At 66.5% G+C, this 55,563-nt stretch carries 57 protein-coding genes (2 of these 57 running past the window's edge); 24 read left to right on the top strand and 33 right to left on the bottom strand.

What is annotated here, in order from left to right:
• Positions 1–1,458 carry the 3' portion of a M23 family metallopeptidase gene (locus GQY20_RS25880; RefSeq protein ID WP_232476256.1) on the top strand. 78 nt of this gene lie to the left of the window's left edge, so only the last 1,458 of its 1,536 coding nucleotides appear in the window; its start codon lies beyond the left edge, outside the window; its stop codon occupies positions 1,456–1,458.
• A gap of 9 nt (positions 1,459–1,467) precedes the next feature.
• Here the strand turns inward: GQY20_RS25880 and GQY20_RS25875 are convergent, their stop codons facing one another.
• A complete protein-coding gene (locus tag GQY20_RS25875) occupies positions 1,468–2,202 on the bottom strand; it encodes a Crp/Fnr family transcriptional regulator (protein WP_157220054.1) in 735 nt (244 codons plus the stop codon).
• A 177-nt stretch (positions 2,203–2,379) separates the two neighbouring features.
• Here GQY20_RS25875 and murA point away from each other — a divergent pair, with 177 nt between their 5' ends.
• Together murA and GQY20_RS25865 are read left to right on the top strand one after the other, a co-directional pair.
• Positions 2,380–3,663: a UDP-N-acetylglucosamine 1-carboxyvinyltransferase gene (murA, locus tag GQY20_RS25870; RefSeq protein WP_157220053.1), complete on the top strand. Its 1,284-nt coding sequence runs from the start codon at positions 2,380–2,382 to the stop codon at positions 3,661–3,663.
• Positions 3,664–3,765: 102 nt separating this feature from the next.
• The gene (locus tag GQY20_RS25865) at positions 3,766–4,722 is read left to right on the top strand and encodes a hypothetical protein (protein ID WP_157220052.1); all 957 of its coding nucleotides are present in this window, start codon (positions 3,766–3,768) and stop codon (positions 4,720–4,722) included.
• Here GQY20_RS25865 and GQY20_RS25860 read toward each other — a convergent pair whose 3' ends face one another.
• Positions 4,723–6,039, bottom strand: a complete 1,317-nt coding sequence (locus tag GQY20_RS25860; protein ID WP_157220051.1) for a cystathionine gamma-synthase family protein — start codon at positions 6,037–6,039, stop codon at positions 4,723–4,725.
• A gap of 115 nt (positions 6,040–6,154) precedes the next feature.
• On the opposite strand from GQY20_RS25860, the gene GQY20_RS25855 reads away from it, so the two are divergent.
• Entirely contained in the window at positions 6,155–6,538 is a 384-nt protein-coding gene (locus GQY20_RS25855; RefSeq protein WP_157220050.1) for a VOC family protein, read from the top strand.
• Positions 6,539–6,545: 7 nt separating this feature from the next.
• Here the strand turns inward: GQY20_RS25855 and pgeF are convergent, their stop codons facing one another.
• The 4 genes from pgeF to mnmA form a co-directional block, all read right to left on the bottom strand.
• The gene (pgeF, locus tag GQY20_RS25850) at positions 6,546–7,310 is read right to left on the bottom strand and encodes a peptidoglycan editing factor PgeF (RefSeq protein ID WP_157220049.1); all 765 of its coding nucleotides are present in this window, start codon (positions 7,308–7,310) and stop codon (positions 6,546–6,548) included.
• Between the two features lie 2 nt (positions 7,311–7,312).
• Positions 7,313–8,323 (bottom strand): class I SAM-dependent methyltransferase, encoded by a 1,011-nt coding sequence (locus GQY20_RS25845; RefSeq protein WP_408641138.1) that lies wholly within the window; start codon positions 8,321–8,323, stop codon positions 7,313–7,315.
• A 28-nt stretch (positions 8,324–8,351) separates the two neighbouring features.
• Positions 8,352–9,212, bottom strand: a complete 861-nt coding sequence (gene lgt / locus GQY20_RS25840) for a prolipoprotein diacylglyceryl transferase (protein ID WP_198351210.1) — start codon at positions 9,210–9,212, stop codon at positions 8,352–8,354.
• A gap of 82 nt (positions 9,213–9,294) precedes the next feature.
• A complete protein-coding gene (gene mnmA / locus GQY20_RS25835; RefSeq protein WP_157220047.1) occupies positions 9,295–10,398 on the bottom strand; it encodes a tRNA 2-thiouridine(34) synthase MnmA in 1,104 nt (367 codons plus the stop codon).
• Positions 10,399–10,529: 131 nt separating this feature from the next.
• Between mnmA and GQY20_RS25830 the strand changes: the two genes are divergently transcribed.
• The 3 genes from GQY20_RS25830 to GQY20_RS25820 all read left to right on the top strand — a co-directional run bounded on the left by GQY20_RS25830 (position 10,530) and on the right by GQY20_RS25820 (position 11,685).
• On the top strand, positions 10,530–10,820 hold the full coding sequence (locus GQY20_RS25830) for a hypothetical protein (protein WP_157220046.1): 291 nt from the start codon (positions 10,530–10,532) through the stop codon (positions 10,818–10,820).
• 103 nt (positions 10,821–10,923) lie between these two features.
• Positions 10,924–11,223 carry a CtrA inhibitor SciP gene (sciP, locus tag GQY20_RS25825; RefSeq protein WP_157220045.1) on the top strand — a complete coding sequence of 100 codons (300 nt, stop codon included), beginning with the start codon at positions 10,924–10,926 and terminating at the stop codon, positions 11,221–11,223.
• A gap of 204 nt (positions 11,224–11,427) precedes the next feature.
• On the top strand, positions 11,428–11,685 hold the full coding sequence (locus GQY20_RS25820) for a GlsB/YeaQ/YmgE family stress response membrane protein (protein WP_157220044.1): 258 nt from the start codon (positions 11,428–11,430) through the stop codon (positions 11,683–11,685).
• A 53-nt stretch (positions 11,686–11,738) separates the two neighbouring features.
• Here GQY20_RS25820 and GQY20_RS25815 read toward each other — a convergent pair whose 3' ends face one another.
• Complete coding sequence (locus GQY20_RS25815) at positions 11,739–12,455, bottom strand: SIMPL domain-containing protein (RefSeq protein WP_157220043.1); 717 nt, start codon at positions 12,453–12,455, stop codon at positions 11,739–11,741.
• Positions 12,456–12,613: 158 nt separating this feature from the next.
• The gene (locus GQY20_RS25810) at positions 12,614–12,874 is read right to left on the bottom strand and encodes a GlsB/YeaQ/YmgE family stress response membrane protein (protein ID WP_198351209.1); all 261 of its coding nucleotides are present in this window, start codon (positions 12,872–12,874) and stop codon (positions 12,614–12,616) included.
• A 224-nt stretch (positions 12,875–13,098) separates the two neighbouring features.
• On the opposite strand from GQY20_RS25810, the gene GQY20_RS25805 reads away from it, so the two are divergent.
• From GQY20_RS25805 to GQY20_RS25785, 5 genes are all read left to right on the top strand, one after another.
• Entirely contained in the window at positions 13,099–14,262 is a 1,164-nt protein-coding gene (locus tag GQY20_RS25805; protein ID WP_157220041.1) for an efflux RND transporter periplasmic adaptor subunit, read from the top strand.
• 12 nt (positions 14,263–14,274) lie between these two features.
• Positions 14,275–17,469 (top strand): efflux RND transporter permease subunit, encoded by a 3,195-nt coding sequence (locus tag GQY20_RS25800; RefSeq protein ID WP_157220040.1) that lies wholly within the window; start codon positions 14,275–14,277, stop codon positions 17,467–17,469.
• Between the two features lie 31 nt (positions 17,470–17,500).
• Complete coding sequence (locus GQY20_RS25795) at positions 17,501–18,781, top strand: DUF445 domain-containing protein (RefSeq protein WP_157220039.1); 1,281 nt, start codon at positions 17,501–17,503, stop codon at positions 18,779–18,781.
• Positions 18,782–18,980: 199 nt separating this feature from the next.
• A complete protein-coding gene (locus GQY20_RS25790) occupies positions 18,981–19,511 on the top strand; it encodes an extensin family protein (protein WP_232476255.1) in 531 nt (176 codons plus the stop codon).
• Between the two features lie 73 nt (positions 19,512–19,584).
• Positions 19,585–20,475, top strand: a complete 891-nt coding sequence (locus tag GQY20_RS25785; RefSeq protein ID WP_157220037.1) for an LOG family protein — start codon at positions 19,585–19,587, stop codon at positions 20,473–20,475.
• A 121-nt stretch (positions 20,476–20,596) separates the two neighbouring features.
• On the opposite strand, the gene GQY20_RS25780 is transcribed toward GQY20_RS25785, so the two are convergent.
• Positions 20,597–21,220: a c-type cytochrome gene (locus GQY20_RS25780; protein WP_157220036.1), complete on the bottom strand. Its 624-nt coding sequence runs from the start codon at positions 21,218–21,220 to the stop codon at positions 20,597–20,599.
• A 161-nt stretch (positions 21,221–21,381) separates the two neighbouring features.
• Between GQY20_RS25780 and GQY20_RS25775 the strand changes: the two genes are divergently transcribed.
• The gene (locus GQY20_RS25775; protein WP_157220035.1) at positions 21,382–22,269 is read left to right on the top strand and encodes a prephenate dehydratase; all 888 of its coding nucleotides are present in this window, start codon (positions 21,382–21,384) and stop codon (positions 22,267–22,269) included.
• Between the two features lie 11 nt (positions 22,270–22,280).
• Here GQY20_RS25775 and nudC read toward each other — a convergent pair whose 3' ends face one another.
• Positions 22,281–23,168, bottom strand: coding sequence for an NAD(+) diphosphatase (nudC, locus tag GQY20_RS25770; RefSeq protein WP_198351208.1), 888 nt, complete (start codon positions 23,166–23,168; stop codon positions 22,281–22,283).
• Positions 23,165–24,217 (bottom strand): A/G-specific adenine glycosylase, encoded by a 1,053-nt coding sequence (gene mutY / locus GQY20_RS25765; protein WP_157220034.1) that lies wholly within the window; start codon positions 24,215–24,217, stop codon positions 23,165–23,167. The genes nudC and mutY overlap by 4 nt, the downstream gene beginning before the upstream one ends.
• A gap of 26 nt (positions 24,218–24,243) precedes the next feature.
• On the opposite strand from mutY, the gene GQY20_RS25760 reads away from it, so the two are divergent.
• From GQY20_RS25760 to GQY20_RS25740, 5 genes are read left to right on the top strand one after another with little or no spacing between them, the layout of a single operon-like run.
• Positions 24,244–24,786, top strand: a complete 543-nt coding sequence (locus GQY20_RS25760) for a DUF721 domain-containing protein (protein WP_232476254.1) — start codon at positions 24,244–24,246, stop codon at positions 24,784–24,786.
• A gap of 10 nt (positions 24,787–24,796) precedes the next feature.
• On the top strand, positions 24,797–25,510 hold the full coding sequence (locus GQY20_RS25755) for a thioredoxin domain-containing protein (RefSeq protein ID WP_157220032.1): 714 nt from the start codon (positions 24,797–24,799) through the stop codon (positions 25,508–25,510).
• Between the two features lie 13 nt (positions 25,511–25,523).
• A complete protein-coding gene (locus GQY20_RS25750; RefSeq protein ID WP_198351207.1) occupies positions 25,524–26,279 on the top strand; it encodes a thioredoxin domain-containing protein in 756 nt (251 codons plus the stop codon).
• 25 nt (positions 26,280–26,304) lie between these two features.
• Positions 26,305–29,724, top strand: a complete 3,420-nt coding sequence (locus GQY20_RS25745) for a chromosome segregation SMC family protein (protein ID WP_157220030.1) — start codon at positions 26,305–26,307, stop codon at positions 29,722–29,724.
• Positions 29,721–31,478 carry a DUF885 domain-containing protein gene (locus tag GQY20_RS25740; RefSeq protein WP_157220029.1) on the top strand — a complete coding sequence of 586 codons (1,758 nt, stop codon included), beginning with the start codon at positions 29,721–29,723 and terminating at the stop codon, positions 31,476–31,478. The genes GQY20_RS25745 and GQY20_RS25740 overlap by 4 nt, the downstream gene beginning before the upstream one ends.
• A 6-nt stretch (positions 31,479–31,484) precedes the next feature.
• Here GQY20_RS25740 and GQY20_RS25735 read toward each other — a convergent pair whose 3' ends face one another.
• The 17 genes from GQY20_RS25735 to rpmF form a co-directional block, all read right to left on the bottom strand.
• Positions 31,485–31,892, bottom strand: a complete 408-nt coding sequence (locus tag GQY20_RS25735; protein WP_157220028.1) for a hypothetical protein — start codon at positions 31,890–31,892, stop codon at positions 31,485–31,487.
• A gap of 69 nt (positions 31,893–31,961) precedes the next feature.
• Positions 31,962–32,372, bottom strand: a complete 411-nt coding sequence (locus GQY20_RS25730; RefSeq protein WP_157220027.1) for a hypothetical protein — start codon at positions 32,370–32,372, stop codon at positions 31,962–31,964.
• Positions 32,373–32,465: 93 nt separating this feature from the next.
• The gene (locus tag GQY20_RS25725) at positions 32,466–33,029 is read right to left on the bottom strand and encodes a demethoxyubiquinone hydroxylase family protein (RefSeq protein WP_157220026.1); all 564 of its coding nucleotides are present in this window, start codon (positions 33,027–33,029) and stop codon (positions 32,466–32,468) included.
• The gene (locus GQY20_RS25720) at positions 33,008–33,478 is read right to left on the bottom strand and encodes a disulfide bond formation protein B (RefSeq protein ID WP_157220025.1); all 471 of its coding nucleotides are present in this window, start codon (positions 33,476–33,478) and stop codon (positions 33,008–33,010) included. The genes GQY20_RS25725 and GQY20_RS25720 overlap by 22 nt, the downstream gene beginning before the upstream one ends.
• A 12-nt stretch (positions 33,479–33,490) precedes the next feature.
• Positions 33,491–34,825: a S41 family peptidase gene (locus tag GQY20_RS25715; protein ID WP_157220024.1), complete on the bottom strand. Its 1,335-nt coding sequence runs from the start codon at positions 34,823–34,825 to the stop codon at positions 33,491–33,493.
• Between the two features lie 128 nt (positions 34,826–34,953).
• On the bottom strand, positions 34,954–36,147 hold the full coding sequence (locus GQY20_RS25710) for a murein hydrolase activator EnvC family protein (RefSeq protein ID WP_232476253.1): 1,194 nt from the start codon (positions 36,145–36,147) through the stop codon (positions 34,954–34,956).
• Entirely contained in the window at positions 36,148–36,570 is a 423-nt protein-coding gene (locus GQY20_RS25705) for a 23S rRNA (pseudouridine(1915)-N(3))-methyltransferase RlmH (protein ID WP_157220022.1), read from the bottom strand.
• 7 nt (positions 36,571–36,577) lie between these two features.
• Entirely contained in the window at positions 36,578–36,967 is a 390-nt protein-coding gene (gene rsfS / locus GQY20_RS25700; RefSeq protein WP_157220021.1) for a ribosome silencing factor, read from the bottom strand.
• The gene (locus GQY20_RS25695) at positions 36,943–37,608 is read right to left on the bottom strand and encodes a nicotinate-nucleotide adenylyltransferase (protein ID WP_157220020.1); all 666 of its coding nucleotides are present in this window, start codon (positions 37,606–37,608) and stop codon (positions 36,943–36,945) included. Before GQY20_RS25695 ends, rsfS begins: the two co-directional genes overlap by 25 nt.
• Positions 37,605–37,892, bottom strand: a complete 288-nt coding sequence (locus GQY20_RS25690; protein WP_269769782.1) for a type II toxin-antitoxin system RelE/ParE family toxin — start codon at positions 37,890–37,892, stop codon at positions 37,605–37,607. Before GQY20_RS25690 ends, GQY20_RS25695 begins: the two co-directional genes overlap by 4 nt.
• Positions 37,889–38,131: a CopG family ribbon-helix-helix protein gene (locus GQY20_RS25685; RefSeq protein ID WP_157220018.1), complete on the bottom strand. Its 243-nt coding sequence runs from the start codon at positions 38,129–38,131 to the stop codon at positions 37,889–37,891. The genes GQY20_RS25690 and GQY20_RS25685 overlap by 4 nt, the downstream gene beginning before the upstream one ends.
• A gap of 31 nt (positions 38,132–38,162) precedes the next feature.
• Complete coding sequence (locus GQY20_RS25680; protein ID WP_157220017.1) at positions 38,163–39,443, bottom strand: glutamate-5-semialdehyde dehydrogenase; 1,281 nt, start codon at positions 39,441–39,443, stop codon at positions 38,163–38,165.
• Between the two features lie 82 nt (positions 39,444–39,525).
• Complete coding sequence (locus GQY20_RS25675) at positions 39,526–39,906, bottom strand: MerR family transcriptional regulator (RefSeq protein WP_157220016.1); 381 nt, start codon at positions 39,904–39,906, stop codon at positions 39,526–39,528.
• A gap of 11 nt (positions 39,907–39,917) precedes the next feature.
• Entirely contained in the window at positions 39,918–40,217 is a 300-nt protein-coding gene (locus GQY20_RS25670) for an integration host factor subunit alpha (RefSeq protein ID WP_157220015.1), read from the bottom strand.
• Between the two features lie 81 nt (positions 40,218–40,298).
• On the bottom strand, positions 40,299–41,258 hold the full coding sequence (locus GQY20_RS25665; RefSeq protein WP_157220014.1) for a beta-ketoacyl-ACP synthase III: 960 nt from the start codon (positions 41,256–41,258) through the stop codon (positions 40,299–40,301).
• Positions 41,255–42,301 (bottom strand): phosphate acyltransferase PlsX, encoded by a 1,047-nt coding sequence (gene plsX / locus GQY20_RS25660; protein ID WP_269769781.1) that lies wholly within the window; start codon positions 42,299–42,301, stop codon positions 41,255–41,257. The genes GQY20_RS25665 and plsX overlap by 4 nt, the downstream gene beginning before the upstream one ends.
• 22 nt (positions 42,302–42,323) lie before the next feature.
• On the bottom strand, positions 42,324–42,503 hold the full coding sequence (gene rpmF, locus GQY20_RS25655) for a 50S ribosomal protein L32 (protein WP_157220013.1): 180 nt from the start codon (positions 42,501–42,503) through the stop codon (positions 42,324–42,326).
• A 177-nt stretch (positions 42,504–42,680) separates the two neighbouring features.
• Here rpmF and GQY20_RS25650 point away from each other — a divergent pair, with 177 nt between their 5' ends.
• Positions 42,681–43,091, top strand: coding sequence for an MAPEG family protein (locus GQY20_RS25650; protein ID WP_157220012.1), 411 nt, complete (start codon positions 42,681–42,683; stop codon positions 43,089–43,091).
• On the opposite strand, the gene GQY20_RS25645 is transcribed toward GQY20_RS25650, so the two are convergent.
• Entirely contained in the window at positions 43,082–43,885 is an 804-nt protein-coding gene (locus GQY20_RS25645) for an acyl-CoA desaturase (protein ID WP_232476252.1), read from the bottom strand. The two genes, GQY20_RS25650 and GQY20_RS25645, sit on opposite strands and share 10 nt — an antisense overlap.
• A gap of 193 nt (positions 43,886–44,078) precedes the next feature.
• On the opposite strand from GQY20_RS25645, the gene GQY20_RS25640 reads away from it, so the two are divergent.
• Positions 44,079–44,420 (top strand): metalloregulator ArsR/SmtB family transcription factor, encoded by a 342-nt coding sequence (locus tag GQY20_RS25640; RefSeq protein ID WP_157220010.1) that lies wholly within the window; start codon positions 44,079–44,081, stop codon positions 44,418–44,420.
• Here GQY20_RS25640 and GQY20_RS25635 read toward each other — a convergent pair.
• Positions 44,399–45,070 carry an MBL fold metallo-hydrolase gene (locus tag GQY20_RS25635; protein ID WP_157220009.1) on the bottom strand — a complete coding sequence of 224 codons (672 nt, stop codon included), beginning with the start codon at positions 45,068–45,070 and terminating at the stop codon, positions 44,399–44,401. The two genes, GQY20_RS25640 and GQY20_RS25635, sit on opposite strands and share 22 nt — an antisense overlap.
• Before the next feature lie 65 nt (positions 45,071–45,135).
• Between GQY20_RS25635 and pabB the strand changes: the two genes are divergently transcribed.
• The 4 genes from pabB (at position 45,136) to msrA (ending at position 49,495) form a co-directional block, all read left to right on the top strand.
• Positions 45,136–46,911: an aminodeoxychorismate synthase component I gene (pabB, locus tag GQY20_RS25630; protein WP_157220008.1), complete on the top strand. Its 1,776-nt coding sequence runs from the start codon at positions 45,136–45,138 to the stop codon at positions 46,909–46,911.
• Between the two features lie 124 nt (positions 46,912–47,035).
• Positions 47,036–48,238 (top strand): pyridoxal phosphate-dependent aminotransferase, encoded by a 1,203-nt coding sequence (locus GQY20_RS25625; RefSeq protein ID WP_157220007.1) that lies wholly within the window; start codon positions 47,036–47,038, stop codon positions 48,236–48,238.
• Between the two features lie 55 nt (positions 48,239–48,293).
• A complete protein-coding gene (gene msrB, locus GQY20_RS25620) occupies positions 48,294–48,791 on the top strand; it encodes a peptide-methionine (R)-S-oxide reductase MsrB (RefSeq protein WP_157220006.1) in 498 nt (165 codons plus the stop codon).
• Complete coding sequence (gene msrA / locus GQY20_RS25615; protein ID WP_232476251.1) at positions 48,788–49,495, top strand: peptide-methionine (S)-S-oxide reductase MsrA; 708 nt, start codon at positions 48,788–48,790, stop codon at positions 49,493–49,495. Before msrB ends, msrA begins: the two co-directional genes overlap by 4 nt.
• Positions 49,496–49,603: 108 nt before the next feature.
• On the opposite strand, the gene pdeM is transcribed toward msrA, so the two are convergent.
• The 3 genes from pdeM to GQY20_RS25600 all read right to left on the bottom strand — a co-directional run.
• Entirely contained in the window at positions 49,604–50,266 is a 663-nt protein-coding gene (pdeM, locus tag GQY20_RS25610; protein WP_157220005.1) for a ligase-associated DNA damage response endonuclease PdeM, read from the bottom strand.
• Between the two features lie 121 nt (positions 50,267–50,387).
• A complete protein-coding gene (locus GQY20_RS25605) occupies positions 50,388–52,814 on the bottom strand; it encodes a ligase-associated DNA damage response DEXH box helicase (protein ID WP_157220004.1) in 2,427 nt (808 codons plus the stop codon).
• A gap of 79 nt (positions 52,815–52,893) precedes the next feature.
• Positions 52,894–55,563, bottom strand: partial view of a TonB-dependent receptor gene (locus GQY20_RS25600; protein ID WP_157220003.1) — the 3' portion only. 24 nt of this gene lie beyond the right edge of the window; only the last 2,670 of its 2,694 coding nucleotides appear in the window; the start codon falls outside the window, past its right edge; the stop codon is at positions 52,894–52,896.

Here is a 55,563-nt window from a genome sequence, read left to right as displayed (position 1 = left end):
ACGATTCTCATCCGTTTCCAGCGCTGGCGCGACAGGCTCGGCGAGCGCGCCACCGACCTGGAGCTGGTCACCGATCTCGGCGCACGGATCGGCTCCGTCGAATGGCTGCGCGGCCTTGCGACCTGCGCGGCGCTATGCACCGGCGCGTGGCTGCTGGCACCGGGCTTCCGGCCGATCGCCGCCGCGCCGCAACCAGGCTTTACTGAAAGCCATTGGGACGAGGCACGGGCGATCGGCATCGCGCCGTTGGCCTATGGCGGCGATACCGGCCGGCGGATGGGCGCGACCGATGCGGTCCTGCCGCTCGGCGAAACGCCGGAACGGCCGTCCGTCGATCTTACCGCGACGCTCGGCCGAGGCGACGGCTTCACCCGCGTGCTTGAGCGCGCAGGCGTTGCAGGTGTCGAAGCCAAGCAGGTGGCGGCGATGGTCGCCGGCGCGATCTCCGTCGACGAGATCAAACCGGGCACGCGCATGAACGTGGTGCTCGGGCGTCGCGCCAACCGCAACGAGGCACGGCCGCTGGATCATCTCGCTTTCCGTGCCCGGCTGGACCTGAAGCTCGCGGTGGAGCGGGTCGACGGCCGGCTGCGGCTCCAGAAGGTTCCGATAGCGGTCGACGATACGCCGCTGCGCGTCCAAGGCATTGTCGGCAGCAGCCTGTACCGGTCAGCGCGCACCGCCGGTGCGCCGGCCGCGGCGGTGACGGATTATCTGCATGCGCTTGCCACCAAACTGAACGTCGGCAGCGACGTCGCCTCCACCGACCGGTTCGATATCATCATCGCCCATCGTCGCGCCGAGACGGGCGAGGTGGAGATGGGCGACCTGCTGTTCGCCGGACTGACCCATGGCACGCGCCGGACCCAGCTTCTGCGCTGGGCGAAGGACGGGCGCAGCCAATGGTTCGAAGCTTCTGGCGTCGGCGAAAGCCGCGGCGCGATGCGCATGCCGGTAAACGGACACCTCACCTCGGGCTTCGGCATGCGCATGCATCCGCTGCTTGGCTATTCACGCTTCCACAAGGGCGTCGACTTCGGCGCGGCTTATGGTTCGCCGATCGTCGCGGCGACCGACGGCGTCGTCGCCTTTGCGGGCTGGCATGGCGGGCACGGCAATTATGTGAAGCTCAACCACAGTTCCGGGCTGGCGACGGGCTACGGCCATATGAGCCGCATCGCGGTGCGGCCCGGCGTGCGTGTGCGGCAGGGGCAGGTGATCGGCTATGTCGGCTCTACCGGCCTCTCCACCGGTCCGCACCTGCATTACGAGCTCTACAAAAATGGTCAGGCGATCAATCCGAACTCGGTGAAGTTCACGATGGCGCCGTTGCTGGCGGGCCGGGAGCTTGCGCGCTTCCGCGGGGAACTGACACGTCTGTTGGCGGTGCGGCCGGGGGCCGCATTGAGCCCGGCGCCGGTCATGGCAAGCGCCGAGACGCTCAAAAAGAAAGGCTGATCGATCCGATCAGCTGGCCGCAGGCAGCCAGCTCGTGTCCAGAGCCGCGTAGCGATTGATGTAGTTGGCGACCTGGGCCAGCCGCTGCTCCTCGATGAGCGTGACGTGCGAATTGGATCGTTCGATATGTCCTTCCTCGACGAGCGCGCGCATCATGCGATTGACATGCACCGCGGTCAGACCGGTCGCGTCGCCGATTTCCTCCTGCGTCAGCGGGAAGTGAAAGGTGGAGCCGATGTCGCTCTTCATCACGCGCAGCCGGTCGAGCGTGTCGAGCAGCAGTGCCGCCACCCGCGCCTTGGCCGAGGTGCGACCCAGCGATGCCAGCCTGTCCGTCAGGGAAACGCGTTCAGCCTGGGCGATGACGAACATCAGCGCGGCAAGACGGGGATGATGTTCGAACAAGGGCCGCAGAGCCAATTTGTCGAACGGGCATAATTTCACGTCCGTCAGCGCGACGAGCGAATCGCTCGCATCGACGAAGGCGGCACTCGAGGTGCCGACCACATCCCCCGGAAAATGAAGACGCAATATCTGGCGGCTGCCATCGTCCAGAAGGACATAGCTGTACATCCAGCCCGAACGGATGACGAAAAGCTCCTGCGCGCGATCATTTTCGCGGCGCACCACGGTGCCGCGCCGATAGCTGCGCTCCTGCTCCTCGAGCCGCGCAATGGCGTCTTTTTCCTTCGGAGTCAGCGGGAGATAATGCTCCAGCCTTTCTGCAAAACAGCTTCCACTCACTCTCGATCCATCTGGTCTAGTGAATCCATTTTGTTACGGTTCAACCGCTTAGGCAAACCGCAACGGTTCCGCCCTAACAACGATCAAGGTCGCCGCTTTATCCATGACCGGGGCGTTCGTCGGGGCATCGGGCTGGGAGGTTGCGCAGCAGCGCGAAGCCACTAGAAGCGGCCATCCATGGACAAGATCTTCATTCGCGGCGGCAAGCCGCTGTCGGGCCGCGTCACTATTTCGGGCGCCAAGAATGCGGCGCTCACATTGATGCCCTGTGCGCTTCTGACGGACGAACCGCTGACGCTGCGTAACCTGCCGCGCCTCGCCGACGTCGACAGTTTCGGCCATCTGCTCAACCAGCTCGGCGTCTCGACGATGGTCGAAGGCGCGCGTCCGGAGGATTTCGGCCGGGTCATGACATTGCGGGCCGGCAAGATCACTGCAACGGTCGCCCCCTATGACATCGTGCGCAAGATGCGCGCCTCGATACTGGTGCTGGGGCCCATGCTCGCACGCGCCGGCGAGGCCACAGTCTCACTGCCCGGCGGCTGTGCGATCGGCAATCGCCCGATCGACCTCCACCTGAAGGCATTGGAGGCGATGGGCGCGGAGATCGAGCTCGCTTCCGGCTATGTGAAGGCGACCGCGCCGAAGAGCGGCCTGCCCGGCGGCCACGTCGTCTTCCCGCTGGTTTCGGTGGGCGCGACCGAGAATGCGGTCATGGCCGCCGTGCTCGCGCGGGGCGAGACGATCATCGACAATGCAGCGCGCGAGCCGGAGATCATCGACCTGTGCCGCTGCTTGGTGGCGATGGGCGCGAAGATCGAGGGTATCGGCACGGAGCGATTGGTGATCCAGGGCCGCGACCGGCTGCACGGCGCGACCTATCAGGTGATGCCGGATCGGATCGAGGCTGGCAGCTATGCCTGCGCCGCAGCGATCACCCATGGCGAACTGGAACTGGTCGGCGCCCGCCATGGTGACATGACGGCGATCCTCGCCGGTCTGGCAGATGCGGGTGTCCATATCGAGGAACGGCCGGACTCGATCCTCGTGAAGGCCAATGGCACGCTGAACGGCCTCACGCTCTCGACGGCGCCCTTCCCTGCCTTCCCGACCGACATGCAGGCGCAATTCATGGCGATGCTGGCGCTGGCGGAAGGCGCCAGCGTGCTGACCGAGACGATCTTCGAAAACCGCTACATGCACGTGCCGGAACTGGCGCGGATGGGAGCCGACATCCAGGTGCGTGGACGCTCCGCGGTCGTGCGCGGCGTGCCGAAGCTCAATGGAGCCGAGGTGATGGCCACCGATCTGCGCGCGTCGATGGGGCTGATTCTCGCCGGCCTGGCCGCCGAAGGAGAAACGCGGGTGCACCGCGTCTATCACCTCGATCGCGGCTATGAACGGCTGGAGGAAAAGCTGTCCGCGGTGGGCGCGGACATCGAAAGACAGTCCGACGGATGAAAAAAGGTCCATTTCTGTACGGGATATACTTTATTCGCTGACGCGATATGTTATGCTGCATCGCACCAATCGGAGGTCGCGATGTTGTTTTCAGCGGTCAGGATGGGATTCGAACGCGCCAGCAAGATGCTGGGCCTGTTCGATAATTCCCCCGATCCCGCGAGTAGGGCGGCGCTGCTGGAATCGTTCCGGCGCCGCAACGCTATTTTGGATACGCTGTTTTACGACGTATCGGTGATTACCGGCGATTCCGCGGATATCTTGTCCGATCATCCTTCCGCCGAGGGAGCGGTGCTGATCGTGCCGCCCACCGGTGAGGGGTCATTGATCCTCTGTCCGACGATCGAAGACTTCGCCGCGAACGGCGGCGCGGGTATCGGCGTGATGGCGGTTGCGGGCGTCGGCGGATCGGCGCTCGGATCGGCCGCATTCGCCCGTAACGTCGCCGATGCGCTCGGAAGGCCCGTGGCGGCAGTGGTTTCCGGCTATGGGCTCACCGACGTCGCGATGGAGGCCCTGGGAGGCTTCCTCTGGTTCGGCGTGTTCAGCGGCCTGCGCCAGAGTCTCGAATATTGGGAAAAGCTGGCCGAACGCCATGGGCTTACCGACAAGCCGGGCGAGCCGGGCGCGATCGCCTGGACCCGCCAGAGCCTCGACACGCAGACGGTCGAGGCTCTGCTAAAGGACGATCGGTTCCGCTTTTCGCTGATCGTCGGACACAGCAAGGGCAATCTCGTCGTCTCGGAGGCGCTCTACGCGATCAAGGCCGAGGACGAGAAGCGACTGAAGGATCTTGCCGAGCGCACCCTCGTCGTGACCATGAGCGCACGCATCGCCATGCCGGAGCCTATCGATGCGCTCGACATCATCGGCCAGTGGGACACGTTCGGCGCCTTCAACTCACCGCAGCTGATCGCGCCCGACATCGTGGTGCCCCAGGCCATGCACCACACCAATCGTAAATTCTTCGGCCATCTGCCTGTGACCCAGACGTTGCGCGACGCGCTCGCGGGGCGATGGGACGGCATCGCCGCACCGCCCAAGCGCGCCGCCAAATAATCACACCGCCTTGAGCGCCTGATCGAAATCGGCGACGAGATCGTCCGCATCTTCGACGCCGATCGAGATACGGACCAGGTTGTCGGTGATCCCCAGGGCAGCCTTGCGCGCATCCGGCACCGACAGATGCGTCATGCCCGCCGGGTGGGAGGCCAAGGTCTCGGTGCCACCGAGGCTGACCGCCAGCTTGGCGATCTTGAGCGCATCGAGAAAGGCGAAGGATTCCGTCTCCCCGCCCTTGAGATAGAGCGAGAAGGTGGATCCAGCGCCGGTGCAATGGCGGCGGAAAATATCAGCCTGGCGCGATCCTTCCTCGAGAAAACCGAGATAGCCGACCCGTTCCACCTTGGGATGATCGCGCAGGAAGGCGCACACCTTCGCCGCATTCTCACCCGCCCGGCTCATCCGGAGCTCCAAGGTCTCCAGCGAGCGCAGCAGCATCCAGGCAGAGTGCGGATCGGTGATCGTACCGATCGTGTTGCGCATCGCGCGGATCGGATCGAGCACCGTCTTGGCCCCGACCACGCCGCCCGCGACGAGATCGCTGTGCCCGCCGGCATATTTGGTGAGGCTGTAGAGCACCAACTCGGCACCGTGCCGCAGCGGCTTCTGCCAAAGCGGACCGAGGAAGGTGTTGTCGATCACGATCGGCGGGCGATCGGGACCGACACCGAAGATCGCATCACGCGCCGCGACCACGGCCTCGATGTCGACCAGCGCATTGGTCGGATTGGCCGGACTTTCCAGATAGATCAGCGGCACCCGGCCAGCATCCTTCGCCCGGCCGAGCACGGCGCTGATCTCGGCCGGACTCGCTCCTGCCGGGAAATCGAGCCACTGCACGCCGAAACGGCCGAGGATCTTGCCGATGAGTGTCTCGGTGGCGGCATAGAGTGGCGCGGAATGGACGATCGTGTCGCCAGGCTTGACCAGCGCGAGCAGCATCGTCGCGATCGCCGCCATGCCGGAGGAAAAGCTGAGCGCATCCTCCGCTTCCTCCCAGACGCCGAGCCGATGCTCGAGAATTTCCTGGTCGGGTCCGTTGAACCGGGAATAGACGAGGCCTTCCGCTCCACCCGGACGCTTGCCGGTGACGCCTTCGAAGTGCCGCTTGCCCGCGGCCGCGCTCTCGAAGACGAAGGTTGAGGTGAGAAAGATCGGCGGCTTCAGCGAGCCTTCGGAGAGCATCGGATCATAGCCATGACCCATCATCAGAGTGGAAGGCTGCAGCTTGCGTCCGCCGATCTCGACGATATCGGGGCGGGGCCGGCGGCGAGGGGTGGTGCCGGACAGGTCGGCTTCGGTCTCTTTCGTCATAGGAGAGGTCTCCTTGGTGGACGCCTGCATCCTAAACGCGCGGCCGGGGACTTGATACCGTCACCCGCCGCCGGTCTTATCCGGATTGCGCGATATTCACGCAGGAGAGCCAGCGATGCCGATCTCGATCGTCTCGATTCCCGTCACGGATCCCGGCAAGTCCAAAGATTTCTACACCGACATCATGGGCTTCACCTTGCTGCGCGAAGCACCGATGGGTCCCGACATGCGCTGGATCCAGCTCCAGCCGAAGGACGGCGGCGCCACCATCGCGCTCACCACCTGGTTCGAGGCGCTGAAGCCGGGCGGGCAGACCGGCCTGATGCTGCATGTCGACGATATCGATGCGGAGCATGCCCGCCTCACCGACCTCGGCATCACGCTCACGCCCATCGGCGAGCAGCCTTGGGGACGCTTCACCCTGCTCGAGGATCTCGACGGCAATGGCTGGGTGATCGCCCAGCTCCATACGCCGGAAGAGAATCGCTACCCGGTGTGATGACGGCCTATTCCGGCAGCCCTATCAGCGAGATTTGCCGCCCGTAATCGGGCTCGCCGCGGTGCGTCGAGCGGCGGAAGCTGAAAAAGCGATCGGCATCGGCATAGGTGTCGAGGCCCAGCGCCTCGACGCGCAGCACGCCGGCGCCGGCGAGACGGGAGGCGATATAGGCCTCGAGATCGAACTGATGATGGTCCTCGCGCCTGCCGTCGGCAAAAAAGCGCTCATTCTCCGGATCGGCTTCGGTGAAACGAAGCAGGAAGCCGGAATCCACCTCATAGGAGGCGCGCGCGATGCAGGGGCCGATCGCCGCCGCGATCCGGCCGCGATCCGCGCCCAGCGCCTCCATCTGCGCCAGCGTCGTCTCGATCACGCCGCCAAAGGCGCCCTTCCATCCGGCATGGGCGGCACCCACCACGCCCGCCTCCGCATCGGCGAGCAGGATCGGCCCGCAATCGGCAGTCAATATGCCGAGCAGCAGGCCGGGGCGATCGGTGACGAGCGCATCGGCGTGGGGGCGGGCATCGTCCGGAAAGGGTGCGGTGACGGCGATCGCATGGGGCGAATGCACCTGATGCAGGGTAACGAGCGCGGCAGCGGGCAACACCGCCGCGACGGCACGGCGCCGGTTTTCCGCGATCGCCTCGCGATCATCGTCGGATCCGAGCCCGACATTGAGCCCCGCATGAATCCCGCCCGACACCCCGCCGCGCCGGCCGAGAAAGCCGTGCGGGACGGCAGCAAGTGCTTCGGCGCGGATGGTTTCGACCATGATCAGGCAAATCCTTCGGGAACAGGCCAGCCCGGCGCAACGAGCGCCAGCACGCGGAACAACTGGCCCATCGCGCCCGGCGCGGTCAACCGCACGCGCGCCGCCGCTATGTCTCCCGCGCGCGTGGGAGAGGAGCGGGCCAGCGCCTCCGCTCGCACGCCGATGCCGACGCGTTCCAGCCACTCGCCCTGGCCCACCGGTCCGAAAGCCTGAACGCCCTCGGCTTGCGCCGTCGCCGCCAGGGATGCGAAATCCACATGGGCGGTGAGATCGCAGCTCCCCGGGTCGACGAACGGATCGGCATAGGCATGGCGGCGCACCGCCTGCAGCGTGTCGCCGATCGCCGGACCGGCATAGCCATAGTCGATCAGGAGCATGACACCGCCCTGCGTTGCCAGCCTGCGCGCCAGCTGCGCGATGATCGCCGCCGACGCGGGCGAGCTCTCGAACACGCTGCCGGCATCCGCGTCACGCAGCACCTCCGGCACCAAGGCGTCCATCGGCACCTCACCGGCCACGGGTACGAAGCGCCCGTCCTGCCATCCCACGAGATGCTCGCGCCAGCCGCCCGCCGTGCGCACGAGCTGGCGCACCGGCAGGGCATCGAAAAACTCATTGGCGACGATCAGCAGCGGCCCGTCCTCGGGCAGGCTGCCGGCATCGTCGTGCCACGTCGCTGCGGGCAGACGCTCGCGCTGCGCGGTGCGGAGCACGGGGCTGGTCTCGACGAGGTGGATGGGAGGCACGAGCTTCGCAGCGCGCATCGCCCGCGCGGCATCGGCGGCCAGCGTACCCCGGCCCGGCCCCAGTTCGGCATAGGAAGCCGCAGGGCGACCCGCCCGCATCCACAGATCCGCGAGCCAAAGGCCGATGAGCTCACCGAACATCTGGCTGATCTCGGGCGCCGTGATGAAATCGCCGGCGACGCCGAGCGGATCGCGCGAGGCATAATAATGCGCGTTGGCAAAACCCATATAGTGGGCGAGCGGGATGGGGCCCTCCGCCCCGATCAAACGGGCGAGCCGCGCACCGAGGCCGGGATCAGGCGACGCTCTGGCTCCCCGCCGTCGCCTCGACGCGCACGCGGCGTCCCTTGGCGGTGAGGATCAGATAGAGACCGCCGAGCAGCATCGGGATGGTCAGCGTCTGCCCCATGGTGAGATGCCAGGGCATGATACCGAGCTGCCGGTCCGGCTCGCGGAAAAATTCCACGATGAAGCGACTGAGGCCGTAGCCGATCAGGAAGGTGCCGACGAGCTTGCCGGGCTGATAGCGCGCCTGCGTCTTCCAGAAGAGCAACCACAGCACGGTGAACAGCACGATGCCCTCCAGGCCAGCCTCGTAGAGCTGGCTGGGATGGCGCGGCTCCGGCCCGGCGCGGGGGAAGATGATCGCCCAGGGCACGTCGGTCGGCCGGCCCCACAGCTCGCCGTTCACGAAATTGGCGATGCGCCCGAAAAACAGCCCGAACGGCACGCAGCAACAGACATAATCGTGGATGCGTAGCCAGTTCAGCTTGTTCCGCCACGCCATGTAGATGATGCCGGCGCTGACGCCGAGCGCGCCGCCGTGGAAGGACATGCCTCCTTCCCACAGCTTCAGTATCTCGATCGGATTCCGTAGGATGTCCGTATCGTAGAAGATGCAATAGGCCAGCCGGCCGCCGACGAGGATGCCGATCGTCGCATAGAAGACGAAATCGTCCGCATGGCGCCGCGCCATCGGCGCACCAGGCTGCGCGATCAGCTTCAGGAGATACCACCAGCCGATCAGGATGCCGGCAATATAGGCCAGCGAATACCAGCGTATCTGCAGGAAGCCGAGATCGAGCGCGACGGGCGAGAGGTGGAGCGATTCGAAGTGAAACGCCGATGCGGCGTCGGCGAGCAGCGCAGGTAGCAAGGCATTTCCCCGATCGGTTCGCGCAGCCTCATAGGCTGCGGCGGCGCAAACGGGAAGCGGTGTTGCGTTCCCGTCCGCGAGACTAGGCGGCGAGATCGGCCGCCGCGGTACTCTCGATCCAGCCGCCGCCCAGCACGCGATCACCTGCATAGAACACCGCCGCCTGCCCCGGCGAGACGCCATATTCCGGGCAATCGAACGAGACTGTGCGTCCATCGAAGCGCGCCGGCACGGGCTTGGCGAGCGAGCGGATCTTGGCCGTCATCGGCAGGTCGTAATCCTCGCCCAGCCAGTTCACCTCAGCGATCGCCGCCGAGGCGACCGCCAATGCGCGTCGCGGTCCAGCAATCACGCGGCGCGTCTCGGGTTCGACACCGAGCACGTAGAGCGGTTCGGCCTGACCGCCTATCTCCAGCCCCTTGCGCTGGCCGACGGTGAAATTGACGATGCCGCGATGCCGGCCGAGCACGCGGCCGTCGCGATCGACGATCTCGCCGCCCTCCGCCGCCTCGGGCCGGAGCTTGCGCACCAGCGAGGCATAATCGCCGTCGGGCACGAAGCAGATGTCCTGGCTGTCCGGCTTCGCCGCGACGCCGAGACCGATCTCCGCCGCGATCGCGCGCACTTCGGGCTTGGGCATGCCGCCAAGCGGGAAGCGCAGATAATCGAGCTGCGCACGCGTCGTCGCGAACAGGAAATAGCTCTGATCACGCGCCGGATCGGCGGCACGATGCAGCTCGGCACCATGAGCGCCGACCATGCGGCGTACATAATGGCCGGTGGCGAGGCAGTCTGCGCCGAGATCGCGGGCAATGCCGAACAGATCTGTGAACTTCACTCCCTGGTTGCAGCGGACGCAGGGAATCGGCGTACGGCCGGCAAGATATTCGTCGGCGAAGCGATCGATCACGCTTTCCCGGAACCGGCTTTCATAGTCGAGCACGTAATGGGCGATGCCGAGCCGGTCCGCGACCGCGCGCGCATCGCGTATGTCCTGGCCCGCGCAGCAGCTTCCGCTGCGCCCGACCGCCGCGCCATGATCGTAGAGTTGCAGGGTTACGCCGATCGTTTCGGCACCGCTGCGCGCGGCGAGCGCGGCCACGACGGAACTGTCGACCCCGCCGGACATGGCGACGACGATGCGCTTGCCCTTGAGATCGGGGCCGAGCTGAAAATCCACCTGCATGATGCCGGCCCTTTAGCGCCACCTGCACAGCTACGCAAAAAACCGGGGCCGGAATTTACCGGACGTTGAACAAATACACCTAGCCTGCGGGGCCTCAGGCAGCACGCCGCGCCGGATTTGGAGGCTTGGGCATGGATCTCGGCTTCGCCAGACGCAATCGCAACCACCTGATCGCCGGGGCGATTCCGCTCGACTATCATCGCCTGCTCGCAAGACTGGCGGCCGAGCAGGCCGCAAGCCCCACGGGCCAGGCCGCCGCGCGCGCCTCCGCCGGACGATCCGAGACTTTGCGTCCGTTCGACGCGTTGGTGGCGCTGTTCGACCCGCATCCGATGGAATCGGTTTCCCTGCGCGCATTGGGCGGGAGCTTTCATCCCCGCATCGCCAACGTCGATCCATGCGACGGGCGTCAATCAATATGAACGGGATTTTTACCTTGGCATTTTAGCGTTCGTTCAACGCAGCGGGCGTAAAGCCGGGGAATAGGGACAGAGACTGATACAGGCTGCGCATTTTGAGGTACGAATGATCGAGAACCAGAAAATCAGACCGGCCCAGGTCATCGGCCCGCTCGGTGAGCCGTTGACGCTGGATTCGCTGCCGCCGCCGAACACCACCCGTTGGGTCGTGCGCCGAAAGGCCGAGGTCGTGGCTGCCGTGAATGGCGGGCTGCTGACGGTGGACGAGGTCTGCGATCGCTACAGCCTCAGCCTGGAGGAATTCGCGACCTGGCAGCGCGCCGTCGATCGCTCCGGCATGCCTGGTCTGCGCGTGACACGCATCCAGCACTACAAGTCGCTCTACGAGCGCCAGCAAAAATTCTGATTCTATCTCGCGGGGCCGGCCCTTCGGCCCCGCCATTCCTGCTTCTCGTCCCAAGCCTATCCGGAACCAGCCCAGCGCTTGGGCGTATCCTCAACGGATCGCCACGGTGCCCGGAAGCCCGATCGACCCGAGAAACGGAGACACGAACCGCTCCCTCCGTCGATCGCGCTTCAGTGCCTGCGGCGCATGGACTGGAGAATCGACGTGGGCCTGCTCCTCACACTTGTCATCGGCGGCGTTATCGGCTGGCTGGCCAGCATCGTGATGCGCACCAACGCCCAGCAGGGCATCTTCCTGGATATCGTGGTGGGCATTGCCGGCGCCTTGCTCGGTGGACTGCTTTTCGGCGGTAGCGGCCTGATCGACGCCCCGCTGAATCTCACCGCCCTGCTGACCGCATTCGTCGGCGCGATCATCTTGCTCGCGGTGATCAACCTCGTACGCCGGGGCACTGTCCGATAAGAGCGAAACGGGCCGGCTGGCTGGCCGGCCCGTCGCTTTCGTTGCAGTTCGGGCTATTGCAGCTCGAAACTGACCGTCACGCTGATCGCAAGCTTCTGCTCGCCGGCCTCGACAGCAGTATCCGCGGCCTTTTCCATGCGCGCCATCGCCATCATCGGCATTGGCCGTGGCGGGCTGGCCGCCTCGCCCTCGCTGATCGCCAGGATGCGCTTCACGCTGAGCCCGGCTGCGCGCGCATAGAGGTCCGCCCGCTTGCGGGCCGTCGCAATCGCCTGTGCGCGCGCCTCGTCGAGCGCTGCGTCAGGCTGATCGACGCCAAAATTCGGCCCGTTGATCTGGTTCGCGCCCTGCGCCACCAACGCATCCAGGATTGCACCAGTCCGCTTGATGTCGCGAAATTTCACGCTCACCTGGTTTGTCGCCTGATAACCGGTCAGCACCGGCGGCTGATTGTCGGCGTAGCGATATTGCGGATTGAGGTTGATCGCGTTGGTCTGGATGTCACGATCCGCCACGCCCGCCTTCTTGAGCGCAGCGACCACAGCCGCCATGCGCGAAGCATTGTCGCTCATCGCCGCAGCAGCCGTCTGCGCCTGAGTCACCACGCCCGCGCTGATCGTGACGATGTCCGGCACGCGCGTCACGCTGCCCTCCGCCACGATGTCGAGCCGCGTACCCGAAATCGTGGGCACCGGCGTCGCCGCCGTCTGCGCCTCGGCCACCGCCGGCACCATCATTGCCGCGGCGAGCAACAGTCCCTGACTCCTCATCTCAGTCCCTTCATGTCCTAGGCCGTGTCATGCTCGGCCATGCCGACAATAAAGCGACATCGGCCTGCATGATTTCTGAACGGAGACCGGCACGCGAAACCTTGGAGGCAGCATGTGAGAAGGCGATGGCTTCCCGCCCGACGAAAATGACGGTCTTGTCAGAGCGACTGGCGACTCTTCATGATGATCCGGTACAGGATCAGGATCACGATTGCCCCCAGCGTCGCGGCGATCCAGCCGGCATTTTCCCCCGGCCGATAAAAGCCGGCCTCGCGGCCGACAAATCCCGCGAGCAACGCGCCAGCGATACCCAACAAGATGGTGACGATGAAACCGCCGGGATCGCGGCCCGGCATGATGAGCTTGCCGAGCACGCCGGCAACCAGTCCGATGAATATCCAGCCCGGTATTTCCGCCATGCCGTTCTCTCCCACCATCGACGTGTCCGAGCGCGGACATCGTCTGCTTTCATCTATGTCATTACAAGTTCAAAAGAGCGTGCATTGCGCGAACGCTTGCGCCCGCGGGCCGGAAAAGGCAGAACACCGGCCTTGCTCTGCACAGCCTTGAGGCCGGTGCCTTATTGATGTAATACAGCGCGCCGAGGAATGGAAGCCTGGGACGGGGCGGGAAGTTGGACGTTATGAATATCGAACCGGGCTTCTCGCGGGAGCGGGCCGAATTGGTCGACCTGCCCGAATCGGACAGGCGCCGGCGGTTGCGTCTCACGATCATCGGCGCCGGCATTCTGTTCGTGCTCGTCGCGGCGTGGCTGCTGATGCACCGCGGCTCGTCCGAACCGACCGCCCAACCTGCGCCTCCCGGCGTCACCTATATCGTGCCGGGCCGCACGCTCGTGACCAACAGCGTCGCGGCAACGGGCACGCTGGCCGCTAAGCGCGACATGCCCGTCGGCGTTGCCGGCGAGGGCGGAATGATCGCGCGCGTGCTGGTCGAGCCAGGTGACTGGGTGAACGCCGGCCAGACCATGGCGACGATCGACACGTCGGTCGAAACGCAGCAGGCCGCGCAGCTCGCCGCCCAGATCCGGGCGGCCGAGGCCAATGCCGAGCTCGCGCAATCCAATCTCGATCGCGCTCTCGCACTCGTGTCGCGCGGCTTCATCTCCAAGGCCGATCTCGATTCCAAGCGCGCCTCGCGCGATGCGATGCGCGCGCAGGTTTCGGTCGCCAGAGCGCAACTCGGCGAGATGCGCGCGCGCATCGGCCGGCTCGACATCCGCAGTCCCAAGGCCGGCCTGGTGCTCACCCGCATGGTGGAGGCGGGACAAGTGGTGAATCCGACCAGCGGCGCGCTGTTCCGTGTTGCCGAGAATGGCGAGCTGGAATTGCGCGCGCAGCTTTCCGAAGGCGATCTCGCCCGGATGAAGGTGGGCGACGGCGCCACCGTCACGCCGGTCGGTTCGTCGCGGAGCTTCCGGGGCCGCATCTGGCAGCTTTCTCCGATCATAGACAATCAGACCCGCCAGGGGCTGGCGCGGATTGCGCTCGATTACGATCCCGCGCTCCGCCCGGGTGGCTTCGCTACGGCACAGCTCGAAAGCGGCACCGTCTCCGCACCCGTGCTGCCCGAATCCGCGGTGCAGAGCGATGCCAAGGGCAATTATGTCTATGTGATCGACGGCGGCAACGTCGTCCGGCGGCGCGATGTGCGCATCGGTCAGGTGTCTGACCAGGGCATCGCCATCCTCTCCGGACTCACCGGCGACGAGCATGTGGTCTATTCGGCCGGTGCCTTCCTTAACCCGGGCGACAAGGTGACGCCGAGCCGCGTCGCCGCCCGGTAAGGGCGAAGCGCGATGGCTTTCCGCAACATATCCGCCTGGTCGATCCGGAACCCGGTTCCGGCGATCGTGCTGTTCGTGGCGCTGACCCTCGCCGGTCTCGTCAGCTTCATGCGCATGCAGGTGAACCAGCAGCCGGACATCAGCTTCCCGGCGGCCGAGGTGATCGTACAGCAGCCGGGCGCCGCCCCGACCGAACTCGAGACCCAGGTGACGCAGAGGATCGAGGCAGCCGTCCGCAGCATCAGCGGCGTCAACGAGATGTCCTCTTATGTCAGCGAGGGCCAGTCGCGCACCTTCGTGCAGTTCACCATCGGCACGCCCGTCGACCGCGCCGTGAACGACGTGCGCAATGCGGTGTCACAGGTTCGCAGCGAGCTGCCCGAAGGCATATTGGAGCCGCAGATCAACCGCGTCGACATCGACGGCGGCCCGATGTCCTACATGTCGGTGGAAGCCGTCGACATGACGTTGGAACAGCTGAGCTGGTACGTCGACAACACCGTCGCCAAGACGCTGCTCGGCATCGAGGGCATGGCGCAGGTGCAGCGCGGCGGCGGCGTCAGCCGCGAGATTCGCGTGATCCTCGATCCCATCAAGATGCAGGCGCAGGGCATCACCGCCGCCGAGGTCAATGCCCAGCTGCGCCTGACCAATCTCAACGCGGCCGGCGGCCGTGCCGAGATCGCCGGCGCGGAGCAGTCGGTTCGCGTTCTTGGCAATGCGCGCAATGCCTATGATCTGAGCCAGCAGCAGATTACCGTCGGCGGCGGACGCACGATCAAGCTTTCCGAGATCGCCGACGTGCGCGATCTCTATGCGGAGCAGCGCCATCTCGGCAAGATGGGCGGGCGCCAGGTGCTGAGCTTCAGCATGGTCAAGGCCAAGGGCGCGTCTGACGTCACCGTCTACCGCGCGGCCAAGAAGGCGCTGGACAAGCTGCAGAAGGAAAATCCGAAGATCCGCTTCACGGAGCTTTTCAACAGCGTCCAATATACCGAAAGCCAATATCATGCTGCGATGAGTGCGATGGTGGAGGGCGCGGTGCTCGCCGTCATCGTAGTCTTCCTGTTCCTGCGCGACTGGCGCGCCATGGCAATCTCGGCGATGGCGATCCCGCTCTCGGCGATCCCGACCTTCTGGTTCATGGACTTGCTGGGCTTCACGCTGAACGGCGTCAGCCTGCTTGCGCTCAGCCTGGTGGCCGGCGTGCTGGTGGACGATGCGATCGTGGAGATCGAGAATATCGTGCGCCATATGCGCATGGGCAAATCCGCCTATCAGGCATCGATCGACGCCGCCGACGAGATCGGCCTCGCCGTCGTCGCCACCACCATGTCGATCGTCGCCGTATTCCTGCCGGTAGGCTTGATGCCTGGCGTTTCCGGCCAGTTCTTCAAACAGTTCGGCCTTACCGTCGTTATCGCGGTGTTGATCAGCCTTGCCGTCGCGCGCCTCATCACCCCCATGGTCGCCGCCTATTTCCTGAAGGCGCATGGCGAGGCGCCGCATGGCAGCGGACCGTTGATGGACCTTTACATGAAGGTGCTGCACTGGTCGCTGGACGATAGCCGCGCGCGCGAGATCCGCAATCGCCCGGTCTGGGCGGCAATGGCAGCGCAACATCCGCGCAGCGGCATGTGGCAGGCGCGCGTCCGGTCGCAGCGCTTCGTGCGATCGAAGCTCGCCGATCACCGCGTCTGGACGATGGGCATCGCCTTCCTGGCGTTTCTCGCCACGATCGCGGCCTTCTCCACCCTCTCCTTCACCTTCCAGCCGACGCTCAACGTCGACTACAGCCAGGTCAATGTCGAGCTCGCCCCGGGCGCGACACTCCGACAGACCGAGCAGGTGGCCGACAAGGTGACGGCCGTGCTGCGCCAGGCTCCCGAGGTCAGCCAGGCGTTCGAGGATATCGAGGTCGGCAAGGCGACGGTCTATCTGACGCTGAAAGCCGATCGCAAGCGCAAGAGCGTCGAGTTCGAACGCGCCATGCAGCCCAAGCTGGCGGCGATTCCCGACGCGCGCATCGCCTTCCAGTCACAGGCCGGAGGCATTGGGGGACGCGACCTGACGGTAATGCTGGCCAGCGACGAGCCGAACAAGCTCAACCAGACGGCGCTCGATCTCGTCACCCAGATGCGCGCGCTGCCCGAATTGCGGGCGCCACGGATCGACGGCGACCTGCAGCGGCCGGAAATCACCATCCATCCCCGCTTCGACCTCGCCGCGGACATGGGGGTAACCACCGCCGCGCTCAGCCAGACGATCCGCATCGCGACCCTGGGCGACATCGACCAGAATGTCGCAAAATTCTCGCTGAGCGACCGGCAGATCCCGATCCGTGTGGCGATCCGGGAGGATGCGCGCCGCGATCTTTCCACCATCCAGAATCTGCCGGTGCCGACCGCGGCCGGCGGATCCGTGCCGCTCAAGGTGGTGGCGGACATCGGCCTCGGCGCCGGGCCGACCGAGCTGCGCCGCTATGGGCAGAAGCGCCGCATCGTGATCGGCGCGGACCTGGCGCCCGGCGTCGTCTCGGGCCAGGCGATGAAGAAGATCAACGCGCTGCCCGCGCTCACGCAGATGCCCACCGGCGTCGAGCGCGTGAGCTTCGGCGACGACAAGATCGCGGCCGAGATGATCAGCAATTTCGTGATCGCCGTGATCTCCGGCATCTTCCTGGTCTTCGCGGTGCTCGTGCTCCTCTACAAGCGCGTGATGCCGCCGATGGTGAACATGGGATCGCTGCTGCTCGCTCCGCTGGGCGGCGCGCTGGCGCTGCATCTCGTCGGTATGCCGATCTCGATGCCGGTGCTGATCGGCCTTTTGATGCTGTTCGGTATCGTCGCTAAAAATTCGATCCTGCTGGTCGATTTCGCGATCGAGGAGATGAGCCAGGGCCGCGAGAAGCTGGAGGCGATCCTCGATGCCGGCCACAAGCGCGCGCAACCGATCGTGATGACCACGGTCGCGATGGTGGCGGGCATGGTTCCGACCGCGCTCGCGCTCAGCGGCGACGGCAGCTTCAACGCACCGATGGGCATCACGGTGATCGGTGGCCTCCTGCTCTCGACCCTGCTGACCCTGGTGATCGTACCCGCAAGCTTCAGCCTCGCGGACAGTTTCGAGAAATGGCTCGGCCCCAAGCTCGGCCGCTTCCTGAACGACGACAGCCGGACGCATCACGCGCCGCAGCCCGCCGAATGAACCTTATCGCGCCGAGGCCATTCTTCTCCGCATGAGCCTGTTCGCGCGCACCGGTCTCGATCGCTTCAATCCGGCGCAGGGCGGCGTGCGAAGCATGAAGATGGCGGCGACGGGACTGCTCATCGCCATGGCCGCGCTGTTCCTGCTGGCGCGGGCGATGGAGCATCGCAATCCCGCCTGGGGCTATGTCCGTGCTTTTGCCGAAGCGGCTATGGTGGGCGGCATGGCCGACTGGTTCGCCGTCACGGCATTGTTCCGCCATCCTCTCGGCGTGCCGATCCCCCACACCGCGATCATCCCCCGCAACAAAGATCGCATCGGCGACAATCTTGCCGCCTTCCTGCGCGACAATTTCCTGACCGCTTCGGTGGTTGCGCGGCGCATGCGCCGGCTCGATCTCGCCGACGCCGCCGGTCGCTTCCTCTCGGCTCCGCCTGGTGGCGCGGGCGGCACCGACGGGCGGCTGCGTGCCGGCGCTTCGCGGATGATCGCGGACGTGCTCGAAGCGCTCGATCCCGAGCGGCTGGGCGGCATGGTGAAAGGCATGATTGCCGGGCGCCTGCGCGCACTCGATGTCGCGCCGCTGATCGGCCAGGCGCTGGAAGCGGCGATCGATCAGGATCGCCATGTACCGATTCTCAATGGCATCGTCGGTTGGGCGAGCCGGACGCTGGAGGCCAACGAGCATCTGATTCGCGAGATGGTGCATGAGCGTGCGGGCGCGGTGATGCGCTGGACGGGGCTCGACGAGAAACTGGCCCAGGCGATCATCGACGGGTTGCAGAAGCTGCTGACCGAAATGGCGGCCGATCCCGAGCATCCGCTACGTGCCAAGGCCGAGGAAGGGCTGGCGGTGCTGGCAGTCGACCTGCAGGAGGATGCGGCGACACGCGCGAAAGTGGAGGCGTTCAAGGAAGAGCTGATCTCCAATCCGGCGGTCACCGCCTGGCTGGACGGCATGTGGGAATCGATGCGATCCAGCCTGCTGCGCGCCGCGCGCGACCCCGACGCGGCGATGGCCGGCCGCTTTGGCGAGACTATCCAACAGCTCGGCACGACGTTGCGCGCCGACGCGCGACTGAGAGCGATGATCAACAGCTTCGCCCGGCGCGCGACGGTCGGCGCGGTCGCCACCTATGGCGACGGCATCGTCCGGCTCGTCTCGGACACGGTACGAGGCTGGGACGCGCAGACCGTAACCGGCCGGCTGGAATCGGCGGTCGGCCGCGATCTCCAGTATATCCGCATCAACGGCACGCTCGTCGGCGGTCTCGTCGGCCTCGCCATCCATCTCATCGACCAGCTGATCTGATCGCCGGCTCGGCCCGACTCGGTGCGCGCACGTCCCGACTGATCGCGGTTGACGCCATCCCCCGCCGGACGCCAGCCTCGCCCTTACCATGCGGAAGATTTGGGGGGTGCTTGCTCTGCTGCTGGCGCTAGCCGGCTGCGCTGGCGGGAACCGTCGCCCTGCCACGCCTTCACCCTCGCGCGCCGAACAGGAGCGCGCCTTGCGCCTCTGTCTCGCCAATCTCGGCCAGACCGGCATACGCTACACCCGGCTGCCGGATCGCAGCTTCAAGGATGGCTGCACGGCGATCGGCACGGTGCAGCTCATCGATATCGGCATGCCGGTTGCCAATCTGGGTGCGATGACCTGCAAGCTCGCCTTGCCCTTCTCGGCCTGGGCACGCGATGCCGTGCAGGCCGCAGCCAAAGCTTGGCTCGATTCCCCGGTGGTGAAGATCGAAAGCTTCGGCACCTATTCCTGCCGGCCGGTCAACGGCTTGGAGGGGGGCAAGCTATCCGAGCACGGCCGCTCGAACGCGGTCGACATTTCCGGCTTCATCCTCGCCAACGGACGCCGCATCACCGTGCTCGACGGTTGGAACGGGCCGGATCAGAATGTCCGCAACTTCCTGCGCGCGGTGCATGGTGCCGCCTGCCGGCGTTTTGCGGTCGTGCTCGGGCCCGACGCCAACGGCTATCATCGCAACCATTTCCATTTCGACATGGCGCCAAGCGCGCCTTATTGCCGATGACCGTTGCAGGATCGGCTGTCGATCGCCACATCGGACAGCCAAATGTAATGAGAAAGAGGCTAAAGCCCGCTTCATGAATAACGGTAGAATTCCAAGCCGCGTCTTCCAGCCCGCAAGCCAGGACGCCGCCGTCGCCCGCAAGACCACCAGCAGCCCCCAGACCGAAAGCTCCGCGTACCGCCTCGCCTTCCAGGACGACGATTTCCTGCTGCGCGAAGATCTGCGCCCGGTGCGCTTCCAGCTAGAGCTGATGAAGCCCGAACTGCTGCTGGAGGAAGCGAAGATCGGATCGACCTTCGTTTTCTATGGCTCTGCGCGGATTCCCGAGCCGGCCAAGGCGGATGCGCTGATCGCGGCGGCGACCACCGACACGCAACGCCGCATCGCGGAACGGCTCAAGGCCAAATCCCGCTATTATGACGAAGCGCGCAAGCTCGCTCAGCTCGCCAGCAAGGCGCCCGAGGATGCGAAAGGCCTGCGCCATTTCGTCGTCTGCTCCGGTGGCGGCCCTTCGATCATGGAAGCGGCCAATCGCGGTGCGGACGATGTCGGCGCGGAATCGATCGGGCTCAACATCGTATTGCCCTATGAGCAGCTGCCCAACCCCTATGTGACCCCGTCGCTGTCCTTCCAGTTCCACTATTTCGCGCTGCGCAAGATGCACTTCCTGCTTCGCGCGCGCGCCGTGGCGGTGTTTCCCGGTGGCTTCGGCACGTTCGACGAGACGTTCGAACTGCTGACCCTGGTGCAGACCGGCAAGATGGCGCGCCTACCGATCCTGCTGTTCGGACGCGATTTCTGGACGCGGGTGGTGAATTTCGACGCGCTCGCCGAGGAAGGCGTCATCTCGCCCAATGACATCGATCTGATCCGCTTCGTCGAGACGGCTGACGAAGCGTGGTCGGCCGTCCGCGACTTCTACCGCGAGAAGGAAGGCGCTGCGCGCGTCGACGAGATCGCGTAACGCCGCATTGAACATGCAAACGCCCCCGCTTGTGGGCGGGGGCGGTGCAAAATCCGTGGGCCCGATCATCCGAGCCGATCGACCTTGCCAACCATCCGGGCTCAGTGCCCGGAGGCTGCGCTTATTTGCCGGCCGTAGCCGCGGCGTTGTCGGCCGGCGTTGCTTCGTTGCCGCCCGCCTCGCCACCAGCCGCAGGTGCCGCGGCCTCGGCAGGCGCAGTCGGCAGCGGCTTCGGCGCATCGTTATGCTGGTTGAGGAAGGCGATCACATTCGCACGGTCTTCCGGCTTGGAAAGGCCTGCGAAGGTCATCTTGGTGCCGGGTGCGAAGGTCTTCGGGCTGGTCAGCCACTCGTTGAGCAGCTTGAAATCCCAATTGCCGCCCTTGCTCTTCAGCGCGTCGGAGAAGGCGAAGCCGCCGGCACCCTGGCCGATGCCCTCACCCACGACATTCCAAAGATTCGGACCGAGGCCGTTCGCACCGCCCTTGTCGGCGTTGTGGCAAGCGGCGCACTTCTTGAAGACGTCTGCCCCCTTGGCCGGATCGGCCGACGCCAGATAGAATTCGATCGGCTTTTCGGGTGCCGCGGCGCCACCGGTGCTCTCTTCCTCGACGCCCTCGACGGTGTACCCCATCTTCTCGGGACGTTCGGCATGGAAATATTCGCCCGTTACGATCGTCAGGCCCAGGGCAACGATGCCCCCTGCCAGCACCCAGCCGGCTATCGTGTTGCTGCGATCGTCCATTGCCCCTCGAAACCTCCCGTGCCGCGCTTTCCCCGCGCAGGAAACGCGCCTCCCATAGAATCGCGCGCGCGGCTCCGCAAGCGGCGCTTGTCGCGCATGCGAAGTTGCTGCGTCCAGTGGCTTGCCCAGATGCGACGGCGCGCGTAATCGCCGCCGCGAATATGGAAAACTATCCCGTCCCCGCGCAGGCGCTGGTTGCCGAGATGAGCGCCGCCGCGGCCCGCGAGCCGCATCGAGCGGTCGCTTTCCAAGGCGCCCCCGGCTGCAATTCGCATATTTCCGTGTGCGAGGCGTTTCCGGACGCGCTGCCCCTGCCCTGCTTCAGCTTCGAGGACGCGCTGGATGCGGTGAAGGAGGGGCGGGCCGACTGCGCGCTGATCCCGATCGAAAATTCGCTGCACGGCCGCGTCGCGGACATGCATTTCCTGCTGCCCGAATCGGGCCTCGCCATCACCGGCGAGCATTTCATGCGAATCCGCTACAATCTGATGGGCCTGCCCGGCGGCACCATTCGCGAGGCGATGAGCCATCCGCAGGCCTTGGGCCAATGTCGCAACTGGCTGCGTTCGCGCGGAATCGAGCCTGCAAGCTATCCCGACACGGCCGGCGCCGCGGCCCGCGTGGCAGAGATCGGCGATCCGGCGATCGCCGCGATCGCACCGCCGATGGCCGCAAAACTCTATGGCCTCGATACCCTGGCCGAGAATCTCGAGGATTCGGACGACAATACGACGCGCTTCGTCGTGCTCGCCCGTGTCGCACCGCCGCTGACCGGCGAGGGACGGTTCATGACCACGATGATCTTCGAGGTGAACAACGTGCCTGCCGCGCTGTACAAGGCGATGGGCGGCTTCGCCACCAACGGCATCAACATGACGAAGCTGGAGAGCTACCAGCGCGGGGCAAGCTTCGCGGCGACCGAATTCTACTGCGACGTCGAAGGCCATCCGGGCGACGCGCCGCTGGCACGCGCGCTCGAAGAGCTGCGCTTCCATACCAAGTGGGTACGCGTGCTCGGTACCTATCCGCAAGCCCGACCGCGGGTCTAGCGCGACGGCCCTCAGCTGTCCTGCGCTGCCCACCAGCTCAGCAGCGTGTGGGCGATGGCGATCGGCGGTGGCGCAATGAAGGGTGCATCCGGATCGCCCGCAAGAGAGGCTAGGACACCCGCGCGATCGACCCATTTGGCGTGTTCCAGTTCCTTCTCGTCGAGCCGGATCGCATCGTCCTCCGCCTCGGCGATGCAGGCGATCATCAGCGAGGAAGGGAAAGGCCAGGGCTGGCTCGCCACATAGCGCACCCGCCGCACGCGCAGCCCCGCCTCCTCATAGGTTTCGCGAATCACCGCATCCTCGATCGATTCGCCGACCTCGATGAAGCCCGCCAGCGCCGAATAGCGGCCGGCAGGAAAACGCGGCTGCCGCCCCAGCAGCACCCGTCCGTCATGTTCCGCGAGCATGATCACCACCGGATCGGTGCGCGGGAAATGTTCGGCGCCGCAGCCACCCGCGCTCGCATCGCACAGCCGCGCCCATCCCGCCCGCATCGGCTGCGTCACATGGCCGCAATTGGCGCAGAAGCGATGACGCATGTGCCAATCGACGAGGCTGCGCGCGCCCGCATAGATCGCCGCTTCCGGCGCGCTCAGCCCACCGAGCAAAGCCCAGACCGCATAGGCAGGCTGACCGGGCACCGGATCGCCGAGTCGCGCGAAATGCGGCACGCGTCCCGCGTCGAAACCAAGCAGCGCCAGCGAAGCGATGTCCGGGCTTTCGTCCAGCGGCGCCCAGCTCAAGCCGCCATCTGGCCCGGGCACCGGCTCCAGTCCGTTGAGTTGCAGCAGCTTGGCGCGCGGATCGCCGGCCAGCGCATCGAGATTGCGCATGTCGTCGCGCATCTCGTCGCCGCGATCGAGTGGATAGCCGGTAAAGCCGGGTGCCAGGATCATAACCGCATCAACTCCCCTGTTTGGGCCGCCTTCTGCGCGAGTGCCGCCGCCTTGGCAAACAAAGTCGGCAGACCGGCTTCGTCGAGCCGCGCGATCGGCCACCATTCGCCGTCCGCCGCCCGATCCGGCGCGTCGGCCGCGACGACGGCGAGATCGAGCGCGAAATGGGTGAAGATATGGCCGACCCGACCAAGCGGCCGCCAATTGGCGCGAATCGGCGCCTCCGCGAGCCCCGGATCCTGCGCGGTCCATGGGCCGCTCGGCAATGCGCGCATGCCGCCAAGCATTCCCTTATCCGGGCGACGACAAAGCAGTACATGGCCGTCGCGCTCCACCCAGAAAGCGGTGCCGATCCGCGTCGGCCTGGCTTTCTTCGCAGCCTTCACCGGATAGGCCTCCGCCATGCCGGCCTTCGCCGCTGCGCAGCGATCGAGCAGCGGGCAGACGCCACAAGCAGGCCCGCGCGGCGTGCAGATAGTGGCGCCGAGATCCATCATCGCCTGGGCGAAATCGCCGGCTCTCTGATTCGGCGTGATCGAGTCGGTCAGTTCACGCAGCTGCGGCCGGCAGCCGGGCAGCGATTCAGCGACCGCGAAGCGGCGCGCCACCACCCGCTCTACATTGGCATCGACCACCACCGCGCGCCGGCCGAAAGCGATCGCGGCCACGGCCGCCGCGGTGTAGCGGCCGACGCCAGGCAGGCCGAGCAACCCCTCCTCGCTGTCGGGAAAGCGCCCGCCATGATCGCGCGCGACGGCGCGGGCGCAGGCGATCAGATTGCGTGCCCGCGCATAGTAGCCGAGCCCCGCCCAGGCTGCCATCACCTCGCCCTCATCGGCCTCGGCCAGCGTCTCCACCGTCGGCCAACGGCTTGTGAACAGGGCGAAATAGGGCTTAACCGCGGCCACCGTCGTCTGCTGCAGCATCACCTCGGAGAGCCACACCCGATAAGGTTCGGGCGGCGATGCACCGGGCGCTGCGCGCCAGGGCAGGGTGCGGGCGTGGCGATCATACCAGGCGAGAAGCGCCGTTGAGTCATCGACGGACATGGCTACGCTATGGCATGAGCGCACGCATGACGGAACGGACCACGGGCAGAGACAAGAAGGAATCGGCCGCGCGCAGCAATCGGCCCCGCGCGGTGGCAGACATGCTGCCTGACATCGGCCGCGCCGCCTTCCGCCGCTTCGGCTTCGTGCAGTCCGCCGTGGTGACGCGCTGGGCCGAGATCGTCGGCGAGCGCTATGCCGGCGTCTCCACGCCCGAATCGATCCGCTTCCCGCAAGGCCGCCGCGCCGAGGGCGTGCTGACCCTGGTGGTGGAGAGCGCGCATGCGCCGATGCTGCAACATGTGGCGCCGGCGATCATCGAGCGGGTGAACCGCTTTTTCGGCTACGCCGCGGTCGCCCGCCTCGCGATCCGGCAGGGCGCGGCCAAGCCGTCGCCGAAACGGCCCGAACGCCCCGCACCAGCGCCGATTCCCGTCGAGCTGGGTGACAGCTTGCGGTCGATCGGCGATCCTGAGCTGCGTGCCGTGCTCGAATCGCTCGCCCGCGGCGTGGCTGCCTCCGAAGGCCCGCCGCTTGTGGGTGGAATTCCCCTTCGAAAGATTGGATAAGGGCCCCCTCATGACCGCCCTTCGCGCCGCTTTCGCCGCCGCCCTGCTCCTGATTCCCGCTTCGGCGCCCCGGGCCGTCCGGCCGGCCCACGCGGCCCACGCCTCGGCGAACTGGACGTCGAGCTTCTCCATCTCCCCCGCAGGCGGCTTCGTGATGGGCAATCCCAAGGCGCCCGTGCGCCTCGTCGAATTCGCTTCGCTCACCTGCCCGCATTGCGCCGCCTTCTCGGCCGAAGGCGCCCCGGCGCTGCGCGCGAACTATATTGCCAAGGGGCTGGTCAGCTACGAGGTGCGGCCTCTGACGCGCGATCGGATGGACCTGGTGGCCTTCCTGCTCGCACGGTGTGGCGGCCCCCCTATCTTCTTCCCGGCGCTCGACACTTTGTTCGCCCATCAGGCCGACTGGCTGGAAAAGGCGGCGAGCGCGGAGAGCAGCTTCTACGTCCGACTGGAGTCGCTGCCGCCCGAGCAGATGCTGCCGGAACTGGCCAAGAGTGCCGGGCTGGATGCGATCATGCTGAAGCAGGGCGTCGATGCCAGACGGCAGCAGGCCTGCTTGGTCGACAAGGGCGCACAGCAGCAATTGGCGGGTATGAAGACGCAGGCGGAAGCGCTGGACGTGCAGGGGACACCCGGCTTCCTCATCAACGGCGCCCTGGTTCGCGATGTGGCGGGCTGGGGTGCGCTCGAACCGGCGCTGAGAAAGGCGCTGAACCTCAAGTGAAGGCAGATCGATGATGCGTCACACTTTCCCCCTGGCCCTTGCAGCGATCGCGCTGGGGAGCCTCGCCGGCTGCGACAAGAAGGATGCGTCCGGCTCGGCCGCGTCCTCGACGCCTTCCGGCCCCGTCGCCGCCGTGGCGCCGCCGGCCGGCCAGGACTGGACCGAGACGGTTACCGAGACGCCGGACGGCGGCTTTCTGATGGGCAATCCCAATGCGACGGTGAAGCTGATCGAATATGGCTCGCTGACCTGCCCGCACTGCGCCGTCTTCTCCAAGGAAGGCGCGCCGGTGATCAAGGAGAAGTACGTCAAGACCGGCAAGATCAGCTATGAATTCCGTAATTTCGTGCGCGATCCGGTCGACTATGCGGCCGCCATCCTCAGCCGCTGCGGCGGTGCCGGCCCCTATTTCAAGCTGACCGAGCAGATCTTCGCCGATCAGCAGAGCTGGTACCAGAATCTCGAGGGCCTGACGGACGCCGACTATAAGCGCATCAACGCGCTTCCGCCGACCGCGCAGCTCGATGCACTCGCCAAAGCGAGCAAGCTCGACCAATATGTCCAGCAGCGCGGCATCAGCCCGGAAAAGGCCTCGGCCTGCCTGGCGGACAAGGCGATGCAGGACAAGCTGGTGAAGATGCGCCAGGTGGCGACCGACCAGTTCAACCTGCAGGGCACGCCCACTTTCGTCCTGAATGGCAGCGTGCTGCCGGATACGGCGGAGTGGAGCCAGCTCGAACCGAAGCTGCGCGCCGCCGTCGGCGGCTGACGGCGGAGCGGAAGGGGGCGGATCGATGCGGATCAGGAGGCTCAAGCTCACCGGCTTCAAGAGCTTCGTCGATCCGACCGAGCTGCACATCGAGCCGGGGCTGACGGGTATCGTCGGCCCCAATGGCTGCGGAAAATCCAATCTTCTCGAAGCGATCCGCTGGGTGATGGGCGAATCCAGCGCGCGCTCGATGCGCGGCGCGGGGATGGAAGACGTCATCTTCGCGGGCACCGACTCCCGCCCGGGTCGCGATTTCGCGGAGGTGACGCTGGTTGCCGAGCGCGCACCCGCCGAAGACGGCCAGGATCGCGAGCTGGAAGTGATCCGCCGCATCGAGCGGGGCGCTGGCTCGGCCTATCGCATGAACGGGCGCGACGTGCGCGCCAAGGATATCGCACTGCTCTTCGCGGACGCGGCGACCGGCGCGCATTCGCCGGCCCTGGTGAGCCAAGGCAAGATCGCCGCGGTGATCGCCGCCAAGCCGACCGAGCGGCGCCAGATGCTTGAGGAAGCTGCGGGCATCGCCGGTCTGCACGTCCGGCGTAAGGATGCCGAGCAGAAGCTGCGCGCCACCGAGGCGAATCTCACCCGGCTGGACGAATTGCTCGCCGACATGGAAGGCCGCGTCGCCGCGCTGCGCCGCCAGGCGCGTGCGGCGGAGCGTTATCGCGCGCTTTCCGCCGACATTCGCATCGCCGAGGCTCGGGTGATCTTCGCCCGCTGGCGCGAGGCGGCCGAGGCCGCGGACAAGGCCAAGGCCGAAGCGCAGGCGGCCGAGGAAGCCGTCATCAAGGCTGCGGAAGCGCAACGTGCGGCTGCCGCCTGGCAGGCTGAGGCAGTCTCCGCCCTGGCCGACAAGCGCAGCGCGGCGCAAGCGAGCCGCGAAGCGGCAACTGCGCTCGGCCATGAGCGCGCGTCGCTGGATGGCGAGCGTACCGCGCTCGTGCGCCGCATCGCCGATCTCGCCCGGCAGCGCGAGACGCTGGAGCGCGACCGCGAGCGCGAAGGATCGCTGGCCAACGATGCCGCCGAGGCACTCGCGCGCCTTTCCGAAGAAGACGGCCTTCTCGTCAAGCGGATCGCCGAAGCCGAAGGCAGGCGCGGCGCCCTCGAAGCACGCACCGGCGAGGCAGAAACGGCCGCACGCGACGCAGAGGTGGCGCTTGCTCAGGCACTCGCTGCCCAAGCCGCCGAACAAGCTGACGCCCGCGTCGCACAGGCGGCGCTCTCGGCCGCGCGGCAGAGGCTGGACCGCGCGCAACGCGAGTCCGCCCGGCTCGCCAACGAAAAGGCCGGGCTCGGTGACGAGGCGCCGCTGCTGTCGGCACGTGACGAGGCGGCAGCCGCGCGAACGACGGCGGCCGGCCAGATCCAGGCCTCGACGGCAGCCATAGCCGCAGCCGAGGCACAGCGCGACGCGGCCTCGGCCGCACGCGATGCCGCTGAATCAAACGGCTCGGCCGCGCGCGCGGCGCTGACCGCGCTCGAGGCGGAGGCGCGTGCCCTCGCCCGTGCGGTCGATAGCGGTTCGGGCAAAGGCGCGATCGCCAAGGTTCGTGCCCAGCCCGGCTACGAGCGCGCACTGGCTGCAGCGCTGGGCGACGATCTCGAAGCACCGATCGGCATGGACGGCCCGCGCGGCTGGGCTGGCGCGGCGGCGCAGCCCGGCGATCCGGCGCTGCCCGAAGGCCTCGTTCCGCTCGCGATGCAGGTCCAGGCTCCCCAGGAACTCGGCCGCCGGCTCGCGCAGATCGGCGTCGCCGATACCGATGAGGGACAACCGCTTGCCGTCGGCCAGAGGCTGGTGACACGTGACGGACGGCTGCGCCGCTGGGACGGCTATGTCGCCACCGGCCAGGGCGCAGCCGCGGCGGAGCGGCTGATCCGGCTGAACCGTCTCGCCGAGATCGAGCAGGCCCTGCCGGAGGCGCAACAGGCCGTGGCCGGAGCCAAGATGGCGATGGATGCGGCCCAGCGCGACATGGCTGCTGCCCGCGAAGCGATCGAGGCCGCACGCCGCGCGCTCGCCAATGCCGAGGCCGCCCAGCGAACCGCCACCCGCGACGAGGATGCCGCCACCAATGCGATCGAGCGGCTTGCAGGCCGCCGCACCGAGCTGGAAGGCCGCATCGGGCGCGCTGAGGCGGAGCGTGGGGAAGCGGAAACGGAAGAGACCCAGGCCGCCGCCGCCGTCGCCGCGCTGCCCGATCTCAGCCAGACCGCGCGCAGCGTGGAGATGCTGCAGCAAGGCGCCGCGCTCGCCCGTGCTGCGGTGGCCCAGGTCCGTGCCGAATCCGGCGCGCTGGAGGCCGCGATCTCGGCCGACCGGCAGCGCATGGCGGCGGCGCGATCGGAAGCGGCGTCCTGGCGGTCGCGCGCCGGCGCCGCTGCAAAGCGAATCGAGGAGATGACGGCACGCGCCGAAGCCGTACAGCAGGAGGCGGAGGCGATCGCCGACGGTCCCGCCAAGCTCGACTCCCGTCTGGCCGAGGTGGCGACGCGCCTCGCCGATGCGGAAGAAGCTGCACGCTCCGCGCAAGCCGAGGAACGCGAGGCGGAGGAGACAGCGCGCCGCACCGAGCGCGCCGCCGCGGAAGCCGGCGAGCTGCTCAGCGTCGCGCGGGAGCACCGTGCGGGCGCGCACGCCCGGCAGGAAAGCCAGGAAGCGCGACGGGTGGAGATGGGTCGGATTTCCGGCGAACGTTTCGAATGTCCGGCCCCGGTGCTGCCCGAGAAGATCGGCTTCGCCAGCGCCGAGGTACGCGACGCCGCCGCAGAATCGGCGCGGCACGATAGGCTGTCAGTCGATCGCGAACGGCTCGGCCCGGTCAACCTCGTTGCCGAGAGTGAGCTGGCCGAGATCGAGGCGAACCGCGCGAGCTCGATCGCCGAGCGCGACGAACTGTCCCAGGCGGTGAACCGGCTGCGCGGATCGATCGGCAGCCTCAATCGCGAAGGCCGAGCCCGGCTGCTCGCCGCGTTCGAGGCGGTGGACGGCCATTTCCGCCGCCTGTTCACAACCTTGTTCGAAGGCGGCCAGGCCCATCTCGCGCTGATCGATTCAGACGACCCGCTCGAGGCTGGGCTGGAAATCATGGCCCAACCGCCGGGCAAGAAGCTCGCCGCACTCACCCTGCTTTCGGGCGGCGAACAGGCGTTGACCGCCTGCGCATTGATCTTCGCGCTCTTCCTCACCAATCCCGCGCCGATCTGCGTGCTGGACGAGGTGGACGCCCCGCTCGACGATGCGAATATCGAGCGCTTCTGCGACCTGCTGGAGCGGATGACTCAGGAAACCGATACGCGCTACCTGATCGTCACGCACAATGCCGTCACGATGAGCCGCATGCATAGGCTGTTCGGCGTGACGATGATCGAGCGCGGCGTGAGCCGGCTGGTGTCGGTCGATCTCGGCGGCGCGGAACGGCTGCTGGCCGCGGAATGAGGCTGGCACATACGATCCTTGCAGCCCTGCTGCTCCTCGCGTCCGTCCCGGCTACGGCCGCTCCGGCGGACGATTTTCACACATTGCTGGCCGATCACTGGGCCTGGTATCTCAAGACCGATCCCATCACCGCCAGCGCCTCGGGGGTGCATCTCTATGACGATCGGCTGCCGGACATCAGCCTGGCGGCGATGGATCGACAGGCGGCGGACCAGCAGGCCTTCCTCGATCGTCTGGCAAGGATTCCGCTCGACGCGCTTTCGCCGCCGGACCGGATCAACGCCGCGATCTTCCGGCGTCTGCTGACCGAGCGAATCGAGGGCAACCGCTTCGGCGAACGGATGATGCTGTTCGACAGCTATTCGAGCATTCACCAGACCGTCGCGGGGCTTGCCGACGTCGTGCCGTTGCACGGCAAGACCGACTATGAGAGCTATCTTACCCGCCTTTCCCGCTATCCCGCGCTCAACGCACAGGTGATCGCGATCAGCCGCCAGGCGGTGGCCGAAGGCTATGTGCAGCCCTGCGCGGCGATGGGCGGGTTCGAGAAGACCATATCCGGCGTCATCACGGCGAACCCAGAGGATTCGCGCTTCTACGCGCCGTTCAAGGCCCCCCGGCCGACCGCGATCACGCCGGCGGACTGGGCGACGCTGCAGGCGCGCGCAAAGGCGCTGATTACCGACGTGCTGGTGCCCGAATATCGGCGCTTCGATGCCTTCTACGTCCAGGATTATGCGCCGCATTGCCGCAAGACGATCGCCGCGACGACGCTTCCCCACGGCAAGGCTTGGTACGCCTATCAGATCCGCGTGATGACCACGACGGACAAGACGCCGGAGCAGATTCACGCGCTCGGCCTCGCCGAGGTGGCGCGCATCCGGGCCGAGATGGATATGGTCGCGAAACGGGCCGGCTATCCGAGCCGTGCCGCCTTCATCACGAAGCTGCGCACCGATCCGCGCTATTTCGCGCGGTCGCCGGAAGAGCTGATGGGCCACGCTGCGCTGATCGCCAAGACGATCGACGGCAAGCTGCCCGGCTTTTTCGGCCGTCTGCCCCGGCTGCCCTATGGGGTGCGGGCGATCCCCGCCGAGACGGCGGAAGGCACCACCACTGCTTATTACATGCCTGGCTCACCCGATGCCGGCATCGCCGGCACCTATTATGTCAACACGTCGAAGCTCGATCAGCGACCGCTTTGGGAGCTTCCGGCACTCACCCTGCACGAAGCGGTGCCAGGCCATCACAATCAGATCGCTCTGCAGCAGGAGCTGGACCTGCCGGAATTCCGCAAGCATATCGTCTTCTACAACGCCTTCGTCGAAGGTTGGGCGCTCTATGCCGAGCATCTCGGCACGGAAATGGGCGTCTACGACACGCCCGAAAAGGATATGGGACGGCTGAGCTACGAGATGTGGCGCGCCTGCCGCCTGGTGGTGGATACCGGCATGCATGCGATGGGCTGGAGCCGCGAGCAGGCGATGGCCTTCATGAAGGAAAATACCGCGCTCACCGACGCGAACATCGATGCCGAAGTGAGCCGCTATATCAGCTGGCCGGGACAAGCCCTCGCCTACAAGCTCGGCGAACTCGAGATTCGCGGCGCACGCGCACGTGCCGAAGCGGCGCTCGGCCCCAAATTCGATCTTCGGAGGTTCCACGACGCTGTGCTCGGCCAGGGCGCCGTGCCGCTCGACCTCCTTGACAGCCAGATCGACACCTGGATCGCCGCCGAAAAAGCACGCGACTGAGAAGCCTCAGGGGATCGCGGCCTCATCCTGCTTGCGGGCCTGTCGCTCGAGCCACCATTGGTGGAGCTGCTGCTGCACGCAACCCGACTGACCGCCGCTGCCGACCGCAGAGCAGCTGTTCGGGGTGTTGCCGACGCGGCTGACCTGCTCGAGATCGTCGATCTTCGATCCCCACGCGGCCTGGGCGGGTGCGACCTTCTTCTCGCGAAAACGCTTCGGGACGCGATAGCGCTCGCTTTCCGGCTCGCGCTTGCAGACGACGATCTCGTCGCCATTGGCCTTCGGGCACGGATCATTGCCGTAGACGACCAGGGAAGCGATGCGCTGCGGCGGCGCGCCACTCGCCGGAACCTGCTCGGCCGATGCCGCGAAGGGCAGCAGCATCAGCGCCGCCGGAAGAAGATAACGGATCATGGGTGGCGACTCTTTCGTGGGGGCCGTCACCCTGCGCCGCGGCTTATTGCGGCCCGCTGAACAATGCGATCACGGGATGATCGCGCCGAGGCCGCTCGGCTCGCCCTGCTGCTTGCGGTCGGCCTTGGCCTGCTTCATCTGCTCGCGCCAACAGCCGGCCCACCCGCCGCCGCCCACCGCGGAGCAGCTGCCCGTGCCGGTATTGCCTACGCTTTGCAGGCTCTGCACGCGCGATCCCCAGCTTTCATTGGCCGGGGTGTTCTCCGTCTTGCGGAATTCCTTCGGGATACGAAACTTCTCGGTAAGCGGCAGACGGCGGCAGACGACGATCTCGTCGCCGTCGGGGCTGGTCGGGCATGGCTCGTCGCCATAGACGATCTTGGTGCTGTACTTGGTCTGGGCGGCCGCCGGCGCACCCGCGAGGCTGGCATAGCCCGCGCCGAGCACCAGGGCGGAAGCGAAAAGCAGGCCGTGCTTCATGATGACTTTCCTCTTCGTGTCCGCCCGACGCATGGCAGGGCCAAGCGCGGCATCGTCAGTCGGTATCGCCTTGTCCGCCTCACAAGGTAAAGATCAGATTCGTTTCGACAAGCCTATCGCCGCACGGCAGCCGAGGCGGATCGCGGCGGACAGCAGTGGATAGGCCGGTGCACGCTCGGCACCTTCCAATATCGCCGTCTCGCGATGCTCCACCTCCTCGGCACGGAATTCGGTGATCGCAGCCGACAGCTCCGGATCGTCCTGACCCAGCTCGTCGAGTTGCTCGCCATAATGGCGGTCGATCTCGGTCTCGATCGCGGCGGTGCAGGCCATCGCCGCTTCGGGGCCGAGGAGCGCGGTCGCCGCGCCGAGCGCGAAGCCGGCGACATGCCATACCGGCTGAAGCAGGGTGGGACGCACGCCGCGTTCGGCGAGCATGGCATCGAAGCGCTCGCGATGCGCCTCCTCCTGCGCCGCCATGCGCGCCACGGATCGCGACGAGGGGCCGCGATCGCCGAGAATGGCGAGTTGTCCCGCATAGATTCGGGTGGCGCCATATTCGCCCGCCTGGTCGACGCGCAGCATCGCGCCGCGATCGGCGCTGCGTTCGCCGGGGCGGCGCAGGATGGCTGGAATCAACGCTTCAGGGCCAGCCATGTCACCGCTACTCCGCCGAGGACCGAGAAGATCGCGTTATAGCCGGCCAGCGACAGGCCGAACAGCGTCCACTGCGCCTGATCGCAGCGGATCATCGGTGTCGCCAATATGTCGGCCAGCACGTCCTTGGCCGATCCGCCGGTTGCGCCCGCCGAGCAGGTGGTGAGCCCTTCCCACCAATGATATTCGACGCCGGCGTGGAATACGCCGATTCCGCCGGACACGAGAATGGCGAGCGCAGCCAACAGCAGCAGGGGCCGCGCCAGGGCCGAACGCGCCGCCGCATAAGCAAGAAGCGCGAGAGCGATCGCCGCCATATGCGCGTAGCGCTGCCACCAGCACATCTCGCACGGATAGAGATGCCCCCAATATTGCGAGACATAGGCGCCGCCGAGCAAGGCGACCGGGACGATCAGCGCAAGCGCGCGGGCCTTGGCGATAGCGGTCATGCCCGGCGCCACTTACTTCCGCGACGCCTTCACCGCTCCACCACCCGCCGGCTTGCCGAGCCGGGACAGCGTCTGCACCGCATAATAGAGCTGGTAATCGTCGATGCCGCGCTTGGCGAGATCAGTGGACGAGGCGGCAAAGCGGGGATCGGTCTTGCCATCGTCCTCCAGCACCTTGTCGTCCACCTTGGCCGAATTGATGAAGTGGCGGCGCAGGTCGACCTCGCGGATACGCGGGCGGCTCTTGTAATCCGGATCGGAAAGCTGGGGCACCTGGATGTCCGGATCGATGCCGCCTTCCTGCACCGAGCGGCCGGCCGGCGTATAATAGCGCGCCGTGGTCAGCCGCAGAGCGGCGCCGTCGGACAGGGGCACGACGCTCTGCACCGAGCCCTTGCCGAAACTACGCTCGCCCATCACCAGCGCGCGCTTCTGATCCTGCAGCGCACCCGCGACGATCTCCGCCGCCGAGGCAGAACCGGCATCCACCAGCACGATGATCGGCAGGCCGTTCGCCATGTCGCCGGGCTTGGCATAATAGCGCTCGATATCGCCCTTCTCGCGGCCACGCTGTGACACCACCTCGCCATGATCGAGGAACACGTCCGACACGTCGATCGCCTGATCGAGCAGGCCGCCCGGGTTCGAGCGCAGATCGATGATGTAGCCGAGCGGCTTGGCACCCAGCGCCTTGTCTATGCCGACGATCGCAGCGCGCACGTCGGTCGCGGTATTGCGGTTGGTGAAGGTGTTGATGTTGATGATGCCGACGCGGTCCTTCACCTCCCACTTCACCGGCTTCAGCTGGATGATCTCGCGGGTGAGCGTCACGTCGAACGGCTTGTCGCGGCCGGGCCGCACGATCGTGAGGCGAATCTTTGTGCCCGGATTGCCGCGCATCTTGTCCACCGCCTCGTCCAGTGTCGCGCCGTAGAGCGGCTGGCCGTCGAGATCGGTGATATAGTCGCCCGCCTTGATGCCGGCCTTGTAGCCCGGCGAATCCTCGGTCGGCGCGATCACCTTGACCGCGCCGTCCTCCATCGTGACGGACAGGCCGAGACCGCCGTAGAAGCCGTCCGTCTGAGTTTGCAGATTCTTATATTCGCGCGAGTCCATGTAGCTGCTGTGGGGATCGAGCGCGCCGAGCATTCCGGAGATGGCGCCTTCGATCAGCGTCTTGTCATCGACCTTGTCGACATATTGCGCGCGCACCTTCTCGAACACGTCCGCGAACTGGTCGATCTCGCGTAGCGTATCGGTGTCGGTCACGGCGAGCGCCGCCGTGGTGATCGGGATCAGCGCGACCGCGCTCAGGAGGCCGAGAGAGCGCAACAGGTGACTGGCCATGAAGATGCTTTCGGAGATAGAGCCTTTTCCCGCTTTCTAGCGGCTTTTCGCACCATGCGATAGCGCCCTGAACCCGGCCGCCAAGGCTCGTTTCGGACCGGAAGGGACGCATATATATCCTCCGCCGCTCAGCCATTGCCGAGCAGGGGGGTGATATCGACGGGCAGGCCGGCGTGGCGCAGCTCGATCGTGACGGTCGGCCGTGCGCCACCCGTCCGGCCGAGCGGGCTGCCCTGTGTCACCTGATCGCCGACCGAGACGCTGAGCGTCGTCAGGCTGGTGAGCAAGGTCGTCCAGCCGCGGCCGTGATCGATGATGACGATGTCGCCATAGCTGCGGAACGGCCCGGCAAAGACGATGCGGCCGCCTGCGGGGGCAATCACCTGCGCGTCGCCGCGAGCGCGTATGGTGAGGCCCCTCGCCCGCACGCCGGCGTCCGACACTTCGCCGAGACCGGTCACGATCTGCCCGAGCACCGGCAGGCGGTAGTTGGGCGGCAGGGCCGGTGTGGGGACGCGGTCGGGCGGCGGCGGCGCCTGGCCCGGCACGGCAGGACGCAGCATCGGCCCCGGCAGGCTGATGAGCCGATCACGCACCGAAGCCTGATCGTTGAGCACGCGCATCAGATCGACGATGTCGCGCGCCTTTTCGCCGAGGGCGATCGCCCGATCCGATTCCATCATCGCGCTGTCGGTGAAATTCTGCGAGCGCTGGCGCTGCTCCGCCTCCAGTCGGACGAGGCCGGCGCGTTCGGTCTGCAGCCGCTCCTGCCCCTGCTTGAGCAGCGCCATCGCTTCATCGGCCTGGACGCGCAGCTGCCGCCCGCGCTCGACCTCGGCACGCAGCTCCTGGGTCCGCTCGGTGACCACCGGCAAGGTGGTGCGCAACAGCGCTCGGACATGGGCAATGTCGCTCATCGATCCGGGCTGGACGAGTGCCAGCGCCGGGGGACGGCGGGCCATCGTCTGCAGTGCCGCGATCAGGCGTACGATCGGCCCCTGGTGCGCCGCGAGATTCGCCCGTTGCCGCACGCGGAGCGCCTCGATGATCCGGATGCGCGCTTCAGCTGCGGCAATATCCGCCTCGGCCGCCTGAATGCGCGCGGCGACGGCGGCTGCCTGCGCGCGGGCTTTGCCGGCCGCCTCGGTAGCGCGTGCCGATTCGGCTTCATATTGCGCCGAGCGCGCATTGGCCGCCGTCGCGTCGCGCTTGGCGGCGATCAACGCCTGCTTCTCGTCGGAAAGGCTCTGCGCGATCGCGGCGCCGGCCGCCAGGAGGGCGATCGCCAGGGCGACGGCAGGCAGAGCGCGATACATCGCCATTCACCCTTCGCGATGATAGGGATGATTGGCAAGGATGCTGGTCGCGCGCCAGAGCTGCTCGGCAAGCATGGCGCGCACCATCAGATGGGGCCAGGTAGCGGCGCCATAGGCGATCAGCAGATCCGCACCGTCACGATCAGCCGGCTCGAGCCCGTCCGCGGCGCCGATCAGGAACCGCGCCTCTCGCCGGCCATCATCGCGCCAGCGGCCGAGTTGGTGCGCGAAGTCCATCGAGCCGAACTGGCGGCCCTTCTCATCCAGCGCGATGACGATGGTGGCGGCTTCGCGCGGCGGCATGCGCCCACCCTTGTCGGGAAGCTCCGAAATTCGGACGGGCCATGCGATCCGCTTCAGATAGCGATCGACGAGCTCCGCCTCCGGCCCGCGCCCGATGCGCCCGCGGGCCACGATATGCAGCAGCAACGCGGCGTCAGGCTTCGCTGGCGGCCGCGCTCGGCGCTTCGCCGAAGGCCCACATCCGCTCCAGATTGTAGAAGCTGCGGACTTCCGGTCGGAAAAGATGGACGATCACGTCCTGCGCGTCGATCAGCACCCAATCGGCCGTCGGCAGCCCTTCGATACGGGCAACCTTGCCGGTTTCGGCCTTGATGCGATCGACCAGCTTGTGCGCCATCGACGCCACCTGCCGCGTGGAACGGCCGCTCGCGATCACCATGTGATCGGCGATGCTGCTCTTTCCGGCCAGCGGTATGGAAACGGTGTCGAGGGCTTGGTCATCATCGAGCGAGGCAAGCACCAGCTGGTGCAGCGCTTCGACGGGATCGGGCTTGCTGCCTAAGGCAGCGGCGGTACTGGGCAAAGATCCTCCATGGGGATTGGCCGGCGCGTGACGCGATCGCGCGAGGCCATGTCGGCATAATCGGCATGCCAGCCGGGGTTCGTGGCACGAAGCCGCGTGGCGGAGACGGGATCTGGGCGAAAGCGCAACTGCACGAGCGCCGGCAATCTCCAGTGCGTCCACTCCTGCGCCTGGCCTGCGGGCCGAACGAAGCGCCGCAGCCAGCCCATTGCCCTCACGGCACGGGCCGGCCTATCATATCCTTCTCTGACGACGACCGCAATCGGCACCGTCCGCGCGATCCTCCGCCACTGCCGCCACTGCGGAAACTGCTCCAGATTGTCCGAGCCCATCAGCCAGATGAACTGGCGATGCGGATAGCGGCGAACGATCCGGACGAGCGTGTCGACAGTGTAGCGCGTGCGCAGGTCGAGCTCGATCACGGTCGGCCGGATCGGCGCGCGGCGCGCCATGCGCAAGGCGGAACCATAGCGTGCGGCGAGCGGCGCCATGTCCCGCGCGGCGCGTTTCAGCGGGTTGCCGGGCGAAACGAGCCACCACACCTCATCCAGCCCGAGCGCCTCCATCGCCGCAAGGCTGATCTTGCGATGGGTGCGATGCGCGGGATTGAAGGAGCCGCCGAGCAGGCCGGTGCGGATCATGACGGATCCCGCCGGTTTTCACTCGCGTGACGCGCACGGAGAATCTGAATCTCGCTATCTCTCACTCTGTAAAAGAGCTGATACCGCGTCCGGGCGATGCTCCACTTGCGCGCACCTATTTCTTCGAACTCGGGGCCAGCCTCCGGAATCTCCGCAAGGAACATCGCTGCGGCCTCGATCCGCCCAAGAACGGCATCCGCGCGATCCGACGCATTCTCCTGCCAATATGCATCGATCGCGGCAAGATCTTCCATGGCCGGACGGGTCCAGCGAACGCGCCTCATTCCGTCCGTCGTGCCCGAATCTCGCGGAAAACCGCGTCATGATCGATCAAATCGCCCGACTCAGCGGCGTCGATCCCCTTTTGCAGGAATTCCAGCAGCTCCGCTTCCTGTTCGGCCGCATGCCGGATCGCCCGCGCAGCGAACCATGCCCTACTACGGCCATGCGCACCGGCGATCCTGTCGACGAGCGCCAGAGTATCGACGTCCAGACGGGCGGTAATGACGGCGGTCTTGCTCATGTATCGAATGTATACATCCGATACAGCAGGTTCAAGGCCGCGTCTGGCCGGTGCCGCGCACCAGCCATTTATAGGTGGTCAGCCCTTCGAGCGCGACGGGACCGCGCGCATGCATCCGCCCCGTAGAAATGCCGATCTCCGCGCCCAGCCCGAATTCGCCGCCGTCGGCGAACTGGGTCGAGGCGTTGACCATCACGATCGCGGAATCGACCTCGTTCAGGAACTTCTCGGCTGCCGCCGTATCCTCGGTGACGATCGCATCGGTGTGATGCGAGCCGTGCCGCTCGATATGGGCGATGGCGGCATCGATGCCGTCGACGAGCGCGACCGAACAGATCGCGTCGAGATATTCCGTATCCCAGTCCTCGTCTGTCGCGGCCTTGATCCGCCCGTCGATCGCCCGCACCGAATCGGTACCGCGCAATTCGCAGCCGGCATCGATCAAGGCGGAGAGGATCGGCGCGGGATCGCCATAGGCCGAATCGATCAGCAGCGTCTCGGTGGAGCCGCAGATGCCGGTGCGCCGCATCTTGGCGTTGACCGCCAGCGACAGCGCCTTCTCCGGATCGGCGGCGCGATCGATATAAGTGTGGCACAGGCCGTCGAGATGGGCGAGCACGGGCACGCGCGCTTCTTCCTGCACGCGCGCGACGAGCCCTTTGCCGCCGCGTGGCACGATGATGTCGATGAGGCCGGCCGCCTTCAGCATCGCCCCGACGGCAGCGCGGTCGGTGACGGGGATCAGTTGGATGGCATCTTCCGGCAGGGCCGCCTCGCGCAGCCCGTCGAGCAGCGCGGCATGAATGGCGCGGCTCGTCGTGATCGCCTCGGATCCGCCGCGCAGGATCACCGCATTGCCGGCCATGAGACCCAGCGCGCCGGCATCCGCGGTTACGTTGGGCCGGCTTTCATAGATGATGCCCACCACGCCGAGCGGCACGCGCACGCGCTGCAGCACGAGGCCGTTGGGCCGGCGGCTTTCCGAAATCGTCTCGCCGACAGGATCGGGCAGCGCCGCCACAGCCTCCAGCCCCGCGGCGACGCCTTCCAGCCGCTTGGCGTCGAGCTTCAGCCGGTCGAGCAGCGCGGCGGTGAGCCCGTTGGCCTCGCCTTTCGCCATATCCTCGGCATTGGCGGCGAGAATCTCGGCCTGACGCGTGCGAATCGCGCGCGCGGCAGCACGCAGCGCCTCCGCCTTGCGCTTGGTCGGCGTCCGCGCCAGCACCGCAGCAGCGGCCCGCGCGCGGCGGCCCATGTCATCGATGAGGGCGGTGGCGTCGAGGGGACGCTCTTCGAGTATCGCAGTAGCCATGGTCTCGCCCCTAACATAGTTCGCGGGCGATGCGAACGTAGGGCGTGCGGGCACAAAGCACCGGGGCACCCGCCCGGCGGCGTCAATCGCGTGCGAGCGCCTGCATCAACTCGTCACGGATCGCCCGCAATTCGGAACGGACATGCGGGGCAAGGCCAGCCCGCGCAGCCACGACAGGCAGCGGCATGTCGTCGGGGACCGCAATCGCCGTCCTGCCGGTGCGGGCTGAAAGCAGCTTCTGAACGCCCTTGATCGTATAGCCTTCACGATTGAGCAGCCCGTCGATCCGCTTCACCAGATCGACGTCGGCGGGGCGATAATAGCGGCGATTGCCGGCGCGCTGCAAAGGGCGCAACTGCGGGAACTTGGTTTCCCAATAGCGCAATATGTGCTGCGGCAAGCCGAGCTCTTCCGAGAGTTCGCCGATCGTGCGGAACGCGCCTTCGGCTTTCTCCTCCGCCATCCAGGCCTCGGTCAGGCGCTCTTGACGATGCGTTCCCGCATCATCTGGCTGGCACGGAAAGTGAGCACCCGGCGCGGCGCGATCGGCACTTCGACTCCGGTTTTCGGGTTACGGCCGATTCGTTCGCCCTTGTCCCGAAGGATGAAGCTGCCGAAGCCGGAAATCTTCACATTCTCGCCGCGCGACAGGGCTGCACACATGTTTTCGAGTATCTGCTCGACGAGATTGGCTGACTCGGCACGGGACAAGCCGATCTCGCGATGCACAGATTCGGCAAGGTCAGCCCGGGTCAAGGTTCCGGCAACAGCCATTCGAGGTCCCCTCCGCAATCCCGGCAAAAGCATATCGCAGGCTTGCACAACGTGCAAACCCCTGATTCGCGGCGGATTGCCTCAATAGCGAACGGCCGCCGCGCCCCAGGTGAAGCCGCCGCCCATCGCCTCGAGCACGAGCAGGTCGCCGCGCTTGATCCGTCCGTCGCGCACCGCCTCGTCCAGGGCCAGCGGAACGGAGGCGGCGGAGGTGTTGGCATGGCGATCGACGGTGATGATCACCTTCTCCGGAGGAAGGCCGAGCTTGCGCGCGGTGGCGTCGAGAATCCGGCGGTTCGCCTGGTGCGGAACCACCCAGTCCACATCCTCGGCGCTCAGCCCCACAGCCTCCAGCGTCTCGCCCAGCACGGTCGCCAGATTGACCACCGCATGGCGGAAGACCTCGGATCCCTTCATGCGCAGCTTGCCCACCGTGCCGGTGGTCGAAGGGCCGCCATCGACATAGAGGAGCTGATTATGGCGACCGTCGGCATGAAGCTTGACGGAAAGCACGCCGCGCTCCCCCTCCTCCGCCTTCAGCACCACGGCGCCCGCGCCGTCGCCGAAAAGGACGCAGGTCGCCCGGTCTTCCCAGTCGAGGATACGGCTGAACGTCTCCGACCCGATCACCAACGCGACGTCGGCGGTGCCGCCGCGGATCATGCTTTCGGCGACCCCGAGCGCATAGAGAAAGCCGGAGCAGACCGCCTGCACGTCGAAGGCGACGCAATCGGCGATGCCGAGCGCGGTCTGAACCTTCGTGGCGGTGGAAGGAAAAGTCTGATCGGGCGTCGCCGTGGCGAGCACGATGAGCTTCACCTGCTCCGGCGCAATGCCGGCGGCGTCGAGGGCACGGCGCGCCGCTTCTGTGGCAAGCGTGCCGGTCGTCTCGTTCTCGCCTGCTATGTAGCGATAGCGAATGCCCGTCCGTTCGACGATCCATTCGTCGGACGTGTCGACGGTCCGGGCCAGCTCTTCGTTGGAGACGCGGCGGACGGGAAGCGCGGAGCCCGTTCCGGCAATGATGGCACGACGCGTCACTGGGCGGCCACCACCGAGGATTCATGCGTGCGGAAATTGGCCAGATCGTCGGCGATCCGGCGGCTGATGTCATTTTCGAGCATAGAGGCGGCGACACCTATCGCGTTGGCGACACCTTGCGCATCGGCGCCGCCGTGACTCTTCACGACGATGCCATTGAGGCCGAGGAAAACGGCGCCGTTGTGATTATTGGGATCCAGGTGGACGCTCAGCAGCCGGAAAGCGGGGCGCGAGAGCAGGAAGCCGGCCTTGGACCGCAGCGAGCTGGCAAAGGCGCGCCGCAACAGATCGGTGACGAAACGGGCCGTGCCCTCGACCGACTTGAGCGCGATGTTGCCGGAGAAGCCGTCGGAGACGATGACGTCGGTCTCGCCGCGGCCGAGCCGATCGGCTTCGATGAAACCGGTGAACCGGATTGGCAGGAAATGCGCCTCGCGCAGCAGCGCGGCGGCGTCCCGCAGCTCATCGGTGCCCTTGAGTTCCTCCGTGCCGATGTTGAGCAGGCTCACCCGCGGCGTCGAAAGATTCATCACCGTGCGCGCATAGGCCGCGCCCATGATCGCGAACTGGACGAGATTCTGAGTGTCGCACTCGGTGTTCGCACCGAGATCCAGCATCACGACATCATTGTCGCCCAATGTCGGCAGCAGCGCGGCGAGCGCGGGTCGATCGATGCCGGGCATGGTGCGCAGCGATAGCTTCGACATCGCCATGAGCGCGCCGGTATTGCCCGCGGACAGAGCCGCGCCGCACTGCTTCGCCTTCACGTCCGCGATGGCAAGCCCCATCGACGTCGTCTTTGCCCGACGAATCGCCTGGCTCGGCTTGTCCTCGCCCGAGATCTTGTCCGGTGCGTGGACGATCTCAGCGTCGAATCCCTTGTGGCGAGCGAGTTCGGCACGCAGCGCCGTCTCGTCACCGAACAGGCGGAAAGCAAGATCAGGGAAGCGCTTACGCGCCAAAGCGGCGCCGGCCACCATTACGGCCGGACCGCCATCTCCCCCCATCGCGTCTATAGCGATCCGCGGCGTGCTTTCGCCCACGGTATCCGCTCCCCCCTGTGCCTCAGGCTTCGGCGGGGACGATCTCACGACCGTTATAGTGCCCGCAAGCCGAGCAGAGATTATGCGGGCGCTTCAGCTCGCCGCAGTTCGGGCATTCCTGAAACGACTCGACCGACAGCGCGTGATGGCTGCGACGCATGTTCCGCCGCGAGGGCGAGGTTTTTCTCTTGGGGACGGCCATCTCGGCACCTGTTCCAATCAGTTCAAAAAAGAATAAGCGACGAGCTTAGCCGCCTTCGATCCGGGCACGAAGCCAACGGACCCGGCAGCGGGGCTCATCGCGAACGCATGGCCCTATAGCGATTTCAGCGTATGTTGCAAGCATCGCGGGTCAGGATACGAGAGAAGGGGATCATAGATGATGTTACCGATCACGCTCACCATCGCAGGCGCCGCCGCCATATTGAATTTCTGGCTGGCCGTGCGCACGGCGCGGGTCCGCGCCGCAGCGAAGGTGCTGGTCGGCGACGGCGGCAACCCGACCCTGATCGCGCGCATGCGCGCCCATGCCAACTATGTCGAATATACGCCGTTCGTCCTGATTCTCCTGGCGCTGCTCGAACTGGCCCAAGCTTCCAAGACCGGTCTCTGGGTAGCGGGCATCCTCTACATATTGGGCCGCGTGGCGCACCCGTTCGGGCTGGAGCGCGGCGACGCCAACTGGATGCGTGGCGCCGGTATCGGCCTGACCTTCCTCGTGCTGCTGGGGCTCGCCGGCTACGCGCTCTGGCTGCCATATACGGTGCCGGCGACGCAGCCTCAGCCCTGAGGCGGGGCGAGGGAGAGTCCGGCTCGCCAGGGCATCGTCTCGGGTGTGCGTACATTCCAGGCAAGGCCGATTCTCTCGAGCAGCCGGATGAAGGCGAAGCCCCAGTCGCTTTGTCCCGGATACAGACCGATCCGTGCAGAGCCGGGGAAGGCGTGATGGTTGTTATGCCACGCCTCGCCCATCGTCGGAATAGCGGCCCAAGGCACGTCATGCGCCTGAACACCCGCGCCCTCGACCAGCCAGGTCTGCGCTCCGCGGCGATGCGCGAGATGCCCGACCAACCAATGGCCGTGAACGGACGCGGCAACGCGCGCGCAGACGCCCCAGACCACCCAACTCCATCCCCCAAACAGATAGAAGAGCAGTCCCAACGGAATCTGCTGGGCCATCCAAGTTCGATCGAGGAATCGGTAGAAGGGATCGCGCCCGATTCGCCCGAGATCGAAAGACGGCGGATATGCAAGTTGCAGCCGGCAATGAAGCTGCCACCAGGCATCCGACAGCGGAGAACGGCGATGGGCGAGATAGGGATGGCAAGTCGATTGGCGCTGCGCCCAGTCCCTCAGATCATGCGCGCGAATCATCCAGAAAGGTCCACTCATTCCCACGCTGGTGCCGAACCAGACCAGCACGCGTTCCAGCCATAAGGGGCAATCGAAGCTGCCATGGATCAGCCGGCGATGGAAACCGACGGAGTGACCGAGCAGCAGGCCCATCCCTGTCGTCAGGACGAACAGAGTCATCGCGCCGGGCGTCACGAGCAGCGGTCCGGCAACGAGCGACACGGCCGCCATCCCACCGTTCCAAGCAGAGTGCACCGGATCCCATCGCACCGAACCTGATACGGCATCCGCACCAGCAGTTTCAATCAGGGCATTAACCGCATAAGGATCGTCACGCATAGATCACCTTATAGGTAATTAAGTTATTTCTTAATCAAAGGAGACACCCTTTGCAAGAGATGAAGCAACTCCTTAAATACCAATAATGCAGCGCGTTTTTGAAGCCCTCTCTTCCTCGATCCGAAGGCAGATTCTCGCCTATCTTTCCCATGCAGAGCTGACGGCGGGCGAGATCGCGGCACGTTTCTCCATATCGAAGCCCGCCGTCTCCCAGCATCTGAGCGTGCTCGAAAATGCGGGATTGGTGGCCAGCGAAAAACGCGGCCAATATGTCCATTATCGCCTTGTCGAGGACAATCTCGTCAATACGCTGAACGGCTATCTACAGGACGTTTGCCCGGTGTCACGGCCGCTGAAGTCCGAAAGCGCCTCGATTGCCGCCAGTGCCCCCCGCCCGCCCGAGGATCAGCCCCCGGCCAGCACCTGATCGGCGACGAACATGTTGCTCGCGCGCTCGCGCGCGAAGGTCGACATCTCGTTGTGGCCGGGCACGAAGCGCGTGTCTCCGCCCAGCGGCCAGAGCTTCTGCGTGATCGAACGAATCAGCTCGTCATGGTTGCCGCGCGGGAAATCGGTGCGGCCGATTGAGCCACGGAAAAGCACGTCACCGACCAGCGCGAGATGCGAAGGCGCGTGGTAGAAGACGACATGGCCCGGCGTGTGGCCGGGGCAGTGGATCACATCCAGCACCAGCTCGCCCACCGTCACCTGGTCGCCATCTTCCAGCCAGCGGTTGGGCTCGAACGGGCGCCCCTCGATACCGTAATCGCGGCCATGCTCGCCGAGCATCGAGATCCAGAAGCGATCTTCCTCCTGCGGCCCCTCGATCGGCACGCCGAGTTCCTCGGCGAGAATGCCCGTCCCGCCGCAATGGTCGATATGGCCATGGGTGACGAGCAGCTTCTCGATCGTCACGCCCTGGTCCGCCGCCACCTTCCTGAGCTTGGCAAGGTCGCCCCCGGCATCGACGAAGGCGCCCTTCATCGTCTTCGTGCACCACAACAAGGTGCAATTCTGCTGGAGCGGCGTGACGGGAATGATCACCGCCTTGAGCGGAGGAGTCGCGTTTTCGGTCATGGTGCAGAGATGGCGGGCGGCATGGGAAGTTGCAACCGCGCGAATCGGTGGGCATGGGCGCCGTCATGTCCGCACTCGACGTCCAGCGCCCCTTCGTTCTGCTCGACGATGCGCGCGCGCAGGACGGTGGATCCGCGCGTCTCTACCGGGATCCGGTGCGGTGCGTCGTCGCACATGCGCAGGACGAGGTTATCCCGGCCCTCGCCGCGCTGCGCGAGGCGCGAGACGGCGGCCTGCATGCCGCCGGGTGGCTGGATTATGAAGCGGGCCTGGCGTTCGAGCCGCGTCTGACCGCGCTCGCACCGGTGCGGGCATCCGATGCGCCGCCGCTCCTGTGGTTCGGCCTGTTCGACGATGTGACGCTGCTCGACGGGGCGGAGATCGGCCCGCTGCTGCCCGATCCGGCCGGCGCCTGGGCCGGCACGCCCGTACCTGAGATTGAGGAATCCGTCTACGGCACGGCCTTCGCCCGCGTGCATGAGTGGATCGCCGCCGGCGACATCTATCAGGCCAATCTCAGCTTCCGCGCATCGGTGCCCTTCGCCGGCGACCCGCTGGCGCTCTATGCCCGGTTGCGCGGAACCAGCCGCGCGGGATGGGGAGGCATCGTCCACACGGGCGCGCATTGGCTGCTCTCTTCTTCGCCCGAGCTGTTCTTCACCCTCGATGCGGGTCGCCTGAGCGCGCGGCCGATGAAAGGCACGGTGCGCCGCGATCCGGATCCGGAAGCCGATCGTGCCGCGGCGACCGCACTCGTCGCCGACGCGAAGCAGCGCGCCGAAAATCTGATGATCGTCGATCTGCTGCGCAACGATCTGGCCCGCGTGGCCAAGCCGGGCAGCGTCGCCGTGCCGGCGCTGTTCACGCTCGAAACCTATCCGACGCTCCACACGCTCACCTCCACCGTCACGGCACAGCTGGCGCCCGGCCGGGATGCGATCGACGTAGTCGAGGCGATCTTTCCCTGTGGGTCGATTACCGGCGCTCCGAAAATCCGCGCGATGGAGATCATTGCGGAAATCGAGGTTTCACCCCGCGGTCCGTACACGGGATCGATCGGATGGCTTGATCCGGAGGGAAATGCCGCGTTCAATGTGGCGATCCGCACGCTCGTTGCGGAGAAGGGGGCAAGCCATGCCGTGCTGGGCCTGGGATCGGGGATCGTCGCCGATTCCGAAAGCCCGGCCGAATGGCGCGAATGCCTCGCCAAGGGAGCCTATGTGACCGAAGGCCAGCATCCGTTCGACCTCATCGAGACCATGCGGTTCGATCCTGCCGAGGGCATCGCAGACCTCGAACGCCATCTCGCGCGGATGAAGCAGTCCGCCGCGCGGTTCGGCTTCCTCTTCGATCGCCACGCCGCCCGCAACGAATTGCAGGCAGCCACCTTTCCCCTGCCCGGTCCCCGCCGCGTGCGCCTTCGCCTCTCGCCCAGCGGCACGATCGCGATCGAGGTGCGGCCATTGCCCGCAGCGCCCGAAGGGCCGGTCACCGTGGCGCTGCAGCCGCTGCCGGTGCCGCCGCGCGACTTCCGCCTCGCGCACAAGACTAGCGATCGCGCCTTCTATGACGAAGCACGGCGCAGAGCCGGCGCGTGGGAGGTGATCTTCTGCGACGAGGAGGGTTTCCTCACCGAAGGCAGCTTCACCAACCTGTTCGTCGAGCGGGACGGCAGGCTGGTCACGCCGCCTCTCGCGCGCGGGCTCCTCCCCGGCATATTGCGCGACCGGCTGATCGCCGAGGGCGGCGCGGTCGAGGGCGATCTCAAAGCCGAGGATCTGACCGGCGGCTTCCTGATCGGCAACGCGCTACGCGGATTGGTGCCCGCCGCGCTGACGTGAGTTTCTGAAAAGTCGGCTCGGCGCCGCAATCTTGGACGGGCTGCGAGTGCGGGAGCGGTTGCCCCGTGCGCCGCGCCCGGTCTATAGGCGCGCGCGCAATCGTCATCCCAGGAAAGCGATCCCCATGAGCCTCACGTCCGCCGCGCTCGGCCGCATCAAGCCGTCCGCCACCCTCGCCATGACGAGCCGCGTGCTCGAGATGAAGGCGAAGGGCATCGACGTGATCGGCCTTTCCGCCGGCGAGCCCGATTTCGACACCCCCGATTTCGTCAAGGCCGCAGCGATCGAGGCGATCGCCCAGGGCAAGACAAAATATACCAATGTCGACGGTACGGCCGAACTCAAGGCGGCGATCGCCGCGAAGTTCAAGCGCGACAACGGGCTGGATTATACCGCCCAGCAGATCAGCGTGAACGTCGGCGGCAAGCACACTTTGTTCAACGCGCTGGTCGCCACGGTCGATCCGGGCGACGAGGTGATCATTCCGGCCCCCTATTGGGTGAGCTATCCCGATATCGTGAACTTCGCCGGCGGCACGCCCGTGTTCATCGCGGCCGGCGCGGATCAGAATTATAAGCTGAAGCCCGAGCAGCTCGACGCGGCGATCACGCCCGCGACCAAGTGGCTGATCCTCAATTCGCCCTCCAACCCCTCGGGCGCCGCCTATACGCGCGCCGAGCTGGAGGCGATCGCCGAAGTGCTGCGCCGCCATCCGCACGTGTGGGTGATGGCCGACGATATGTACGAGCATATCGTCTATGACGGCTTCGAATTCGCCACCATCGCCCAGGTCGCGCCCGACCTCTACGAGCGGACGCTGACCGTCAACGGCTGCTCCAAGGCCTATTCGATGACCGGCTGGCGCATCGGCTTCGCCGGCGGCCCGGCACCGCTGATCAAGGCGATGGCGAAGCTGCAGTCGCAATCCACCAGCAACCCCTGCTCGATCGCGCAGGCCGCGGCGACCGCGGCGCTCAACGGCCCGCAGGATTTCCTCATCGCGCGCAACGAGGCGTTCATGGGCCGGCGCGATCTCGTCGTATCGATGCTGAACCAGATCAACGGCGTCGTGTGCCCGCGTCCCGAGGGCGCCTTCTACGTCTATCCCGACGTTTCCGGCCTGATCGGCAAGACCACGCCCGGCGGTGTGAAGATCGAGAATGACGAGATGCTGATCGATTATTTCCTGGACGATGCGCATGTCGCCGCCGTCCATGGCGGGGCGTTCGGGCTCGAACCGGCGTTCCGCGTCAGCTATGCCACCTCCGAGGCGATCCTCACCGAGGCTTGCACCCGCATCCAGACGGCCTGCGCCGCGCTGCGTTGAAACCATTCCGGCCGGTCTGCCGCATCTATCGGCAGACTAGGCTGGAGTGACGACCATGACATTCGACCGCCGCACGCTTCTGGGAAGTTGCGGCATGCTTGCCGTATCGGCGCTGGTGGGCGGCACCGCCGCCGGTGCCGGCCCGGGCCGGTTCGAAGTGACGCTGTCCGACGCCGAATGGCGCAAGCGGCTGACCCCGGCGCAATATGCGGTGCTGCGCCAAGCCGCCACCGAGCGGCCGGGATCGAGCCCGCTGCTCAACGAGCATCGCAAGGGCACCTTCACCTGCGCGGGCTGCGCGCTGCCGCTCTATTCCTCAGCGACGAAGTTCGACAGCGGCACCGGCTGGCCGAGCTTTTGGCAACCGCTGCCCAATGCTGTCCGCACCTCCACCGATACGAAACTCGGCTATGAACGGACCGAGGTGCATTGCCGGCGCTGCGGCGGCCATCTCGGCCATGTGTTCGACGATGGTCCCCCCCCCACCGGCAAGCGCTACTGCATGGACGGGGTGGCGCTCCAGTTCGCGCCCGCGAAGGGAGGCAAGGCATGATGCGCATTTTCCTGACCGGCTTCGCCGCTACTGCGATCGCGCTCGGCGCCATCGGCATCCTGCCGTCCGACCCTGCGGCGATCGCGGCCGAGGGCACCGTCCAGGCGCCCGCACCGGCCTATGACCCGCCCGATGGCGCCACCAGCCGGACCGCGGTGCTCGCCGGCGGCTGTTTTTGGGGGGTGCAGGGCGTTTTCAGCCATGTGAAGGGCGTGACCGCCGCCGTCTCGGGCTATTCGGGCGGCGCCCGCGCCACCGCCGCCTATGAGACGGTGAGCGGAGGCGACACCGGCCATGCTGAATCGGTGCAGATCACCTACGATCCCAGGATTGTGAGCTATGGCTCGCTGCTGCGCATCTATTTCTCGGTGGTGGCCGATCCGACGCAGCTCAACCGCCAGGGCCCGGACCAGGGCACCCAATATCGCGGCGCCCTGTTCCCGACGACGCCCGAGCAGACGCAGGTAGCGCGCGCCTATCTCTCCCAGCTCGACAAGGCCGGGCTCTGGTCTGCACCGATCGTGACGCGGATCGAGCCGTTCAAGGGATTCTATCCGGCAGAAACCTATCACCAGGACTTTCTCGCCCGCCATCCGCGCTACCCCTATATCCTGGTCAATGATCTGCCGAAGGTGGCGGCGCTCAAGCGGCTCTATCCGCAGAGTTGGCGCGAGCAGCCGGTACTGGTGAACGCCAGGGGATGAGGCCTTTTTTTCGTCATCCCAGCGTAAGCTGGGATCGCTCGCAGCAGTCGACCGATTGCGGGTTGATGCCAGCTTTCGCTGGCATGACCGGGTGGGTAGTCCGTCCCCTCAGGCAGCCAAAGGAAAGCTGAGCAGCCGGTCGGCCACGGGCACCAGCGCCCGGGCCGGTCCGCCCACCGCGCGGCCGATCGCCGGATCGCCGGCGTCGAGCCCACCGGTGAGCGCACCGAAGGCCGGCAGGATGAGCTTGGTCTCTCCCGCCACGAAACAGCGCCTCGCCACGTTGCGCCCCCGCATCTGAAGACGAAGGCGGGGATGGAAGTGACCGGACAATTCCGGACGGCCATCGCCGGGATGGGCCTCGTGCCGCAGCACCAGCCCGTCCACCACCGCCTCGGCCAGCACGCGGCCGCCGATATCGGCGGCGAGGCCGGCATCGTGGTTGCCGGTGATCCAGCTCCAATCGATCGAGCTGGTAAGCATGTCCAGCGCCGCGCGGGCTCGATCGCTCAGCCGCTCGCCGCCCGCGCGATCGTGGAAGCTGTCGCCCAGACACCAGACCTCCCGCGCGCCCGTCTCCTCGACGAGCGCGGTCAGATCGGCAAGCGTCGCGATCGAATCATAGGGCGGCAGCATCTGCCCCCGGCAGGCATACCAGCTCGCCTTTTCGAGATGCAGGTCGGCCACCAACAAAGCCCGCCGCGCCGGCCAGAACAGTGCCCCCTGGCGCAGGGCGAGAAAATCGACACCGGAGAACGAAAGGCGAACCATAAGCTTGCTATAAGGCGGCGCGGAGGGCGGCGGCAAGAGTGGCAGCCAAAATCCATCCACCGACCGGCTTCAGATCAATCCAGACCAAAGCCGGGTGGATCGGTGAAAGACCGACACGCCGCTAATCCTCGCGCATCGCCTCGGCAGCAAGCAGTTCCGCTTCCTCGAGCAGCGCATCGTCGGCCAGCCCCTGTGCCACCGTCTCGCGCCCGATCAATACCAGCACGGGCACCGCCATCGGCGATATGCGGGGAAGATCGACATGCACCATGCGGTCCGCCGCCGTATCGAGCAGATGGGCAAGGCGGCCGACGTCGGTCATCCGCGCCCGCGCGTCCGCCCAGGCGGCGCGCAGCAGCAGATGGTCCGGCTCGTAACGGCGCAGCACATCGTAGATGAGGTCGGTCGAGAAGGTGACCTGCCTTCCGCTTTTCTTCTTGCCCGGTTGCTGCCGCTCGACCAGTCCGCCGATCACCGCCACTTCGCGAAAGGCGCGCTTGAGCAGCGCCGAGCCCTGCACCCATTCGACGAACTCGTCCTCCAATATGTCGGGAGAGAAGAGCGCGGCTGGGTTCGTCACCGGCTTCAGCGAATAGGTGCCGAGCGCATAGTCGTTGGCGACGAAGCCGAGCGGCATCAGCCCCGCCGTCTCCATACGCCGTGTGATCAGCATGCCGAGCGACTGATGAGCGTTCCAGCCTTCGAAGCTGTAGGCGACCATGTAATGCCGCCCCTCGCGCGGAAAGGTTTCGACCAGAAGTTGGCCAGGGCTCGGCAACACAGAGCGGCGATCCTGCACCTCCAGCCACTCGCGCACGTCCGCAGGAAAACGCGGCCACTGATCATGATCATGGAGCAGCCGCCGCACCCGATCCGCCAAATTCGTCGAGATCGGCAGGCGCGCGCCCATATAGCTCGGGATGCGGGCCGACTTGCTGGTCGCGCGCACCACCAAGTCGGTGGCGTCGACCCGCTCGACCTCCAACGCCATGCCGGCGAAGAAGAAGGTGTCGCCCGGCGTCAGCGCGGCGGCGAACAGTTCCTCCACCTTGCCGAGCGAGCGCCCGTTGCGGAAGCGCACCTCGACCATCGGCGCCTCCACGATGATGCCGGCATTCAGGCGATGCTGCTGCGCGAACTGGGGATGGGTGACGCGCCACAGCCCGTCCGCGCCCAGGGTCAGGCGGCGAAAGCGGTCATAGGCCTTCAGTGCGTAGCCGCCCGATTCGATATAGTGCAGCACGCGATCGAAGGTCTCTCGATCGAGCCCGGAATAGGGTGCGGCGCCGGTGACTTCCTCATAGAGCTGATTCGCCGCGAAGGGCTCGGCGCAGGCGCAGGCCATGATGTGCTGGGCGAGCACGTCCAGCGTACCGGGACGGAAGACGTCCGGATCCAGCTCGCCCTCATCCACCGCGTCCAGCGCCGCGCGCGCCTCCAGATATTCGAAGCGGTTGCCGGGCACGAGCACGGCCTCCGATGGTTCGTCGAGCCGATGGTTGCTGCGCCCGATGCGCTGAAGAAGGCGGGACGAGCCCTTGGGCGCGCCCATCTGGATGACGAGGTCGACATCGCCCCAGTCGACCCCGAGATCAAGGCTGGCAGTGGCGACCAGCCCGCGCAGCAGGCCGGCCGCCATCGCGCCTTCGACCTTGCGCCGCGCCTCGCGGCTCAACGATCCGTGATGGATGCCGATCGGCAGGCTCTGCAGATTCACCTTCCACAGATCCTGGAAGATCAGTTCGGCCAGCGCACGCGTGTTGCAGAAGACGATGGTGGTGCGATGCGTCTCAATCTCGGCCATCACCTGCTCGGCGGCATAACGCCCCGAGTGGCCCGACCAAGGAACCCGATCCTCGGGCAGCAGAATCGAGATGCGCGCCGGCACGCCAGGATCGCCCCGTACGAGGTCCACCGCGTCGATATCGCCGTCCGGCGCAAGCCAGGCACGATAGGCGTCGGGATCGGCAACGGTCGCTGACAGCGCCACACGCCGCATCCCGGGCGCCAGCCGCTGCAGCCGGGAGAGACAGAGCGCGAGCAAATCGCCGCGTTTCTGGTTGGCAAATGCGTGCACCTCGTCGATCACCACCGTCCGGAGCGTGGCGAACAGTCCCGCGGCATCGGGATAGGAAAGCAGCAGGCTCAGCGATTCCGGCGTGGTGAGCAGCATCTCGGGCGGTCTCGCGCGCTGCCGCGCCTTGCGGTCCGAAGGGGTGTCGCCGGTGCGCGTCTCCACCCGAACGGGCAGCCCCATCTCCTCGATCGGATCGAGCAGGTTGCGCCGCACATCCACCGCCAGCGCCTTGAGCGGCGAGACGTAAAGGGTGTGGAGCCGGTCCATCGGCCGCTCTGCGAGATCGACGATGCTGGGCAGGAAGCCGGCCAACGTCTTGCCAGCACCGGTCGGCGCGACCAGCAGGGCATGCCGCCCCGCCCGCGCCGCGGCTAGCATGGCCTGCTGGTGCCGGCGCACCGACCAGCCCCTGGCTGCGAACCAGCCCGCCACGGCCGGCGGAAGATCAGGCTCGGAAGAGTCGGCGCTCATGCCCCCTTAAAGCATGGAATAAGAGGAATTTCCCGCTTTTGCGCACGCGCTCAGGAATTCGCGCGTCCGTCCGGCCTCGTCAGAACAGCGTGCGCAGCGTGACGCCGAAGGTCCGGGGATCAGCGAGGAATGCGTTGAACACGCCGGTGGAGACCATGCCGGTCGCCCGGGTGGCGCGGATCGACCCTTGACCCTGCAGCGGCGAATCGAAAGCAACCTGCAGATAGTTAGCATCGAACAGATTCTGCGCCCATAGCTCCAGCGCCCAGCGATCGGCCCTGCCGTGCACACCGAGGCGCGCATTCACCGTAGCGACTCCGCCCTGTACCTTTTCGAGATCGAGGTCGGATCCCGAATTCATTCGGCCCTGATAGCGGATATCGGCATAGAGGAGCCCGGACAGCCCGCCCCGGCCGAGCGCCGGCGTCCAGCCGGCGCCTCCGGTTGCCGTCCAGGCCGGCGCGCTGGAGAGACGCCGGCCCGGAAGCTGGAAGAGCGCCGGCGACAGAGGGCGCCCGTCAGCATCGACCAGATTGCGGCGATAGCGCGCGTCCGCATAAGTGAGTCCGAAATTCACGGTCACGAGGCGCGTCGGGCGCAGCAAGGCCTCCACCTCCATCCCCTGCGATCGGACGCCGCTGCGCCTCTTGCCCGAGGGGCAGGCGCTGCCCGGCGCCAGTGCGGCGGAGCAGCTCTGGATGTTCACCACGTCGAAGCTCAGTCCGTTGAACGCGTTGAGCTGAAAATTGCGGAACAGCTCACGAAACAGCGCGACGTTAAGATCGATGCCGGGCCGGCTATATTTGAGACCCGCCTCATAGGCCTGCACCTTCTCGGGCGCGAAGGCGAGATCGACGAGCGTCGCCGTCGGCGCGACCGGCCCCGCGCCACCGGCAAGGCGCGGCAAATTGCTGCGATCGAGATCAAATCCTCCCGCTTTGTAGCCGCGCGCATAGCTGAGATAGACCATCAGCCGCGACGTCGGCCGATAGCTTAGCACGGCATTGCCCGACCATTGGGTTTCTCGTCTGTGCGTGCGGCCGGAAAGGCTCCCGCCCGGCACCGAGGGCAGGGCGCCGCATGCCGGCAGCGCGAAACCGCTGAACGGCGAGCCGGCGATCGCGCGGCACAGCTCATTGTCATCCGTGAGAGTGGCGTCCAGCGTCTTGCGTTCATGCGTGTAGCGCGCGCCCAGGGTCAGGCTCAGCCGGTCGGTCAGGGCGATGACGTCGTGGGTGAAGACTGCGAAGCTGTCGCTCCGCTGGGAATAGCGATCCTCTTCGCGCCTGCCCGCAAAGCCGCTGCCGGGCAGGCCGAGCGCCGCGGCGATCGCACCATAGCCGCCCGCAGGCACGCCCGGCGCAAGCCCTGCGAGCAGGGCCACCGTCTGGCGAAGCTGGGGCGGCAGGGCCGGATTGCCAGCCAGGGCGCCCGCGGTCTCGGTGCTGATGCAGCCCGTGCCACCCGGCGAAACGAGGCCCGGCACGCCGATCTGGCCGGCCAGACCGGATGCGATCAGACAATCGGCGAAGCGCTGATAATCGGCGCCATAGCCGAGATTGTCGCGGAGCCCGAGCCGCTCATGCGCGTAATAGCCGCCGAGCAGGAAATCGAGGTGCCCGTGCAGCGCCTTGCCCTGCAGCCGCATCTCCTGGGTGAAGGTCCGAAAACGCTGGCTGTTGCCGCCATCATCGTCGCGGCGGATGAGATCGAGATCGTTGAAGTCCGCATCCTGGCCGCGGCGGTAGCGCCAATCGCGATAGGCGGTGATGGCGGTCAGCGTCGCGGCGCCGAAGCGATAGCCGATCTCGCCCGATAGTCCCCAATCGCGCGTGCGGGAAGGATAGCCGAGCCCCGGTGTGAGCGCTGTCTTCCTGGCAAAGGGATCGTCGTCGTCGATATGCGCGCCCAGTGCGCGCTCGATGCCGAGGATCGTGGACGGCGCGAAGCTGATCCCGCCGCCGGGCGACGGCCTGACGTCCCGCGCCGGCAGATAGACGGCCGCGCAGCATTCCTCGTTGCGGCGCGCATAATCGCCGATGATGCGGATCGAGAGTGCGTCGTCCGGCTGGAAGAGCAATTGCCCGCGCGCCAGCCAACGGTTGCGGCCGTTGACGTCGCGGCCCGAGACGGTGTCGCGGATGAAGCCGTCCCGCCTCGTCCACACGCCATCGATACGATAGGCCAGCCGGTCGGTGACCGGCCCGGTAAGGCCAATCTGGCCGCGATACTGATGATGATTACCATAGCCGAACTCGGCCATGCCGCCCGTCGTGGACTGCGGTTTGGCGGTGATCACGTGAATCAGACCCGCCGACGCGTTGCGCCCGAACAGCGTCCCCTGCGGCCCGCGCAGCACCTCGATCCGGTCGATGGCGCCCAGTTCGGAAAGCCCCATTCCGGTTCGGGACCGATAGACCCCATCGATGAACAGCGCGACGGAGCTTTCGAGGCCCGGATTATCGCCTACCGTACCGATGCCGCGGATGCGCGCCTGCGCGGCGGCCGCTTCCGACTGGGTGGAGGAAACCAGCAGCGACGGCGAAAGCTGGATGAGCTGCCGCAGATCGACGACGCCCGATCGGGCGAGCGTCTCGCCCCCCACGACGGATATGGCAAGCGGCACGGAGGCGAGCGTCTCGCTTCGCCGCGTGGCCGTCACGATGATATCACCGGGATCGGATGGCCGCCCATCCACGTCCGCGCCCGCTTGCGCGACTGCCTGCGCGCTCCCCAGCGCCCAGACCGC

It is taken from the genome of Flavisphingomonas formosensis, from assembly GCF_009755815.1.
Lineage (GTDB): Bacteria > Pseudomonadota > Alphaproteobacteria > Sphingomonadales > Sphingomonadaceae > Flavisphingomonas > Flavisphingomonas formosensis.
This window is presented reverse-complemented; position numbering and strand designations above follow the sequence as displayed.

Excerpts from the sequence above, each read along its gene's own strand:
- murA (WP_157220053.1), top strand. The coding sequence starts at position 2,380 with ATGGACAAGATCTTCATTCGCGGCGGCAAGCCGCTGTCGGGCCGCGTC.
- GQY20_RS25865 (WP_157220052.1), top strand. The coding sequence starts at position 3,766 with ATGGGATTCGAACGCGCCAGCAAGATGCTGGGCCTGTTCGATAATTCC.
- GQY20_RS25860 (WP_157220051.1), bottom strand. The coding sequence starts at position 6,039 with ATGACGAAAGAGACCGAAGCCGACCTGTCCGGCACCACCCCTCGCCGC.
- GQY20_RS25855 (WP_157220050.1), top strand. The coding sequence starts at position 6,155 with ATGCCGATCTCGATCGTCTCGATTCCCGTCACGGATCCCGGCAAGTCC.
- pgeF (WP_157220049.1), bottom strand. The coding sequence starts at position 7,310 with ATGGTCGAAACCATCCGCGCCGAAGCACTTGCTGCCGTCCCGCACGGC.
- mnmA (WP_157220047.1), bottom strand. The coding sequence starts at position 10,398 with ATGCAGGTGGATTTTCAGCTCGGCCCCGATCTCAAGGGCAAGCGCATC.
- GQY20_RS25830 (WP_157220046.1), top strand. The coding sequence starts at position 10,530 with ATGGATCTCGGCTTCGCCAGACGCAATCGCAACCACCTGATCGCCGGG.
- sciP (WP_157220045.1), top strand. The coding sequence starts at position 10,924 with ATGATCGAGAACCAGAAAATCAGACCGGCCCAGGTCATCGGCCCGCTC.
- GQY20_RS25815 (WP_157220043.1), bottom strand. The coding sequence starts at position 12,455 with ATGAGGAGTCAGGGACTGTTGCTCGCCGCGGCAATGATGGTGCCGGCG.
- GQY20_RS25810 (WP_198351209.1), bottom strand. The coding sequence starts at position 12,874 with ATGGCGGAAATACCGGGCTGGATATTCATCGGACTGGTTGCCGGCGTG.
- GQY20_RS25805 (WP_157220041.1), top strand. The coding sequence starts at position 13,099 with ATGAATATCGAACCGGGCTTCTCGCGGGAGCGGGCCGAATTGGTCGAC.
- GQY20_RS25800 (WP_157220040.1), top strand. The coding sequence starts at position 14,275 with ATGGCTTTCCGCAACATATCCGCCTGGTCGATCCGGAACCCGGTTCCG.
- GQY20_RS25795 (WP_157220039.1), top strand. The coding sequence starts at position 17,501 with ATGAGCCTGTTCGCGCGCACCGGTCTCGATCGCTTCAATCCGGCGCAG.
- GQY20_RS25785 (WP_157220037.1), top strand. The coding sequence starts at position 19,585 with ATGAATAACGGTAGAATTCCAAGCCGCGTCTTCCAGCCCGCAAGCCAG.
- GQY20_RS25780 (WP_157220036.1), bottom strand. The coding sequence starts at position 21,220 with ATGGACGATCGCAGCAACACGATAGCCGGCTGGGTGCTGGCAGGGGGC.
- GQY20_RS25775 (WP_157220035.1), top strand. The coding sequence starts at position 21,382 with ATGGAAAACTATCCCGTCCCCGCGCAGGCGCTGGTTGCCGAGATGAGC.
- nudC (WP_198351208.1), bottom strand. The coding sequence starts at position 23,168 with ATGATCCTGGCACCCGGCTTTACCGGCTATCCACTCGATCGCGGCGAC.
- mutY (WP_157220034.1), bottom strand. The coding sequence starts at position 24,217 with ATGTCCGTCGATGACTCAACGGCGCTTCTCGCCTGGTATGATCGCCAC.
- GQY20_RS25760 (WP_232476254.1), top strand. The coding sequence starts at position 24,244 with ATGACGGAACGGACCACGGGCAGAGACAAGAAGGAATCGGCCGCGCGC.
- GQY20_RS25755 (WP_157220032.1), top strand. The coding sequence starts at position 24,797 with ATGACCGCCCTTCGCGCCGCTTTCGCCGCCGCCCTGCTCCTGATTCCC.
- GQY20_RS25750 (WP_198351207.1), top strand. The coding sequence starts at position 25,524 with ATGCGTCACACTTTCCCCCTGGCCCTTGCAGCGATCGCGCTGGGGAGC.
- GQY20_RS25745 (WP_157220030.1), top strand. The coding sequence starts at position 26,305 with ATGCGGATCAGGAGGCTCAAGCTCACCGGCTTCAAGAGCTTCGTCGAT.
- GQY20_RS25740 (WP_157220029.1), top strand. The coding sequence starts at position 29,721 with ATGAGGCTGGCACATACGATCCTTGCAGCCCTGCTGCTCCTCGCGTCC.
- GQY20_RS25735 (WP_157220028.1), bottom strand. The coding sequence starts at position 31,892 with ATGATCCGTTATCTTCTTCCGGCGGCGCTGATGCTGCTGCCCTTCGCG.
- GQY20_RS25730 (WP_157220027.1), bottom strand. The coding sequence starts at position 32,372 with ATGAAGCACGGCCTGCTTTTCGCTTCCGCCCTGGTGCTCGGCGCGGGC.
- GQY20_RS25725 (WP_157220026.1), bottom strand. The coding sequence starts at position 33,029 with ATGGCTGGCCCTGAAGCGTTGATTCCAGCCATCCTGCGCCGCCCCGGC.
- GQY20_RS25720 (WP_157220025.1), bottom strand. The coding sequence starts at position 33,478 with ATGACCGCTATCGCCAAGGCCCGCGCGCTTGCGCTGATCGTCCCGGTC.
- GQY20_RS25715 (WP_157220024.1), bottom strand. The coding sequence starts at position 34,825 with ATGGCCAGTCACCTGTTGCGCTCTCTCGGCCTCCTGAGCGCGGTCGCG.
- GQY20_RS25710 (WP_232476253.1), bottom strand. The coding sequence starts at position 36,147 with ATGGCGATGTATCGCGCTCTGCCTGCCGTCGCCCTGGCGATCGCCCTC.
- GQY20_RS25695 (WP_157220020.1), bottom strand. The coding sequence starts at position 37,608 with ATGATCCGCACCGGCCTGCTCGGCGGCTCCTTCAATCCCGCGCATCGC.
- GQY20_RS25690 (WP_269769782.1), bottom strand. The coding sequence starts at position 37,892 with ATGAGGCGCGTTCGCTGGACCCGTCCGGCCATGGAAGATCTTGCCGCG.
- GQY20_RS25685 (WP_157220018.1), bottom strand. The coding sequence starts at position 38,131 with ATGAGCAAGACCGCCGTCATTACCGCCCGTCTGGACGTCGATACTCTG.
- GQY20_RS25680 (WP_157220017.1), bottom strand. The coding sequence starts at position 39,443 with ATGGCTACTGCGATACTCGAAGAGCGTCCCCTCGACGCCACCGCCCTC.
- GQY20_RS25675 (WP_157220016.1), bottom strand. The coding sequence starts at position 39,906 with ATGGCGGAGGAGAAAGCCGAAGGCGCGTTCCGCACGATCGGCGAACTC.
- GQY20_RS25670 (WP_157220015.1), bottom strand. The coding sequence starts at position 40,217 with ATGGCTGTTGCCGGAACCTTGACCCGGGCTGACCTTGCCGAATCTGTG.
- rpmF (WP_157220013.1), bottom strand. The coding sequence starts at position 42,503 with ATGGCCGTCCCCAAGAGAAAAACCTCGCCCTCGCGGCGGAACATGCGT.
- GQY20_RS25650 (WP_157220012.1), top strand. The coding sequence starts at position 42,681 with ATGATGTTACCGATCACGCTCACCATCGCAGGCGCCGCCGCCATATTG.
- GQY20_RS25645 (WP_232476252.1), bottom strand. The coding sequence starts at position 43,885 with ATGGCGGCCGTGTCGCTCGTTGCCGGACCGCTGCTCGTGACGCCCGGC.
- GQY20_RS25640 (WP_157220010.1), top strand. The coding sequence starts at position 44,079 with ATGCAGCGCGTTTTTGAAGCCCTCTCTTCCTCGATCCGAAGGCAGATT.
- GQY20_RS25635 (WP_157220009.1), bottom strand. The coding sequence starts at position 45,070 with ATGACCGAAAACGCGACTCCTCCGCTCAAGGCGGTGATCATTCCCGTC.
- pabB (WP_157220008.1), top strand. The coding sequence starts at position 45,136 with ATGTCCGCACTCGACGTCCAGCGCCCCTTCGTTCTGCTCGACGATGCG.
- GQY20_RS25625 (WP_157220007.1), top strand. The coding sequence starts at position 47,036 with ATGAGCCTCACGTCCGCCGCGCTCGGCCGCATCAAGCCGTCCGCCACC.
- msrB (WP_157220006.1), top strand. The coding sequence starts at position 48,294 with ATGACATTCGACCGCCGCACGCTTCTGGGAAGTTGCGGCATGCTTGCC.
- msrA (WP_232476251.1), top strand. The coding sequence starts at position 48,788 with ATGATGCGCATTTTCCTGACCGGCTTCGCCGCTACTGCGATCGCGCTC.
- pdeM (WP_157220005.1), bottom strand. The coding sequence starts at position 50,266 with ATGGTTCGCCTTTCGTTCTCCGGTGTCGATTTTCTCGCCCTGCGCCAG.
- GQY20_RS25605 (WP_157220004.1), bottom strand. The coding sequence starts at position 52,814 with ATGAGCGCCGACTCTTCCGAGCCTGATCTTCCGCCGGCCGTGGCGGGC.